This is a genomic window from Campylobacter sp. IFREMER_LSEM_CL2101 (assembly GCF_025771825.1).
In the GTDB taxonomy this organism is placed as follows: domain Bacteria; phylum Campylobacterota; class Campylobacteria; order Campylobacterales; family Campylobacteraceae; genus Campylobacter_D; species Campylobacter_D lari_C.
The window spans coordinates 57,672-113,546 of sequence record NZ_JAKMQZ010000005.1 but is presented as its reverse complement, the minus strand read 5'-3'; the positions used below and the strand labels follow the sequence as shown (position 1 = coordinate 113,546).

Here is a 55,875-nt window from a genome sequence, read left to right as displayed (position 1 = left end):
ACTAATGCACAAAGTGATCTTTTAAAGGTTAAAGAATTGCTTACTTTCATGGAAACTTTTGCTATGGCAAATGAGGGTTTATTGCAAGAGCAAAAGCAAGAAGTGAAAGAATTTTTAGAATTAATGAAAGAAAAAGTAGTGAGATTAGCTAGCATTCTTTTAGAAAATGAAAAAATAGAAAAACAAGATGTAGAAAAAATCATAATGGAGTAAAAATGGTAAAAATAGGAATTTTAGTACTTTCAGATAGAGCAAGTAACGGAGTTTATGAAGATAAATCCGGAGTAGAGATAGAAAAAATTTTAGATTCTTATATAAAAAATGAAAAAAGTTTTTATTATGAGCTAATTCCTGATGAGTATGATTTAATTATAGAAAAATTAGCTTATTTAGCTGATGAAGTAAAATGTGATTTGATTTTTACTACAGGAGGTACGGGGCCTGCTTTGCGTGATGTGACACCAGAAGCAACGCAAGCGGTGTGTGATAAAATGCTTCCAGGTTTTGGGGAGTTAATGCGTGCAAAAAGCTTAGAATATGTGCCAACGGCTATACTTTCAAGACAAAGCGCGGGTATAAAAGGAAAATCATTAATCATTAACTTACCGGGCAATCCAAAAGCTATAAGAGAGTGCATTGAGCCTATATTTCCTGCTATTCCTTATTGTGTGGATTTAATAGGTGGAGCTTATATTGAAAATAATGAAGAGGTAATTTCTGTATTTAGACCAAAGAAAAAGTAAGTCTAACTAGACTTACTTTGAGGTTTTATAACCTTGCGATAAAAGTGCGTTCATACCACCTTTTAAATTAGTAACTTCTATGCCATTTTGATCTAATAAAGCAGAAGCTTTAGCACTTCTTGAGCCACTTCTACAAACTATAGCGATAGGTTTGTTACTTGAAATCTTTTTAATTTCCTCAACGAAATTTTCATTTACACTGCCATCTTCATTGTAAAAGCTAATTTTAATGGCATTTTTTATAGTACCAGTTTGTGCCCATTCGCTAGGTTTTCTAACATCAATTACTTGATAATTTTCCAAATTATCCGCATTAATATCGATATTTTTCACTTCTGCTAAAACAAAACTAGCACAAAGTGCTAAAGATAAAAATATTTTTTTCATAATCAACTTTCCTTTTTTGTAGCTTCATAGCCTTGCGATAAAAGTGCTACCATGCCACCATCTAGATTAGTACATTCTATACCTAGAGCATCTTCTATCATCATAGCAGTGTGTTTGCTTCTTGAGCCTGTAGCGCATACAAAGGCTATGTTTTTATTTTGATAATCTACTTTTTCTTTAAACTCTTGGATGAAATTTTCATTCATAAAGCCATTATCATCGCAAAGTGCGATGAGTATAGCTTCTTTTATAACCCCGCTTTTCCATTCGCTTGGGGTTCTTACATCTATAATGCAAAATTCGTGTAAAATATCTTTAGAAATAGTTATATTTTTCATTTTTCTAAAGCCTTAGAAACGATTTTGCTTAAGGCATTGTTAAATTCGCTAGGGTTATCTATACCCATACCTTCACTAAGTTTAGCCATATTTAAAAGAATATGTGCCATTTCATTAGCTAAGGTATCATTTTCTTTTAAGGCTTTTAAAATTTCATGATTAGGATTGATTTCAAGTATAGGTTTAACTTGCTGTTCTTGTCCCATTTGTTTAAGAATTTGTTGCATAGCAAAATCAGGTTTATTTTGATCATAAACAATACAGCTTGGACTATTTGAAAGTCTTTGGCTAAGTTTTACCTCTTCAATTTCATCTTTTAAAACTTCTTTTATTTTGATGAGTAAGCTTGCAAATTCAGCCTTTTGTTCTTCGCTAGTTTCTTCACTAGCTAGATGATTGATAGCGCTAAATTTTAAACCTTCAAATTCATTCATCATAGGCATAACTATGGTATCAATTTCCTCATCAAGTAATAAAACATTGATATTTTTTTGTTTATAGCTTTCAAGTAATGGAGAATTTCTTAAAAGTTTTTCATTTTTTCCGCTGATATAAAAAATTTCATTTTGTCCTTCAGCTAAGTTTTGTTTATACTCTTCAAGATCAATTAATTCTTCTTTATTTGAGTTTTTAAAGTATAAAAGCTTAGCTATAGCGTCTTTATTTTCGCCAAAACCATATAAACCTTCTTTTAAAACTTTTCCAAAATTCTCATGAAATTTAAGATAATTTTCTTTATCTTTTTCTTTGAATTTTTTAAGTTCTGCTAGGATTTTTTTAACACTTGCTTCTTGAACGCTTTTTAAGATTTTATTTTCTTGCAAGATCTCACGACTAACATTAAGCGGTAAATCTTCTACATCAATAATCCCGCGTACAAATCTTAAATAAGTTGGTAATAATTCTTTATCATCATCGCTGATAAAAACTCTTTTTACATAAAGTTTTAAACCACTTTTATAATCTACTCTATATAAATCAAATGGAGCTTGTGCTGGTATAAAGAATAAAGAATTATACTCTATAGAACCTTCAGCTTTTGTGTGAATATAAAGCATAGGTTTGTTTGAGTCATGAAAGTTTTGCTCATAAAATCTTTCATAATCTTCAGCTTTTAAACTTGCTTTATTTTGTCTCCATAAAGCACTTGCTGTGTTAATTTGAGTGTTTTTTAATTCTTTTTTAGGTTCTTTTTCGCCTTCTTCTAGTGGTAAATACTCTTCTTTTTCCATAAAAATAGGAAATTGTATGTGATTTGAGTATTTTTCTACTATACTTTCAATGCGGTATGAGTTTAAAAATTCTTCATCTTTTAAATGTAAGGTTATGCAAGTGCCTTGCTCATCTTTATTTGCATCTTCTATTTCATAACCACTAGCATCAGAAGTCCAAAGATAAGCTTTATCATCTAATGCCTTTTTGCTTAAAACTTCTATTTTAGAAGCCACCATAAAAGCAGAGTAAAAGCCTACACCAAATTGTCCTATAAGTTGAGAGTCTTTTTTGGCATCACCACTTAAATTTTCTAAAAAGCTTTTTGTACCACTTTTAGCAATGGTTCCAAGATGATTGATCAAATCTTCTTTATTCATACCTATACCATTATCGCTTATGGTTAGGGTTTTTGCTTCTTGATTGAAGTTGATTTGAATTTTTGGCTCAAATTTTAAATTTTTATAAGCATCATCACTCACGCTTAAATAACTAAGTTTGTCAAGTGCGTCGCTTGCATTAGAAATAAGCTCTCTTAAAAAAATTTCTTTGTTTGAATACAAAGAATGAATCATAAGTTGTAAAAGTTGATTAACTTCAGTTTGAAATTGCATTTATATCTCCTTTATTTAAAAATTAAAAAACCAATCCATACTGCCAAAAGACAAAGGATAATATTTAAAATAATATTTAGAAAAAAGTGAAAATAATCACCACTTTGCAAAAATAGCAAATTTTCATAAGAAAAAGTTGAAAAAGTCGTAAAAGCACTTAAAAAACCCGTGCTAATTAAACTTTTAGTAAAAATATGCACGCCTTTAGAGTTTGCATAAGAAAAAAACAAGCCCATTAAAAAAGATCCTATGATATTAACAAGTAAAGTACCATAGGGAAAATCATGTGGAATGATTTTATTAAAAAAGCTACTAGTAAGCATTCTAGATATAGCCCCTAAAAAGCCACCAAAACCTACAGCCAAAACCGTACTAATCAAGCTTTTGACCTTTCGTTATCTAAGATTGTTTGCATTTTTTCTCTAGTTTGATCAAGCCAATCATCTTTACTTGTATCAACAAGATCAAGAAATACTACTTTTAAAACACCACTCTTTGCACTAAAGTTTTGTGTGTCTAAAATTTTAGCTGAATCAACAATTACCACAGGTTGGACTTTTAGCTTAAGTTTTTCACTTAAAATTTTAGCTCCAACTTTGAATTTTAAAAGTTTTTGCGTTTTAGATCTTGTACCTTCTGGAAAAATAGCCAAAATTCTATCTTCTTTTAGTCTTTCTTTAGCCTCTTTTAAAAGTTTTACTAGACCCTTTGGACTTCTATCTATACAAATAATTTTAGGTTTTTTAATCAAAGTTTTAAAAACGGGGAGTTCGCCAAGTTCTTTTTTTGCTATCCAAGATATATTTTTTGGGCATAAATCTTCCAAAACAACTATATCTAACAAGCTTTGATGATTGATTAAAAGTAAATTAGCTTGAGGGTGTATAGAACCTTGGGTTTGAATTTTATAATTTATTATATATTTTTGTAGTTTTGACCATGCTTTTCTGATTTTCCAAATTTTTTCTTGTGATTGCAATAATAAAAAAGCAATACATAAAAATATAATAGATAAAATAAATTCAATCCAAAATATTAAAGCTTTAAATCTTTGATAAATCTTCACTTTTTACCCAGCCTATTTTTCCATTATTAAATAAAATTTTTTTATATTCATCTCTTGAATCTAGCACTTCTACTTCTTGGTTATATTTTCCAGAATAAAAATGAGTTGAGTTTAGAGTTGGTAAAATTTGTACTTTACTTTCAGCTTTTAATATAGCTTTATATATGTTATTTTGGGCTAAAAAACTTGCTATTAAAGCTAAAATTGCTAAGCCTAAAGCTACATAGCTTTTCTTAAATACAAACCATAAAGCAAAAATACCACACAAGCTCCACAAAAACACTTGTTTGTAAAAATTAAAATCATTAGTTTTTGGATTTAAATCACTTTGTGTGCTTATACTATCTTCTTTAAGTTCTATTTTTAAGGAAAAATCTTTTAGTTCTTTAGAATTTAAATTAAAATAAGAAAAATCAAAACGCGTTTTGCTTTTATCTAAAATAGCATAATAAAATCCACTTTGTTTTTCAAAATCGCCTTTAATAGCCTCTACACCTTGTTTTTGAATATCTTTTATATTAAAACTTGCTAGGTTTGTGTTTTCTCCTGCAAGTTCTATAAATAAAATCATATTGTCATTATCAAAATGGCTTGCTTTTACTTGTTTTACTTCTAAATTACTTGCAACTATGTGTGAGTATTTGTTAGAAGGAGCGTCGATTTTTTTAAGTCTAATAGGTTTTATAATTAGTGATGAGCTTTGAAAAATATGATCATTTCTACTTAAAGAAACGATGATTTTATTTAAATTAGCATTTAAACTTTTTGCTTCAAACCATAATTTTGTGTGATATGAATTAGCTTTTTGCTCCCAAATAGGATTAGGATTAATCCAAAGCATATCGTCATTTTTTTCAAAGCTCACATTTAAATCAAAACTTACATTAGTTGTGGTGATAACCTCAAGATCTATAGCAAAAGCTTCATCTGTATAAGCTTCATCAGTGTATTCTTTTGCATTTAATACCAAAGAGCCCTGAGGAATAAAATTTTCATCATTGACTTTACTTTCATAATTACTCTCATCACTTGGAGCGATGGTTTGATAAATTTGTTTAGCTTGATCGTCTAATTGATTGTAATTTTTTTCTAAGGTGTTATAATCTTCAAAAACACTGTTTTCTTGAGCATATAAATTAAGTGCTAGTAAAAAAACACAAAAAACTTTGAAGGTTTTTAGCAATTTAAAAATCCTTCAAACATTTTAAGTCCTACTTTTGAGCCAAGTATATCATCACACATTCTTTCAGGGTGTGGCATAAGTCCAAAAACTTTTTTATTCTCATCACAAATTCCAGCTATATCGTTTAAGGAGCCATTTGGATTATTGATATATCTTAATAAAATCATATCTTTATCTTCTAGCATTTTAATACCATCTTCGCTATTAAAATAATTTCCTTCTCCATGAGCAATAGGTAATTCTATAATGTCATTTTTTTGGAAATTTTCCAAAAAAGCATTATTGTTTGATACTACTTGCAATGCTTGCATTTTAGAAATAAAACTTAAGCTATTATTATGTTTCATAGCTCCCTTTAAAAGACCAAGTTCTAATAAAATTTGAAAACCATTGCAAATACCTAGGACATATCCACCTTTTTGTACATGTTCTTTAAGTGTTTTCATAGCAGGAGCAAGTTTTGCAATGGCTGCACATCTTAAATAATCTCCATAAGAAAATCCACCTGGCAAAACAATTAAATCTGCGCTAAAATCTTGTCTTTCATGCCAAATGATTTCAGTTTTTACACCTAGTTTTTCAAAAGCATAAGCTGTATCAAACTCGCAATTAGTTCCAGGAAAACGAATAATAGCTACTTTCATAATATTATCTCATAATCTTCTATCACAGTATTTGCAAGTAATTCTTTGCACATTAAATCAACTTGTTTTAAAGCTTCTTCTTTATCATCACAAGCTATATCAAAACTAATTTGTTTTGAGGTTTTAACATTTGCTATGTTATTAAAATCTAAAGAATGCAAAGCCTTTTCTATGGCTTTGCCTTGAGGATCTAAAACCCCATTTTTAAGTGTGATATTTACAGTTACTTTCATTATTTTTCCTAACTTAAAATTCTTTTTAATACTTCTTCATAGGCCATTTTTACATTGCCTAAGTCTTGTCTGAAGCGATCTTTGTCTAATTTTTCATTAGTTTTACTATCCCAAAATCTACAACTATCAGGGCTAATTTCATCAGCTAATATCATATTTCCTTCACTATCAATACCAAATTCTAATTTAAAATCAATCAGTCTTAATCCTTTAGATTCAAAGAATTTAACTAAGATGGAGTTAATATGTCTTGCGGTGTTTTTGATTAATTCTAAATCTTTTTCACTTTTTACTAAATTTAAAATTAAACAATGTTCATCATTGATAATAGGATCACCTAAATCATCATTTTTATAACAAAACTCAACTACAGCAAAAGGTAAAATTGTACCTTCTTTAATGCCTAATCTTTTTGTCAAAGATCCTGTAGCTACATTTCTAGTAATAACTTCAATAGGTATAATATTGCATTTTTTAACAATTTGTTCTTTATCGCTGATAGTTTCTACTAAATGTGTTTTAATCCCTTCTTTTTCTAAAAGATGAAAAATTTCAGTACTAATTTTACAATTTAATGCACCTTTTCCTGCTTCATTACCTTTTTTTTCTGCATTAAAAGCAGTTAAATCATCTTTAAATTCTGTGATGAGTAAATTCTCATCATCAGTTTTAAACATTTTTTTACCTTTTCCCTCGTATAAAAGATCTAGTTTTGTTGCCATTTTACTCTCCTTTTGTGATGTTTAAAATTTTGATTGCGTCAATTGCTGTTTTTAGCTGTATATCATTATCAATTTGTTCTTTGGTGATGATATTTTTATCTTCTTTATTATCTTTTTTCTTTTCTTGATGTCCGATTTTATCAAGTTCAGCTTGTAGGTGTTTTTTTAGATCGCTTTCTTTGATTTCAAAGCCATGATTTTCTTCTTTACTTACTTTTCCTGGGAATACTTCTATATCAGGACTAACCCCGACAGCTTGTATGGTTCTACCACTTGGTAAATAATATTTTGCTATAGTAAGTCTTAAGCCTTCTTTACCTTTTTCATCCATAGGTAATATAAGTTGCACACTACCTTTTCCAAAGGTTTTTTCACCTACTATAATAGCACGTTTAAAATCTTGTAAAGCCCCGCTTACAATCTCACTTGCACTAGCGCTACCACCATTTACAAGCACTACTAAAGGTGCGTTGGTGATTTTTTTACTAGGATTTGCTTTAAATTCTACATTCTCACTTTCTATTTTTCCTTTTTGTGAGACAATGACTCCTTTATCTACGAAAAGATTTACCAAACCTACAGCTTGATTTAAAATACCACCTGGGTTAGTTCTAAGATCTAGTATAATTCCTTTTACATTAGAATGTTTTTTGATCGCTTTACTAGCTTCATCTACGACATTTTTATCAAAATTAGTCACTCTTAAATAAAGCAAGTTTTCATTTTCGATTAATTTTGTATAAACACTATCTACTTTTATAATATCTCTTTTTAAATTAACATCAAATGGTTTTGCATCGCCTTTTCTATAGATAGTTAGGGTAACCTTTGTCTTAGGTTCTCCGCGCATTTTAGAAACAGCTTCATTTAAAGTCATACCTAAGGTTGATTCGTTATTGATTCTTAAAATAATATCATCAGTTTTAATGCCTGCTTTGTCTGCTGGGCTTCCTTCTATAGGGGCTACAACACTAATTGCTCCATCTTTTTGCGTAATAGTAAAGCCAAGTCCTCCAAATTCTCCATTAGTTTGTTCTTTAAGTTCTTTATAGCCTTTTTCATCTAAGAAAGAAGAATGAGCATCTAAATTTGTTAGTAAACCTGCTATGGATTTATCAACTAAATCTGTATAATTAACATCATCAACATAGTATTGTTCTATGATAGACATGGTTCTTGTGAGTTTAGATAAAGCTTCTATTTTCTTTTCTGCTTCACTAGGAGCGGGGTTTTTAGCTTGTAAATTCGTAAAAATAAAAGAAGCAGTTACTAAACTACAAATGCTAGCTGCGATAATAAGATTTCTTTTTGTCTTCAAAGGAAAAACTCCAAAATAAATATGAATTCATAAAATAATTATCTAATTTTAGTTATTTTTGCTTAAAAAATCGTAAATAAAGTAAATATTTTTATGATATTAGTGTGTATATATAAAAAATTATTTATAAATATAACTAAATAAACTTGACAATAATAGACTAAAGTTATATAATACACTTCATATAAAAGTAAAAAGGAGTAAAAATGGCAAATATACAAGATTTTTTAACAGATTCTATGCTTTCAAATATAGAAAGTGCGATTTCTTTGGCCATTCATTCTAAGAATAGTGAAATAAAACCTTTGCATTTATTATGGGCTTTAAGTGTTGATAGTTCAAGTTTACTAAATCAAGTTTTTAATAAATTAAATGTTTCTAAAGAGGCATTTGAGTTAGAAGTAAAAAGTAAAATTTCATCTTTTCCTACTAGCTCAAATGTAAATAAAGATAATATTAAATTTTCAAATGAATTTATTAATTCTTTAGAAAAAGCAAAAGGCTTGGCTTTAGAAAACAAAGATAGCTATTTGGCTGTGGATATGTGGCTTGTTTCAGAAAGTACGAGCGGGGTTATTAAAGAACTTTTATCTAAATTTGTAGATTTAAATGAGTTTAAAAAAGAATTAGAATTCATTAGAGCAGGAGCTAAAATAGAAACTAAAACAAGTGATGAAACGCTTGATTCTTTGTCTAAATTTGGTATTGATTTGACTAAGAAAGCTAAAAACAATGAGCTTGATCCTGTTATAGGCAGAGAAGAAGAAATTCAAAGATTAATGCAAATTTTAATCAGAAAAACTAAAAACAATCCTATTTTATTAGGTGAACCAGGAGTAGGAAAAACTGCTGTAGTAGAAGCCTTAGCACAAAGGATAGTTAAAAAAGATGTTCCTACTTCATTGCAAAATAAAAAAGTCATAGCCTTGGATATGAGTGCTTTAATAGCAGGAGCAAAATACAGAGGTGAATTTGAAGATAGATTAAAAGCTGTTGTAAATGAAGTAATAAAACATAAAAATATAATTTTATTTATAGATGAAATTCACACCATTGTAGGTGCGGGTGCAAATGAAGGAAGTATGGATGCAGCAAATATTTTAAAACCTGCTTTAGCAAGAGGTGAGCTTCATACTATAGGTGCTACAACCTTAAAAGAATATAGAAAATATTTTGAAAAAGACGCAGCTTTACAAAGAAGATTTCAACCTGTAAATGTAGCTGAACCTAGCGTAAATGAAGCTTTGGCTATGCTTAGAGGTATAAAAGAAAAATTAGAAATTCATCATAATGTAACTATTAATGATAGTGCCTTAGTAGCAGCTGCAAAACTATCTAAGCGTTATATAGCTAATAGATTTTTACCTGATAAGGCGATTGATTTAATTGATGAGGCCGCAGCAGAATTAAAAATGCAAATAGAAAGTGAGCCAAATTCACTAAGAAAGGTTAGAAAGCAAATTGAAAGTTTGGAGGTAGAAAATGAAGCTTTAAAAATGGAAGAAAATGAAATTAATGAAAAAAGATTAGAAGAGATTAAAAAAGAATTAGCAAATTTAAAAGAAGAGCAAATCAAACTTAATGCTAAATTTGAAAATGAAAAAGCAGTATTTAATGGCATAAGTGCAAAGAAAAAAGAAATCGATACTTTAAAAAATGAAGCTATTTTAGCTAAAAACAAAGGAGATTTTCAAAAGGCTGCTGAAATAGAATATGGCAAAATTTTAGAGTGTGAAAAAGAGGTATTAAATTTAGAAGAAAAATGGAAACAAATGACCCAAGAAGGAGTTTTGCTTAAAAATCAAGTAGATGAGGATTTAGTAGCTGGTATTTTAAGTAAATGGACAGGTATTAGCGTGCAAAAAATGCTTACTTCTGAAAAGCAAAAATATTTACACATTCAAGAGTATTTGCAAGAAAGTGTCATAGGACAAGATGAGGCTTTGAGTGCTTTGGCTAAAGCTATTAAGCGTAATAAAGCAGGGCTAAATCAAGCAACTAAACCTATAGGAAGCTTTTTGTTTTTAGGGCCAACTGGGGTAGGTAAAACAGAAAGTGCTAAGGCTTTGGCTAAATTTTTATTTGATGATGAAAAAGCTATGGTGCGTTTTGATATGAGTGAATTTATGGAAAAACATAGTGTATCAAGACTTTTAGGTGCACCTCCAGGATATATAGGGCATGAAGAAGGCGGGGAGCTAACCGAAGCTGTTAGAAGAAAGCCTTATAGTGTGATTTTATTTGATGAAGTAGAAAAAGCTCATAAAGATGTATTTAATATACTTTTGGGAATTTTAGATGATGGTAGAGCTACAGATAGCAAAGGTGTAACGGTTGATTTTACTAATACTATCATTATCTTAACTTCTAATATAGGTGCAAATTTTATCATGGAGCTAAAGGGCGAAGAAAGAGAAAAAGCTATTAAAGAAGCTCTTAGAAGCTTTTTTAGACCTGAGTTTTTAAATCGTTTGGATGATATTATTACTTTTAATCCTTTGGGAGAAAGTGAAGCTGAAAAAATAGTTAAATTGCTTTTTAATACCTTGCAAAAAAGTCTTGAAAATAGAGGTATTAAAGCAAGCTTGAGCGATAATGCTGCTAGGTTAATAGCAAAGGTTGGTTTTGATGTTGATTTTGGTGCAAGACCATTAAAAAGAGCTTTGTATGACATGGTAGAAGATAAATTAAGTGATATGATATTATCTGATGAATTAAATGAAAATGATGAGATTATTATAGATTCTAAAGATGATGAGATTGTCATTATTAAACAATAAGCAAGTGCAATACTTGCTTATTTTAGAGTAAAAATCTCCTAATTAGCATTAAATTGTAAATGCTTCGTATATTTGTTTAAAAAATTATTATTTTTTATCTATTCTTAACAATAAATGTTTTAAAATCTTTAATGATATTTCTATTATTTAAGGAACAACAAATGAGTGATTTAGATATTTTTAATCGCCGTTTAGACGCATTAGAAAAACTTCCTCTTTTGAAAAATGAGATTTCTATCTCTAAAGCCTTAGAGCAATCAGGTTTTTCAAGAAGAGATTTTATGAAATGGGCTAGTGCAATGACTGCATTTTTAGCACTACCTGCTAGCTTTACTCCAGTAGTTGCAAGAGCTGCTGAGCTTAGTGATAGACTTCCAGTGATTTGGCTTCATATGGCTGAATGTACAGGATGTTCTGAGAGTTTATTAAGAAGTGATGCTCCTACTATTGATAGTTTAATTTTTGATCATATTTCTTTAGAATATCATGAAACTATAATGGGTGCAGCAGGTTGGCAAGCTGAGCATAATCTTGAAGCTGCTATGGAAAAATATAAAGGTAGATATATTTTAATGGTAGAAGGTGGTATACCAACAGGTGCTACAGAAAACTTTTTAACCATAGGACCACACGGTAAAACAGGAAAACAAATAGCACAACAAGCTTGTGATAATGCTTTGGCTATTTTTGCTATAGGTACCTGTTCAGCTTTTGGTGGTATTCAAGCTGCTAGACCTAATCCAAGTAATGCTGTAAGCTTAAGCAAAGTTACAAATAAAACAGTTATTAATGTTCCAGGCTGTCCTCCAAGTGAGAAAAACATTATAGGTAATGTGATTCATTACATATTGTATCAAACATTACCAGCACTTGATGCTTACAATAGACCAAAATGGGCTTATGCTTTAAGAATTCATGATCTTTGCGAAAGAAGAGGACGCTTTGATGCGGGTGAGTTTGTGCAACAATTTGGTGATGAGGGAGCGAAAAAAGGATATTGTCTTTATAAAGTAGGTTGTAAAGGGCCTTATACTTTTAATAACTGCTCAAAAGAAAGATTTAATCAACATACTTCATGGCCGGTACAAGCTGGACATGGTTGTATAGGTTGTTCTGAACCGGATTTTTGGGATACTATGGGGCCTTTTGAAGAAGTGATGGCAGGAAGGTTATTTGATACTGTTTATGGCTTGGGTGCGGATAGTATTTCAGATAAAATAGGTATAGGTGTGCTTTGTGTAACAGGTGTTGCTGTTGCTGCGCATGCTGTGATTGCTTCATTAGAAAAGAATAAGGATTAAGAATGTCAAAAAGAATTATTATAGATCCACTTACTAGAATAGAAGGACACTTAAGAGTTGAAGTGGTAGTTGATGAAAATAATGTCATTAAAGAAGCATATTCAGGATCAACTTTATGGAGAGGGATTGAAACTATTGTAAAAGGTCGTGATCCAAGAGATGCGGGCTTTTTAACTCAAAGAATTTGTGGTGTTTGTACTTTTTCGCATTATAGAGCAGGGATTATTGCAGTGGAAAATGCTTTGGGTATTACTCCACCATTAAACGCAGTTTTAACTAGAACTTTAATGAATGCAGCTTTATATATGCATGATCATCCTGTACATTTTTATCAACTTCATGGGCTTGATTTTGTTGATGTTGTAAGTGCTTTAAGTGCTGATGTAAAAAAAGCAAGCGATGAAGCATTTAAATATACCGATATGCCTTATGCAACAGGTGCAGATAAACTTTTAGAAGTACAACAAAGACTAAAAACCTTTGTAGATAAAGGAAATCTTGGACCATTTGCAAATGCTTATTATGGACACGCAACTTATCGCTTTACTCCTGAGCAAAACCTTATTGCACTTTCGCATTATTTAGAATGTTTAAGAATTCAAAGAACAATAGCTCAAGCTATGGCAATTTTTGGTGCTAAAAATCCTCATCCACAAAGTTTAACAGTAGGTGGTGTAACTTGTGTTATGGATCTTTTAAACCCATCAAGAATGGCTGAATATATGACTAAATTCCAAGAAGTAGCTGATTTTATTAATCGTGCTTATTATCCGGATTTAATCATGGCAGCAAAAGCTTATTCTAAAGAAGCAAGCGTATTAAATGATGTAGGGGTAAATAACTTCTACACTGAGAGAGAATTCCAAGTTTCAAGTGATGAGTGGTTGTTTGAAGGTGGTATTATTAGAAATGGTGATTTGAGTAAGGTTGAAGAAGTAGATGAAGCTAAAATCACCGAAGAGGCTACAAGAGCTTGGTATGCAGACAATGAAGCTTTACATCCTTATGATGGTAAAACCAATCCAAACTATACAGGCTTAGTTGATGGTGAAAGTATTGATGATAAAGGTAATATGGTTCATAGTAAGGTATTTGATACCAAAGGTAAATACAGCTGGATTAAAGCTCCAAGATATGAAAATTTACCTATGCAAGTTGGACCATTAGCAAATATTTTAGTTAATTATGCTAAGGGTAATAAAATCGTAGTAGAAGCGGTTGATTCATTCTTAAAAGCTACGAATTTACCAGTTAAAGCGCTTATGAGTACTTTAGGAAGAACTGGTGCTAGAGCAATTGAAGCTAAAATCATTGCTGATCATGGTTTAAAAGCATTTAATTCTTTGGTTGAAAATTTAAAAACAGATGAAAGCACTTGTACTACTTATGTAATTGATAAAAACAAAGAATACAAAGGTAGATTTATGGGAAGTGCGCCTCGTGGTGCGTTGAGCCATTGGTGTAGAATTAAAAATGGTGTAATTGAAAATTGGCAAGCGGTAGTACCTTCTACTTGGAATGCAAGTCCAAAAGATGCAAATGGAGTAGGTGGTAGCTATGAGCAATGTCTTATCGGTATGAAACTAGCTGATGTTAAACAGCCTTTAGAGGTAATAAGAGCTATTCACTCTTATGATCCTTGTATAGCATGTGCTGTGCATGTAATGGATACTAAAGGCAATAATCTTAGCGAGTATAAAGTAAATGTAAATTTATAAGGAAAGGACTTTAGTATGGATTCTAAACATTCCTTAAAATCAAACAGAAAGGCTGAATACGAATTTAGTATAGGCCTTCGTTTTACACATTGGTTAAGAGCGGTTGCAATCGTGATTTTAGTGGGAACTGGATATTATATTTCTTATGTTTTCCAAGCCCCTTCTATTTCATCTGAACCGACTTTGTTTATGCAGGCAAAATACCGCATGGTACACCAAATTTTTGGTTTTATCATGATAGCTTGTGTGCTTTTTAAAACATATTTGTTCTTTTTTGATCCAAAAAGTGCAAATGAAAGAAGAAGTATCAAAGATATTTTTAATGTAAAATTATGGATAGATCAGATTAAATTTTACATTTTCTTAGGAAAGCACCCGCATTTACAAGGTGTATATAATCCTTTGCAATTTGCAACTTATTTTTTCTTTTATCTTGTTATGTTTGGGCTTATTTTAACGGGATTAATCCTTTATATGCATGTATATCATGAAGGCTTGGGCGGATTTTTATACAATATCTTAAGACCTATTGAGGTAATGCTAGGTGGATTAGCTGATGTTAGAACCTACCATAGAATTTTAATGTGGGTTGTGTTGATTTTTGTTCCAGTGCATATTTATATGGCTGTGTTTAACTCAGTTAAAGGTAAAGATGGTGCTTTAGATGCTATCTTTAGTGGTTATAAATTTGTAAGAGAAAATCATTGAAACTTCTAATTTTAGGCATTGGTAATATTATGTTTGCAGATGAGGGCTTAGGTGTTCATCTTTGCAAACTTTTAGAAAAAAATTATAAGTTTTATCACGAAAAAGACTCAGTGAGCTTTGTAGATGGTGGAACTTTGGCTTTGCAACTTAGCTATATTATAGCTGAATATGATGAAATGGTTGTGATTGATTGTATTGCAGCAGATGATGCTAAGATCGGAGATATTTTTTTCTTTCCTTATGATGTAATGCCAAAAAAAGTTAATTGGAGTGGTAGCGCACATGAGGTTGAAATGCTTCAAACTTTACAATATATGGAGCTTATGGGAGATTTACCTAAAACTCAAATTTTAGCCTGTGTGCCAAAACGCATAGAACCATTGAGTTTTGAACTTTCAAAAGAAGTCTTAAATGCTTTAGAAAAAATGGAGAAAATTTTACTTGATTTTTTAGAGAAAAAAGGCTTTGCTTATGAGAGAATTGCTAATTATAATATACAAGAGCTTGCTCTAAATTCTTATAAAAGCTAAGCAAAAAGCTTAGCTTAATTTTTAATCATCAAATTTTTGTCCTAAGAAATTTCCATTTACATCAGTATAAATTTCCATCATATTATTTAGTTTAAATTTATAACCTTGAATTTCTTTTTCAACTTTAATTATACTTGCATTTGGGTGCATTTTCTTAATCGTTGCTAAAACATTTGGACTTAAAAAAGAAGTATCAATTGGTCTGTATTTTGCATCAATTTCTTTCCAATCTCCATTGATGAAAAACTCAAGTTCAGTTCCATTATCTAAATAAACATCAAAACTATCAATATCTTGTTTAACTAAAGCAATGTTTGAGCCTGTAAAATGTTTTTGTATAAAATTTTTAGAATTTGCCGGTAAAGCATTTACACCTACAACCATATCTCTTGCAAAAACACAACTTGCTAGAGTTAATGCCACTAAAGCTATTTTTAATTTCATTTTTTATCCTTTAAATTGAATTATTTGTGAAATCATATAAATATTGAGTGAATTTTGTGTGAACTTTGTTTTTTTAAAATAAATAGCAAGTATTTAATTGTATAATGATAAAAAAGTTTTAAAAGGATAAATAATGTATAGGTTTGCACCATCGCCTACTGGAGATATGCATATTGGAAATTTAAGAGCAGCTTTGTTTAATTATATTAAAGCAAGACAAGAAAATACAGATTTTATTTTGCGTATTGAAGATACGGATAATGCTAGAAATATTGCTGGAAAAGAAGAAGAAATAAAAGCTATTTTGAAAGAATTTGGTATAACTTGGCAGCATTATTATGTACAAAGTGAGAATTTAAAATTTCATCGTCAAATGGCTTTAAAGCTAGTAAGTGAAAAAAAAGCTTTTGCTTGTTTTTGTACTGAGGATGAATTAGCGCATAAAAAAGAATTAGCTAAAAGTAAAAATCAAGCATATAGATATGATGGCACTTGTGAAAAATTAGCAGATATTGATGTGTTAAATTGTGAGAAACCTTTTGTAATCCGTCTTAAAAAACCTCAATCTCAAATGCAATTTACTGATTATATTAAAGGCGAGATTAGTTTTAATCCTGAAGATATTGATAGTTTTGTGATTATGAGAGCGGATAAAACCCCAACTTATAATTTTGCTTGTGCGGTTGATGATATGCTAGAAGGTGTTACTTGTATTATAAGGGGAGAAGATCATGTTTCAAATACTCCTAAGCAAGAACATATTAGAACTAGTTTGGGTTATGATAAAAGTATGACTTATGCACATTTACCTATCATTTTAAATGAAGAAGGTGTTAAAATGAGCAAAAGAGAGGCTCATTCTAGTGTAAAATGGATGCTTGATAATGGATATTTAGCAAGTGCTATTGCAAATTATTTAATCCTTTTAGGCAATAAAACTCCAAAAGAGATTTTTACTTTAGAAGAAGCTATAGAATGGTTTGATTTGAAAAAAGTTTCAAAATCTCCTGCTAGATTTGACACTAAGCGCTTGATGCAAATTAACCGTGAGCATATAAAAATGCTTGATAATGATAAATTAAATTCTTTGTTAAATTTAGGCAAAGATGTAGCAGAGCTTGCAAAATTTTATACTCAAGAAGCTAGCACGCTAAATGAGATAAAAGAAAAAATACAAGCTATTTTTGCAGTTAAAAATTATAGTGAATTTGAAAATGAGTGTAAGTTGATTAAAGAGATTTTAAAAGATTTGGATTTACCTCAAGAATATGATGAGTTCAAAAAGATTTTAATGGAAAAAACAAATTTAAAAGGTAAAAATTTCTTTATGCCTTTGCGTTTAGTATTAACAGGGGCTACTCACGGACCTGAAATGAGTGAAATTTATACTTTAATCAAGCCTTTTATTAAAGAAATTATAAAGGAGTAAAATGGGAGTTGGAACAAGTTTGATTGTATCTTTGGTGCAAATTTTTTCTTTAGTGATTGAAATTTATGTATGGATTATAATCATTGCTGCATTGATTTCTTGGGTAAGGCCTGATCCGTATAATCCTATAGTGCAAATTTTATATCGTTTAACTAATCCTGCTTATGCTTTTGTAAGAAGATTTATCCCTACTACTATAGGAAGTATTGATTTAGCGCCTTTGATTATTATTTTAGGGTTAAAATTTATTCAAATATTTTTATCAAATTTAATTTTAGGAAGTTTATAAGTGTTGAAAAAAAGTGTAGTATTGCTTTTAGCTGGAGTAATTTTTGCAAATAGTGCGATGTATTCTTACAAAGAATTAGAGCAAAAACCAAATTCTTTGGCTAAGGATTATTATTTATATCGTTTATTAGAAAAAAATGAATTTAAAAAAGAAGAAGTTGAGGGTTTAAAAGAACATATTTATCGTTATGCAGGGCGTATTAAAAATGCTATTGAAACGATCATTCCACCTTTGGGGTATAATAAAGAATATGAAGCTTGTTATAAATTTAATACGCAAAATATCTTAGATGCTAATGCTACTTGTCAGCTTATAAGATTAAACAGTTTAACTTTTATACAAGATCTTAATACTTCAACGCGTAATGAGATGAAAAAAATTATTCCACAAGATAATCCAAATTTAGTAAAGCTTTTGGAAGCTTTTAATGCTAAAGATCCTCTAAGTTATGCGGTTTTAAATTATGATAGTGCAAATTTTTATAAAATTTATGGCTTTTTAAAAGATAAAAAGGATTTTTTCTTAGAAAAAGATTTTGCTGATGAATTAGCAAAAGAAAAAGAATTTACAAATTTTGTAAAAGAAATTATCATTAAGAAAAAAAGTCCATTGATAAGAAAATCTTTGGTTAATGTAGATGCAAATTTAACCTTTCAAGATAATGCATTTTACTTAGGTGTGAATGCTATTTTAGAAAATGATGATAAAAAGGCACTAGAGTTTTTCCAAGTAGCAAAAGATACTTTTAAAAGCAAGCCTTTAGCAGATAATGCAAATTTTTGGATTTATTTAATCACTCAAGATAAAAAGTATCTTGATGAGCTTGCTCAAAGTGATTCTTTAAATATTTATAGTCTTTATGCAAGAGAGTTAAAAGGCTTACCTTTGCCTAAAATAGAAAAATTAAAACCAAAAAAACAAAAAAATGATTTTGATATGAAAGATCCTTTTGCTTGGCAAAAGCTCGCAAAAGAAATTGCAAAAGGTATTCCTAATGAGCTAGAAAAGCTCGCAAAAGATTTTTATACTAAAGAAAATATCGCTATTTATGCTTATATTAAAGAAAGAGCTGAGGGTTTTAAAAAACATTATTTCATTATGCCTTATTTTGAGTATTTAAAAGATTATTCTACACAAAGAAAGGCTATGATTTTAGCTTTAGCTAGACAAGAAAGCCGTTTTATCCCAACAGCTATTTCTACTTCTTATGCTTTGGGTATTATGCAATTTATTCCATTTTTAGCTAATCATATAGGTAATAAAGAATTGCAAATTCCAAATTTTGACCAAGATATGCTTTTTGATCCAAAAACAGCCTATATTTTTGCAAATCATCATTTAGATTACTTAGAATCTAAACTTAATTCTCCAGTATTTGTGGCTTATGCTTATAATGGAGGTATAGGATTTACCACTAGAATGCTCAAAAGAGAAGATATGTTTAGAGCAGGAAAGTACGAGCCATTTTTATCTATGGAGCTAGTTCCTTATGCAGAAAGTAGGGTGTATGCTAAAAAGGTTTTAGCTAATTATATTGTGTATTTGCATCTTCTGAACGATAATACACCGATTTCGAAATTTTTTGAAACTTTAACTCAAAACACTGATTCTCAAAACACAAATCAAGTTGTAAAATAGGTTTTTGTACCAACTCATCAAGGGTGATTTTGTAATAACTTGCATAATCACTTTTGATGATATACTTAAACAACTCATCATTTTTATCTAAGGCTTTTAAGTTAGTTTTTTCTCCATCTATGAGTATTGAAATTTGCTCTTGTTTGATATTGATATTTGGTAAAAAACTAAGCACAAAAACTTCTTTTTGACTTTTTTCATCTAATACAGGATTTAGATAGCTTAACAAAGCAACTACTCTATTATCTTTATAATTAAAATTGATTTTTTGTGCATACATAAGAGTTTGACTTTTTAAATCGATTTCGCTTTGTTTTTGGGTTTTATTTGAGCATGCAGTAAAAATAAGTGTTAAAAAAATAATCATATAAATTTTTTTCATATTTTATTCCTAATTTTTTTATAATTATAAGCTTTTAACTTTTAAAAAGATATAATTTTGTTTATTTTCTTTGATTTAAGGAAGTTATGAAAAGATTAGCAATGGCTTTTAGTGGGCCTTCCAATTCAGGTAAAACAACTTTAATAACTCAAGTTGCTAAATATTTTATGGAACAAAATTATAAAGTATGTATTATAAAACACGACCCAAAAGATAAAGCAAGCTTTGATATAGCAAAAAAAGATAGTTTTAAATTTTTTCAAAGCGGTGCTGATGTAATGGTTTTAAGTCCTACAAGGACAACTTTATTTACGCATTCTCCAAGTACTTTAGATGAAGCTATTTCCAAACTAGGGGAATTTGATTTTTTATTTATAGAGGGCTTAAAAACCTTAGATATGCCAAGAATTAGTGTTTTTTGCAAAGAAGTAGATGAGAGCTATTTTGCTTATTCTAAGGCTATTGCAAGTTATGAGAAAATTGAAAATGAAAATTTAACTTGGCTTTATTTGGATGATTTAGAAAGTATTTGTGATTTTATATTAAAAAATTCAAAAAAAGTATAGGGGTAAAATATGCAAGAATTAATTAACGATATACAAAAAGCAGTGATTGAAATTTCAAATGAACTTAGATATTTAAAAGATTTTGATTATACCACCTCTCAAAACGCTACAGGAGATAATCAATTAAAACTTGATGTAAAAAGCGATGAGATTATCACTAGAATTTTAAAGCAAAGCAAAGGTATAAAAAGTTTAATTAGTGAGGAAAAGCAAGAGCAATTATTAATCAATGAAAATGAAAAATACGTTGTTGCTTATGATCCTTTAGATGGTTCATCTTTGGTAGATGTGAATTTTGCTATAGGTTCTATTTTTGCTATTTATGAGCAAGAGGCTAGTGCAAAAAATCTAAAAGCAGCAGTTTATGCTATTTATGGTGTGCGCTTAGAGCTTATAGTATGCATAGATACTCCTAAGCTTTATAGATTAAATGAAAATGATGAATTTGTTTTCATTAAGGATTTAAAATTAAACGAAAAAGGCAAATTAAATGCAAGCGGTGGGACACAAAAAAATTGGTCAAATACTCATAGAGCTTTTATAAAAGCTTTATTTGATGAAGGATATCGTTTAAGATATTCAGGTGCTATGGTAAGTGATTTGCACCAAATTTTACTCAAAGGTGGAGGGTTGTTTTCATATCCTGCAACAAGCGATGCACCAAATGGAAAATTAAGAGCATATTTTGAGGTGTTTCCTTTTGCTTTTATTTTTGAAAAAGCAGGAGGGCTTTCTACTAATGGAGAAAATGATTCTTTGCTTGATTTAGAATTTGAAAAAATCCATGCAAGTACGCCATGCTTTTTGGGTTCAAAATATGAAATTGAAAAACTAAAACAAGCTTATAAAGGGCTTTAATGGCTGAAGTTAAAGATGAATTTGAACTAGCTTTGGAAGTTAAAAAAAACGAACTTCAAGCTTGTCAAAACGATAAAAACTTAAAATCTTGTTTACCTTGCTCTATGATTTTTGAGTGCTCTTTAAGAAAAGAGTATATTGATGCAGTTTATAAGAGTATGTCTAAAGGTAAAGAAGGTGGATTTGATTTTTAATTAAAGGTTGAAAATGCGTTATATTACTACTCCAATATATTATGTAAATGATGTGGCACACATAGGTCATGCTTACACTACGATTATAGCAGATACTTTGGCTAGATTCTATCGCTTGCAAGGAGAAAAAACATTCTTTTTAACAGGTACAGATGAACATGGTCAAAAGATAGAGCAAGCTGCTAGTGCTAGAAATTTTACCCCTAAAGAATATGCAGATGAAATTAGCTCTAAGTTTAAAAAACTTTGGGATGAGTTTGAAATTTCTTATGATTATTTCATTAGAACTACAGATGAAAATCACAAATTAAGCGTACAAAAAGCATTTAAAAAAATGTTTGATAAAGGTGATATTTATAAAGGAACTTATGAAGGCTTTTATTGTGTTTCTTGTGAGAGTTATTTTACCCAAACTCAGCTTGTAAATGAGTGTCATTGTCCAGATTGTGGTAAAAAAACACAGCTTTTAAAAGAAGAAAGTTATTTTTTCAAGCTTTCTAAATATCAAGATCAAATTCTTAAATGGTATAAAGAAAAAGAGCCGATTTTACCTAAAAATAAGGCTAATGAGTTGATTCATTTTGTAGAAGGTGGCTTAAAAGATCTTTCTATTACAAGAACGAGTTTTGAATGGGGTATAAAGCTTCCAAAAGAATTAAATGATGAAAAACATGTGGTGTATGTTTGGCTTGATGCTTTGATGAATTATGTGAGTGCTTTGGGTTATGGACTTGATGATAAAAATATGGATCTATGGCCTGCTCATATTCATTTTGTAGGTAAGGATATCTTGCGTTTTCATGCAGTGTATTGGCCTGCGTTTTTGATGAGTTTAGAACTCCCTTTGCCTAAATTTGTAGCAGCGCATGGCTGGTGGACTAAAGATGGTGAAAAAATGAGCAAATCTAAAGGCAATGTAGTAGCACCTAAAGAAGTAGCAGATACTTTTGGTTTAGAAGCTTTTAGATACTTTTTACTCAGGGAAGTTCCTTTTGGCAATGATGGGGATTTTTCACAAAAAGCATTAATCACTAGAATCAATGCAGAATTAAGCAATGAGCTTGGAAATTTATTAAACAGAATTATCGGCATGAGTGTTAAATATTCTCAAAATATTATTGATTGTAAAGATGTGAATTTGTATTTTAATCAAGAATTAAATGAATGTAAAGAGTATTTAGATAATGCGATTAATGCTTTAGAAAATATCCAGCCAAATCGCTATTTAGAAGAGCTTTTTAAGGCTTTATCTTTAGCAAATTTAAGTATTAGTAAGTATGAGCCTTGGAATTTAATTAAAAACGATCAAATACAAAAAGCTAATGCCTTAGTGGCTTTATGTGCTAATATTTTAACAAAAGTTACTATTTTACTTTCAGCTGCTATGCCAAAAACAGCTTTAAAAATTGCCAAAGCTTTAAATTTTGAAATTTCAAACGAAAACTATCAAAAACTAATTTTAAATAATCAATTATGCGATTTAAAATCAAGTGCATGTGAAGCTTTATTTCCAAAAGTTGAATTAACTCAAGAAAGCAAAAAAGAAGAAAAAGCAGAAGAGAAGTCAAACTTACCTCAAATTAAAATTGATGATTTTAAAAAAATTGAAATTAAAGTAGCATTAGTAAAAGATTGTCAAAATATAGAAGGCAGTGAAAAGCTTTTAAAATTTCAACTTGAACTTGAAAATGGCGAACTAAGACAAGTGCTTTCAGGTATTGCTAAATTTTATAAAGCTAGTGAGTTAATAGGTAAGCAAGTTTGTGTCATTACCAATCTAAAAAAAGCTAAAATTTTTGGCCATGAAAGCCAAGGCATGATTTTAAGTGCAGAAAAAAATGGTAAATTAGTTTTAATTAGTCCACAAAGCTTTATCGAAAATGGAGCTTTAATAGGCTAAATGAATATTTCTAATTTTATTGAGCTTGTTAATGCCCAAGTTTTAAACTATGGAGCAACTTCTAGTGTTTATGATTTTAGTATAGATTTAAACAAAGTCAAACAAGCAAGTGTATTTTTTGCTAAGAATAATGAACAAGCTAGTTTTGCTATAAAACTTGGAGCTTATGTCATAGTAAGTGAGGAGAAATTAAATCTTGAAGATAAAGATGTGTTTTATCTTCAAGTTGATGATCTTGAAGAAGCTATTTTTAGGCTTTTTAGATTTTTATGCGAAGAAAAATCTTATGAGTTTATATATTGCAATCATGTAGAATTAAAATTTGCAAAAGCCTTTAATTTTAAAGCCTTAAACTCAAATATTTTATTAGATTTTGATCTTTTAAAAAATTCTAAAGAAAAAACTTTCTTTTGTTCTGATGATGAAAAATTTATTTTAAAATTAAAATCAAATTTTCATACCTTAAAAGCTTGTAAATATGAAATTTTAGGTTCAAAATCTTTATTTCAAACAAGTTTGCTTTGTAAAAATTTGTATTTTAAAGATTTAAAATTTGCATTTTTTTATGCAGATATTTTTGCTAGTTTTATTGAATTTATAGAAAGTCAAAAATTACCCTTTAGTTTTAATGACAAAAAATTAGAACTTTTTAAAGCCTATTTTTTAAACTCAAAAAATGAAATTTGTGCTTTTGGGGGTAGTTCTAGGGTGATTTTACTCGTGGAAAATGAAAAAGACTTTGATTTCATAGCACAAAAACTTCAATATATCAAGGGTTTTAAAACCGCATTAAAAAATTCTTTATTTTGTGATTTTTCCTATGCAAATTTAAATGAATTAAAGAATTTTTTTGACTTTAAATATTGTCTGATTAAAGAAAATAAAGAAGAGTTTTTGGAATACTTTCTTACTCAAGAAAAAAATATTAGTTTATTTGATTAAAATATTATTTTCATAAGTAATAAAATTAGCATTTTACTTTAGAGTAAAATGCTTTTTAAAATTATTTTTCGTTAATTTCTGCTTCAATGTTGATTTGTACTTCATCACTAAGTGTCAAACTAGAAGTATCTGGAGCAAATTTAAAATCGCTTCTTTTGATTTGTCCTTGTAAAGTAAAGCCTGCTTTTTCTTTACCGCTATCTGTTTTAATAACCCCACCAATTTCAGTATCTAAAACAATATCTTTACTTACACCAGCAATGTTTAATGAGCCATACATCTTACCTTTTTCATTAGAAATTTTTTCATATTTGCTCATAGTAAAAGTGATGTTTGGGTGAGTTTTTGCTTTGAAAAAATCATCTTGCTGTAAGTGAGCATCTCTTGCTTTATTTTCAGTATTTATAGAAGCAACTTTTACATTTGCTTGAAGTTTGTTAAATTCAAATTTAGCACTATCAAAATCAATTACCGCATCATAGTCTTTAAAATTTCCATTTACATTACTAATTTGTAAATGTTTGATTTTAAATCCTACGTTTGTATGTGATTTGTCTAAGCTAAATTCTTTACTTAAAGCATTGCCTGCTAAAATAGAAGCAGCTAAAAAAGAACCAAGTAGTAATTTTTTCATGTTTTCTCCTTAATATTTAAAAATGGTTATTATACAAATGAAAATAAAATGAAAGTAAATTTTTTAAATATATTCTATAAAATCTTTCACATTAGCTTCCTTAAAGCCTTTTAATCTCAATAAACAACTATCACATTTGCCACAAGCTTTATTTTCTCTTTCATAGCAAGACCAAGTATGCTCTAAGGCTACCTTTTCTTTTAAGGCTAATTCAACTATTTGTCCTTTGCTTAGATGAACTAATGGGGTTTTAATTGTAACATTACAAGTTTTTGTTGTGCCTTCATTGATAAACTCACTTGCTTTTTGTATGAAATTTGCACTACAATCAGGATAACCACTGCTATCTTCTTGCACTACTCCTATAAAAATACTTTCGCATTTTTCTTTTTCAGCTATAGCTCCTGCGATGGATAAAAAAATACCATTTCTAAAAGGAACATAAGTATTTGGAACTTCTTTTTCGTGTAGTTTTTCTTTGGGAATTTCTAAATTTAAATCCGTTAAAGAATTACCACCAATATTTGCTATAAATGAAACATCTAAAATATATTTTGTTTTTATATTAAGTTTTTCACAAATTTTATTAAAACATTCTCTTTCTTTAAACATGGTGCGCTGGTTATAGTCAAAATGTAAAGCAATGATTTCATATCCTTCTTTTTTAGCTAAATATGCACATAAAGTACTATCCATACCACCACTTATAATACAAAGAGCTTTTTTCATACTTTTCCTTAATTTTGATATAATTTGAAATTATAAAATCAAAAGGATAATAATGATTTTTTGCGAAGAAGAAATGGATATTTCTTTTCTTGAAAAAATTGCCCAAAAAATGAGTGATCAAAATATAGAACTTGTTTTGGTAGATGAAAAAACCATGCATGAAATTAATCTTAATCAAAGGGGAGTAGATAAAACTACAGATGTTTTGTCTTTTCCTTTAGTGCAAAATTGTGAAAATTTACTTGGAAGTATAGTGATAAATTTAGATGAAGTAAGTAAAAAGGCTATGGAATATAAACATAGTAATGAAGAAGAGATGGCATTGCTTTTTATACATGCCATGCTTCATTTACAAGGTTATGATCATGAGGTAGATCAAGGACAAATGAGACAAAAAGAACAAGAATGGATTGAATATTTTAAATTACCAAAAAGTTTGATTATAAGAGTGCAAGGGGATTAAATGTTTAAAAAGATTGCTTTTAGCTTAAGTTTGTGTGCGAGTTTGTATGCTTATAATGAAAATACATTTACTTTAAATATTTTAAATGGAAAGGAATTTGATATTTACCTATATAGCTCTAGTAAAAGTAACACTAGTTATGGATTTGTCCAAGCAAAACAAAAACAATACAGTTTTTGGGGTAGTGCTAAAAATGATGAGTATTATATAGATATAGCGGATTTTGGAACTTGCGTTTTAAAAGATATATACAAAAATAAATTTGAAGCCCTATGTAAAATAGATGGTATAAAAAAAGAATTTAGCTTTTTAGCTAATAAATCCAACGCAAGTATTTATCAATTATCACTTAAAGAACAAAAACAAGTAGAAGACAATAAGAACATTGAGTTTGATTTTAGTGAAGATATATTAAAACTATCAAGTCAAAATAAAAATTTAGAAAAAATTATTGATGATTTTAATGAGAATTTGGATAAAAATTCATTAAAACAAAAAGCAAAAGAAAGTTTTGATAAATGGAATAAAGAAGATATTTCTAATAATGAGTTTTTTTCTCAAGCCTATATATTTTATCAAGATGAGCATATTATCTCTTTGGGAAAAAATATTTATGAGTATAAAGGTGGTGCTCATGGTATGACTAATTTTTTAAGAAAAACTTATAGTATTGATGATATGAAACTTCTTAGATTGAAAAATGAGTTAAAAATAGAAAATGAAGATTTTCAGAATATGATTAAGCAAAAGATTTTAAGTTTATATAATGAAAATGAGTTATTTGATATTAAAGAGCTTAAAATGAGTGAAATTTTTGAAGTGAGAAAAAACGGATTAGTTTTGATATGGGAGCCTTATGATATAGCTCCATATTCAACAGGGGTAATTGAAATTTTTATAAGTTATGATGAGTTAAAACCTTTTTTGAAAAATAATTCAAAATTAGCTTATTTGAGTAAAATCAAATAAGCTTTTAATCATCAAATTTTTGCCTTAAAATCGTTCCATTATCATCTATGTAAAGTTTCATTTGATTATTAAGTTTGATTTTATAATAAGAAATTTTTCTTTCTATTTCTATGATTGCTGTGTTAGGATAGATATTTTTAATGGTATTTTGTATTGCTAGGGGTAAAATCGCATAATTTAGCGATCTAAAATTTTCAGCCTCTTTAAATTCTCCATTAAGTGAAAACTCAATCTCGCTCCCATCGCTTAAATAAATCTCATAAGAATAACCATCTTGCTCTACTAGACCTATTTCTGCATTAAAATAATCTTTAATAAATTGTTTGATGTTTACCGGCAAAGAATCAGGTGCTATGACTATGCCCGCATTAAGAGTATTTAGAGCGATAAAAAAAGCTAAAGCTAGTTTTTTCATTTTTAACCTTATTTTATTTTTTGACGATATTGTATCTTATTAGTGTGAATTTTATGTGTAAGCTAGAATTTAAATAGCTTTTTGTTATAATTATTAAAAATACAAAGTAGGGCAATGATAGCTTCTTTTTTAATCGCTTTAAATATTGTGATATTTGTCTTTGTGAATTATCTTTATTTTGGATCTTTAAATTTAGATGTTATTTTAGGTTTAAATTTATTCTTCTTTCAAGGATTTTACTGGCAAATTCTAAGCTCAATGTTTATGCATGGAAATTGGCCTCATTTGATTTTAAATATGATAGTACTTTTTCAATTTGGCTCTATGCTGGAAAAATACTTAAAAAGTTTTAAATTTGCTTTGCTTTACTTAATCGGTGGAATTTTTTGTTCTTTACTTAGTGCTTTTTATGTGTATTTAAGTTTTGATGGTAGTTTTGTAAATGTAGTGGGTGCAAGTGGTGCTATATGTGTTTTAATGGGATATTATGCATATTTGGATAAAACTGCTACTAAAGGGCTTATCGTGGCTATATTATTAATGAGTTTTGTGCCTATTTTTATGGGTGTAAATATAGCTTGGTATGCACATATTTTTGGCTTTATATGTGGATATGCTTTGGGTAAATTTAAGGTTATAAGATGAAATATATTTATTTTATCCGTCATGCTAAAGCTCAAAAAGAAAACTACGATCAAGATTTGCAACGAGAGCTTAGCTCTAGTGGAAAAGATGATTTAAAAACTATGATTTATAGGATTAAAGATTTAGAATTTAAAGCTCAAAGCATTATCTCAAGTCCTGCTAGGCGTTGTATAAAAACAGCGCAAAAACTTTGTAAAAGCTTTTCTTTAAAAGAAAAAGATATCAAGATAGAAAAAAGCTTTTATGATGGTAATTTAGAGGATGTATTAAATTTTATAAAAGAATTAAAAGAGAGTAGGGTAGTGCTAATTATGCATAATCCTTTATTGCAAGAACTTTGTGAGTATTTAGCCCATATAGACTTAGAAAACTTTCCAACTTCTGCTATTTTATGTATGCAATTTGATATAAAAGAATTTAAAGATATAAAAGAACACAGCGGGGAAGTTGTGTTTTTTGATTATCCTAAAAGTCAAGAAAATAACTAATCTACATTTTTAAACTTCAAATTTATTTAAGCAAAAATATAAACTAAAATTTAGTTGAAATAAAAAATATACGTCTTTAGTCTTTTATAGCTACATAAAATAACTTATAATATTTTTCAAAAAATTATACTTATTTTTTTATGGATAAATTATTTTCACTCAAAAAATAAAATGCTTTAAAATACTATATTATAGGTATTTTAAAATACATTTTACTTATGAAAGAACAGATAAATATAAAAGTTTGAAAATTATAGTTTTCAATACAAAATATATATAATTTCAAGATTTTACTATTTATCATATAATTTTACATACATATTAAGTTTAAGTTAAAATATTTTTATAGACTAAAAAAGCTAAAATGATGAGTAAAAAGGAAAATAAATATAAAAGTTTAGCTTGTATGGAATTTTTGGTTTTATTTGGATTTTTGGATTAATCTTGAAAGTTGCCTTGCTAAAAGTTTAGCACTATTTTCATCTTTGCTAAGTTTTTTCATATTTTCTCTAAATTCATAAAGTCTTTTTTCTTGTGCAAAGTCATTTGAAGTATTATTTTGTTTTGAGGTATTACTTTGAGTTACTTGCTTTTGCACGTTTTTTTTCTTAAAAAACATATTATCACCCTATTTTGTTTTTATAATTATAGCTTGATATTTTTTAAGTAAGATTTTTTTATAATTTTTTAAGCTGTTTTAGAAGTTTTGGAGACTAAAAATGAAATATCCTCTAGATTGTGAAGAAAATTTTGAAAAGTCATTTTTATTTTGGCTTTGTAGATATGTGAAATTTAAGCTTAATTCTTTATCAAATAAGGAATTAAAAGATCCTCAAGCCTTGGCTGTAGTAAATTTAGCCTTAAGTAAGGGTGTTAAAAATATACAAGAGCTTGATGCTTATGTAAAAAAAGCAAGAAACGCAGGACTTAGCGGTGTAAATACTTATTTTAATCCTTTGAAAAAACTTTATGAGTATTTGTTATTTTACAAGCTTTATTCACTAAAACAAATTGATGAAGAGCTTTTAGTGGAAATTTTAGCAAGTATTAGCGCTTCTTTATCTGATGCGAGTAAAAAAAATTATCGCATAGCTGTGATTAATTTTTTTGCATTTTTAGATAAACAAAATGAAGAAGATCAAAAGGCGCACATTTTTGATATTAATCTTAAAAATTGGGCAGGTATAAGTGGTTCTAAGGGAGTTAAGCTACCTGAGTATATGAGCGAAGATGAAGTGAGTAAATTTTTAGATGCTATTGATAATACAGATTTTAAAAGTAATACCATACGCAATCGCTTGATTATTAAAATCATCATTTTTACAGGAATTAGGGTTAGTGAAGCTATTAATATAAAATTAAAAGATATTAGCGAAGAAAATGATCTTTATATTATACGCATTAGAGCCAAAGGTAATAAATACCGCGTTGTGATGATTAAAAAAGAGCTTATAGAACATCTTTTAAAAGATGTAAGGGTAAATTATCTTTCTTGCGATGGACTTTTATTTGTCAATCGCAATGGTAAAGCCCTAACCCAAGCTTATGTTTCGCGTATAGTAGAACAAATTTTATTTAAAGCAGGAATTCGCAAGCAAAAAAACGGAGCTCATATGTTAAGACACACTTTTGCCACCCTACTTTATAAAAAACAAAAAGATTTAGTTTTAGTCCAAGAAGCACTAGGCCATGCAAGCTTAAATACTTCAAGAATTTACACACACTTTGATAATGAAAAGCTAAAATTAGCCGCAGAAGTAGCTAAAAAACTTCACGATAGAACGTAAAATTTTATAAAAAAATCCGATATATCCTTAAAGAAAGGATATATCATGCAAATAAATAATTATGCTAGTAAAATTAATCCTTATATTTTAAACACTCAAAAAGAAGAAAAAGAAAGCAAAGAAAATAAGAATTTTATAGAATTTAAATTTACTCAAGGTATAAAAGAGCTTGAAAAAAGCGTTAAAGAAAGTCAAAATGGAGAAAAATCAGAAGATGAGTTAAGTAAACTTTATAAAGAACTTTCTAAGATACAAGCTAAAATTGCAGAATTAAATGCAAAATTACAATCAAGCCAAGATCCACAAAAAGCTCAAATGATCAATTCTCAAATTCAAAGTTTAAATTCGCAAATGCAAAGCATTTATGCAAGAATAACCCAAATGTTATCTCAAGCCATGCAAGCTATGCAATGATTTTAATGTTTTTTAGCATTTAAAAACACACTAAGAATAATCAAAGCAAAAGCAAAAAGATCAATCACGCTATAAATAGTTCCTAAAAATAAAAAACTCATAAAAGCAGCAGCCACGGGTTCTATACAAGCTATCATACTAGCTTTAAAAGCTCCTATTAATTCAACTCCTTTTAAATATAAACAAAAAGCCCCTATTGTACCTATAAATACAATCCCACTCATAGCCAAAAAGGAATTTAAAGAAAAATCATGTTTTGGGATATTTCCTTGTAATAATACAAAAAGCAAAAAAGAAGCAAATAAACTAGCCAAACCCATGATTAAAAATAAGCCATATTTTGCTATGATAAGCCTAGCACTCAAAGAATAAAACGCTACTCCAAGAGCTCCAAAAAAAGCCCAAATAACACCTCTTATATCAAGTTTTAATGCATTAATATCTCCATTTGTTATAAGTAAAAATAAGGCAAAAAGTATTAAAAACAAAGCGATTAGCTCTATTTTTTTAGGTAAAATTTTATTTTTAAAACACATAAAAAGCATTATGATTAATGGTGCGTTGTATTGTATCATCGTAGCAGTTCCTGCATCGGTATAATAAATAGCTTTAAAATAACCATATTGAGTTATCAATAAACCAAAGATAGAAAAAATTAAAAGAGAGCTAAGTTCTTGTTTTTGCTTTAGCAATTTTAATTTGAAATTTTTTGCACCCAAAATTATTAAAATAACACCAGTAAAAAGCAAACGATAAAAACTTACCCATTCAGCAGAATAATGATTTTTAAACAAATACTCAGCCAAAACTCCACTTACAGCCCAAAATATCCCACCAAGTATGACTAGAAAAACTCCCAAAAAACACCTTTAATCTTATTAATTTATGTAATATTTGTAGTAAAATATTATTATATCATTAAATGTATATATTTTAAGGAAAATTAATGACTTATTTAGAGATTGATGGTGTTAAAAAATTAAATGGAGAAGTGATAATAAGCGGTGCAAAAAATGCAGCACTTCCTTTGATAGCTTCAAGTATTTTAGCTAAAAATGAAGTGCAAATTTCAAATTTACCAAATGTAGCAGATATTTGTACCCTACTTTCTTTGCTTGAAAATTTAGGAGCAAATTATACTTTTAAAGACAATTTTGCAAAAATAAATACAAAACATTTAAATAAAACCATAGCAAAATACGACATCGTGCGTAAAATGCGTGCTTCCATACTTACCTTAGGGCCTTTACTAGCTAGATTTGGAAATTGCGAAGTTTCTTTACCGGGAGGTTGTGCTATAGGCCAACGCCCTATTGATTTGCACCTTTTAGCTTTAGAAAAAATGGGAGCTAATATTGAGATCAAGCAAGGCTATGTGGTAGCTAGCGGAAAGCTTAAAGGTGCTGATGTGATGTTTGATAAAATCACTGTTACAGGCAGTGAAAATATCATCATGGCAGCAGCCCTAGCTCATGGTAAAACTAGACTTTTAAATGTCGCTAAAGAGCCTGAAGTGGTGCAACTTTGCGAGGTTTTAGCTAGGGCTGGGCTTGATATACAAGGCATAGGGTCTTCTGAACTTGAAATTTATGGCACAAGTGGAGAGCTTTTAGAATTTAAACCCTTTGAAATCATTCCTGATCGTATTGAAGCAGGAACTTATCTGTGTGCAGGAGCTATCACTAACTCAAAAATTACTTTAAAAAAAGTCAATGCAAGCCATCTTAGCGCAGTTTTGGCAAAGCTAGAGCAAATGGGTTTTAGCTTTGATATTAATGAAGATAGTATTAGTATAAATCCTGCTAAAGAAATCAAACCGGTTGAAATTTTAACTAGCGAATATCCAGGCTTTCCAACGGATATGCAAGCACAATTTATGGCTTTAGCTTTAAAAGCAAATGGTACAAGTATTATTGATGAGAGATTATTTGAAAATCGTTTTATGCATGTAAGTGAGCTTTTAAGAATGGGAGCTGATATAAGATTAAACGGGCATATTGCTACTATAAATGGCACTAAAGAGCTTTTGGGAGCTGATGTTATGGCTACTGATTTGCGTGCATCTTCTGCTTTGATTTTAGCAGCTTTAGCAGCTAAAGGCACAAGTAAAATTCATAGAATTTATCATCTTGATAGAGGGTATGAAAATTTAGAAGAAAAATTTAAAAAACTAGGCGCAAGTATAAGAAGGCTTGAAGAATGAGAGATATTTTTGTAACTTTAGATTTTTTAAAAGAACAAATCAAAGCAAAAAATGAATTTCAAAGAGTAAATTTGACGCAAGCTTTGGGGCGTATTTTGTATGAAGATGTTTTTGTGAAAAAAAACCTACCCGCTTTTGATAATTCAGCCCTAGATGGTTATGCACTAAATTATACACATAAGAATGAATTGCTAGAAATAAAAGGAAGCATTTTAGCAGGCGATAAAAATGATTATATTATAGAAAAAAATGAATGCTATAAAATTATGACAGGGGCTAAAATTCCTCAAAATGCAAATACCATTTTAATGTTTGAAGAAGCTTTGCTTGAAGATGAAAAGCTCAATGCTAAAAACGCTAAAGAAAACAATGCCATCCGTTTTAAAGGCGAGGAAGCAAAGCTTGGAGAGCTTTTGTTCAAAAAGGGACAAAAAATCACTTCAGGCATGGTAGCTATGCTTGCTGCTCAAGGAATTTATGAGCTAAAAGTCGTTAAAAAATTGCGTGTTGGGATTTTTTCAAGTGGAGATGAGCTTGTAGAGCCTTGGGAAAATGCTGATGAATACAGCATATATAATGCAAATGCTTTTGGAATTTATGCTATTTTGCAAGATTATGCTGATGTTGAGTATTTAGGGCTTATAAAAGATGATTTAAATGCATATAAAAAGCTTTTAGAAAATAAAGAATTTGATATGCTTATAAGCAGTGGTGGAGCTAGCGTGGGTGAGGCTGATTTTATCAAACAAGCTTTGCTTGAGTGTGATTTTAGCCCTATTTTTGAAAAAATCAATGCTAAACTTTGTAAGCATGTAAAACTTTTTAGCAAAAGTGATATGCTTTTTCTAGCCCTACCAGGAAATCCTTTGGCTTCTTTAGTTTCAACGCATATTTTTGCAAAAAATATACTCAATTTACTTTATGGTAAAGAACTTTTGGAATTTGATAAAGCAAGATTGACTAAAGATTTAAATTTCAAAGGCCAAAGAAATGATTTTGCTTTTGGAAAATTAGTCGATGGGTATTTTAAACCAAGTGAAGCTAAATTTGGCTCAGGTATGCTAAAACCTTTATGTGAAAACACACATATCTTAATCACGCAAATTGATGACATAAAATTAGCAAAAGATCAAGAAGTTAAAGTTTTAAAAATTTAATAGGGTATTACACTACCCTATTTTTAATGATTAACTTCTTGCTTTATCTAAGGTTTTAAAAAGATTATTTAAGATATTTTCTTCATTTTTTTGGTATTTGCTTTGGCGTAATTTCTCCCAAGCATATATGCTATAATCTTTAGAAATTGAACCTATATTTAAATCTGTATTACTAAAAGCATTGTTGCTATCTTTTTTATACTCTTTTTCTTCTTTGTCTTTAAGTGCATTAAGTGTAGCTTGAAATTCATCTGAAGATGTGTTTTTTTCTTTGATTTTTGTCATATTATTTAGGGTTAGCGGACTATTTTTATCATTTACTTGCATGAGAACTCCTTTTTTAAAATTTAATAACTATAAGCAAAAAACATTCCTTAATTTTAAAAACTTGACAATAAAATAAAGTTTTGATAAAATCACACTCTACTTTCAAAATGCGGGAATAGCTCAGGGGTAGAGCACAACCTTGCCAAGGTTGGGGTCGCGAGTTCGAATCTCGTTTCCCGCTCCACTTCTTTTAACTAAAATCAAACTTTTTTAATGTATTATACGATTAATATATTTTTATAAAAGGTCGTTGTATTGTTTTTTAAGCAAATCATTCTAGTTTTATTTTTCTATACTTTTAGTTTTGCTTCGAATTTTGATGAAGTAAAATTAGCTTTGATTAAAGAATTTAAGACAAATTATCCGCAACTAGAAATCATTTCTTTAGATCTTAACACTCAATCAAGTTTGCCTGCTGATTTTAATCAATATATTTTTTTAAAGCTGGGTAATCATAATTTTGATAGAGCTGATGGTTTTGTAAAGGCTGAATTTAAAACTCCAGAGCAGTTTAAAAAAAATATATTTTTTAAGTATTTTTTAAAGGCAAAATTAGAAGTTTTACAAACCACGCGTCCTATTGCGCGTAATGAAAATTTAAGTCCTGCCAGTTTTAAAATTTTAAAAATTCCTTTTGATAAAGCTCCCCAAGGTGTATTAAAAAAAGATGAAATCACAAATTTAATAGCCAAAAGCAATATAAGAGAAAATATGATTTTAAAATATAATATGTTTAAAACCAAAACCCTTATACAAAGAAATGATTCTGTTTATGGGGTTATCAAAGATGGGGATTTAAGCATGATAATAGAATTAAAAGCCTTGCAAAGTGGGAATTTAAACCAAAGAATTCGCCTTAAAAACAAAGATGGAAAAGTCGTGCATGGTAAAGTCATTAGTAAAAATTATGTGGAGCTAAAATGAGAAAAATTTTAGTAGGTATTAGTGGGGCTAGTTCTTGTGAACTTGGTTTTTTATTATTAAAACATTTAAAAGAAAAAGGGCAAATTTATGCCATTATAAGTAAAAATGCAAAAATAAGCTTTGCAAAAGAAAATCCTCTTTTAGAAAATATAGACTTTTTGCAACACATAAAAGATAAATTTGAACTTGAACATGTAAATTTTTTAGATAATGAAGATATTAGTCAATGCGTAGCAAGCGGATCTTTTGGCATAGAAATGACTTTTATCACGCCTTGCTCGATTAATACTTTGGCAAAAATTGCTTGTGGTATAAATGATACTTTACTTACAAGAGCTGCAGGAGTGGCTTTAAAAGAACGCAAAAAACTCATACTTGGAGTAAGGGAAATGCCCTATTCTACTTTAAATTTAGAACAAATGGCTAAACTTTCTAGCTATGGAGTTATCATTGCTCCTCCTGTAATGGCAAGTTATGCTAAGATTGATAATTTGGAAAAACTATATGAATTTATCATAGGAAAATGGCTTGATCTAGCAAATATTGAGCATAATTTATATCAAAGGTGGCAATGATGGCTAGTTGTATATACCCAGGAACATTTGATCCTATCACTAATGGACATTTAGATGTGATCATTCGAGCTAGCAAGATGTTTGAAAAAGTAGTCGTTGCCATAGCTAAAAGTGAGAGTAAAAAGCCTATGTTTAGCTTAGAGCATAGAGAAAAAATGGTAAAAATTGCTACAAAAGACTTAAAAAATGTTAAAATTACAACTTTTGATAACTTACTAGTAGATCTTGCTAAAAATTTGCAAATAAATATCATTATAAGAGGCTTAAGAGCGGTGAGTGATTTTGAGTATGAATTACAACTTGGTTATGCAAATCACATGCTTTGGGAAGATTTTGAAACTATATATCTTATGCCAAATTTAAAAAATTCTTTTATTTCAAGCTCCATAGTAAGATCAATTTGTGTGTATAATGGCGATGTGAGCAAGCTTGTGCCAAAAGAAATTATACCTTTATTAAAGGAGAGAGATTGTATATAGCTTTTGAAGGGGTTGATTGTGTGGGTAAAAGCACGCAAATAGAGCTTTTGAAAAAATATTTTCATAATGCATTTTTTACTAAAGAACCAGGTGGAAGTGAGCTTGGAGTGCATTTGAGAAAAATTTTATTAGAAAGTAAAATGCAATTTTCTAAAAAGGCTGAGCTTTTGCTTTTTTTAGCAGATAGAGCAAATTTAATCGACATGCATTTAGCGCAAAATAAAAACAAACTTATCATTTCAGATCGTAGTTTTATTTCTAATATGGCTTATGCAAGATGTGATTTTGATCAAAATATTTTATTTGAGTTAAATTCTTTTGCCACAGGTGGACTTTTTCCACAAAAGGTTGTGTTTTTGCATGGTTCTAAAGAGCTTATTGAGCAAAGACTTTCTAAAAAAGATTTAGATAGTATTGAAAAAAGAGGGATTGAGTATTTTTTAAATATACAAAAAGCTTTAGAAGAAACTTTAGAGTTTTTAAAAACTAAGATAGATATAAAAATTTTAAAATTAGATGCTTCTTTGAGTATTGAAATTTTACATGAAAAGATTAAGGAATTTATAGATGATTAACGCTTTAAAAGGAATGAAAGATTTACAAGATGACCAAGCTGCTCTTTATGAAAAAGTAGTAAAAACTTGTGAAGAAGTAGCTAAAAACTATGGTTTTACTTTTATTAATTGTCCGCATTTAGAACTTACTAAGCTTTTTAAAAGAAGTGTTGGGGAAAGCTCTGATATAGTTGGTAAGGAAATGTATGAATTTGTTGATAAAGCAGGCAATGAAGTGTGTTTGAGGCCTGAAGGGACAGCTGGGGTGGTAAGATCATACATAGAAGCTAAAATGGATAAGGCTCAAAGTGTTAAAAGATGGTTTTATCATGGCTCTATGTTTCGCTATGAAAGGCCGCAAAAAGGAAGATTGCGTGAATTTCATCAATTTGGTGTAGAAAGCTTTGGCATAGCAAATGTATATGAGGATGCGAGTATTATTTTAATGCTAAATGAAATTTTTAAACGCTTAGAAATTCATACAAGTTTGAAGATTAATTCTTTAGGCTGTAAAGAATGTATAGGTGTATATAAAGAAAAGCTCATAGCTTTTTTAAATTCTAAAGAAGGTTTTTGCGAAGATTGCTTAAGAAGAAAAGACTTAAATCCTATTAGAGTGCTTGATTGTAAAAATGATCATTGTCAAAGTTTAATCGAAAATGCGCCAAAGCTAAGTGAAAATTTATGCTCATGTTGTAAGAAAGATTATGAAAAATTGCAAAAACTTTTAAAAGAAAATGATGTTGAGTTTGAATGTGATGAAAAATTAGTGCGTGGGCTTGATTATTATTCTAAAAGTGCATTTGAGTTTGTTAGCGATGAAATCGGTGCAAAAGCTGCCGTAGCAGGTGGTGGAAGATATGATAGATTGATTGAATACTTAGATGGTAAAAGTGGCTATGGCGTGGGTTTTGCTATGGGTATAGAAAGGATTATGGCTATTTTAGAGCAAAAACAAAGCGTAAAAGCTAGAGAAGGAATTTATCTTTGTGCTATGGATGAAGCTTATATAGATACTATTTTTAAATTAGCAAATACTTTAAGAAAAAAACATAAAGTATATTTAAGCTATGAAGCAAAAAAACTTGCAAAGCATTTAAACCAAGCAGATAATGCTAATGCTAAAATCTTTTTGTGTATAGGTGAAGATGAAATGCAAAAAGAAGAGATTTTTTATAAAAATTTAGATAGTAAAGAAAATAAAAATATAAAATTAGCAAATTTGGAGAATGAGTTATGATTGATTATGGTATTAATATTTGGGGTGCGAATAATTTTATCATCGAAAATGGCAAAGTATGTGTAAATCATGGTAAAAAACCTGCCATTATAGATATAGTAAATACTTTGCGTGATGATGGCTATAAGGGGCCATTATTGCTTCGTTTTCCTCATTTAATCCATAAGCAAATTGAGCAAATTTATGATAAATTTGCTAAAGCAAAAAAAGAATTTAACTATAAAGGTTCTTTTAATGCTGTATATCCTTTAAAAGTCAATCAATATCCAGGTTTTGTAAAAAATTTAGTTAATCTAGGTAAAGAATACAACTATGGCTTAGAAGCAGGAAGTAAGGCTGAGCTTTTACTAGCTATGGCTTATAATAATGAAGGTGCACCTATAACGGTTAATGGTTTTAAAGATAAAGAACTTATAAACATGGGCTTTATAGCGTGTGAAATGGGTCATAATATCACTTTAACTATGGAAGGACTTAATGAACTTGAAGCGATGATTGAAATTGCTAAAAATCGTTTTAAGCCAAAGCCAAATATAGGCTTAAGGGTGCGTTTGCATTCAGCTGGGGTAGGAATTTGGGCAAAAAGTGGTGGTATAAATTCAAAGTTTGGTTTAACATCTACTGAGCTTATTGAAGCGGTAAATCTTTTAAAAGCTAATAAGCTTTTAGATCAATTTACTATGATACATTTTCATTTAGGTTCGCAAATTACTGAAATTCATCCTTTGAAAAAAGCTCTAAATGAAGCGGGTAATATCTACACCGAGCTTAGAAAAATGGGGGCAAAAAATTTAAAAGCTATTAATCTTGGTGGGGGTTTGGCAGTAGAATACTCTCAGTTTAAAAACGAAACAAGCAGAAATTACACCTTAAGTGAGTATGCAAACGATGTTGTGTTTATTTTAAAAAGCATTGCAGAACAAAAAAAAGACTTAGAGCCTGATATTTTTATAGAAAGTGGGCGTTTTGTAGCAGCTAATCATGCTGTTTTAGTAGCGCCTGTTTTAGAGCTTTTTTCTCAAGAATACACAGAAAGCAAGCTTTTATTAAAAGATAAAAACCCAAAACTTATTGATGAACTTTATGATTTGTATAAAAACATTAAAGCTTCTAACGCGCTTGAGTATCTACATGATAGTATTGATCATATGGAGAGTATTTTAACCTTGTTTGATTTGGGTTATGTGGATTTACAAGATCGCTCTAATAGTGAAATTTTAGTGCATTTGATTATGAGAAAAGCTATTTCTTTAGTGGGTGATCAAGCTGATTTATCGAGTTTGCAAAATGAAGTGCAAGAAAAATATTTAGTGAATTTTTCAGTATTTCAGTCTTTACCTGATTTTTGGGGTTTAGAGCAAAATTTCCCTATCATGCCACTTGATAGACTTAATAAAAAACCTACAAGAAGTGCAAGTATATGGGATATAACTTGTGATAGTGATGGAGAAATTTCTTATTCTAAAGATAATCCTTTGTTTTTACATGATATTGATGTAGAAGCTGAAGATTATTTTTTAGGATTTTTCCTAGTGGGAGCTTATCAAGAAGTCCTTGGTATGAAGCACAATCTTTTTACACATCCAACCGAAGCTTGTATAAGTATTAATGAAAAGGGTTTTGAAGTAGAAAGCGTACTAGAGGCTCAATCTATTTTAGATACCTTAGAAGATCTTGACTATGATATTCATGCAATTATGGATAATATTAATGAAAAAATTTATGCTTCAAAACTTGTTAATGAAAATCAAAAAAAGCATATTTTGGGTGAAATTTATTTATTCTTAAACGATAATGGATATTTAAAAAGCATAGGTTCTAAATGAGTATTTTTAAACTAATCAAAGAAGATTTTTCTATGCCAAAACAAAAAGATCCTGCATATAGATCTTGGGTGGAGTTAGTTTTTAACTATCCTGGTGTTTGGGCTGTGGTAAATTATCGCTTTGCGCATTTTTTTTACCAAAAAGGTTTTAAAAAAATAGCAAGGATTATTAGTGGAATTTCTCAGTTTCTTACTGGAGTTGATTTACACCCTGGAGCACATTTAGGTAGAAGGATATTTATGGATCATGCAAGTGGGGTTGTGATTGGTGAGACTTCTATTATAGGTAATGATGTTTTGATTTATCAAGGTGTTACTTTGGGTGGAACGAATTTAGATAAAAATACCAAAAGACACCCTACTATAGAAGATGGCGTGATTATAGGTTCTGGTGCTAAAATTTTAGGCAATATTACCATAGGTAAAAATGCAAAAATAGGCTCAAATGCAGTTGTATTAAAAGATGTTGGACCAAATTTAACAGCTATTGGCATACCTGCTTATATTAAAGAACATGGCAAGATTGATTATGAAGAAAAAATCGCTAAACTAGAAGCAAGGCTTGCTATTTTAGAAGAAAAGCTAAATAAAGAGGATAAATGATAGCAATTACAGGTGGAGGCACGGGAGGGCATTTAGCTATAGCTAGATGTTTATTGCAAAGTGCAAGAAAACAAGGCATAGAATGCATTTACATAGGAAGTGAAAATGGCCAAGATAGACTTTGGTTTGAAAACGAAAATGGCTTTTATAAAAAATACTTTCTAAGCTCTCAAGGCGTTGTTAATAAAAAAGGCTTAGCTAAGGTTCAATCGTTTTTGCATATTGTAAAACTTGCAAGAAAAACAAAACAAATTTTAAAAGAACATAATGTTAAAGTAGTTTTTAGTGTGGGTGGATATAGCAGTGCTCCAGGCGCTTTTGGTGCTTTAATGGCAAATATCCCACTTTTAATCCATGAGCAAAATTCAAAAATGGGAAGTTTAAATTCACTTTTAAAGCCTTTTTCTAAAGTTTTTTTTACTGCTTTTGATGATCAAATTAATAAAGCAAATACTTTCTTTTGTCCTTATCCTATTAATGAAATTTTTTCACAAAAAGCAAGAGTGAGAAAAGAATTAAAAAATATTATTTTTCTTGGTGGCTCTCAAGGGGCTAAATTTATAAACGATCTTGCTTTAGAAAATGCTTTATACTTTAAAGAAAAAGGTATAAATATCATTCATCAATGTGGTAAGAATGATTATGAAAGATGTAAAAAAGCTTATGAGGATTTAAATGTTAATGCAGAGCTTTTTGACTTTGATAAAAACATTATAGATAAAATTTCTAAAGCAGATTTAGCCATATCAAGATCAGGCGCAAGCAGTCTTTTTGAGCTTAGTGCAAATTTACTTCCTTGTATTTTTATTCCTTATCCATATGCGGCTAAAAATCATCAGTATTTTAATGCTTTGTATTTAAAAGAGCGTAATTTATGTGAAATTTTAACCCAAGAAGAAAAACATCAATTTTTAAATTTGGTAGAAAATTTCTCACTAGAAGAAAAATCTTTAGCCTTGCAAGAATTAAAAAGTGAAAATGGTGCAGATTTTATGTTAGAAAAAGCAAAACAAATGGGGTTTATTTAAATAAAATACTCCCCAAACGTACCATATTTGAGCCACATTTTATAGCTAGCTCAAAATCCCCACTCATACCCATAGAGCAAATTTTTGCCCCGTGTTTTTGTAAATTTTCATAGATTTTAAAAGTTTGCTCAAAACTTTCTTGAACTTTTTCCTCATCCATAGAGCCTATACACATAATGCCTACTAGATTTAAATTTTTACACTCTTCTTGTATTTGCAAATACTCTTCTATTGCTTTATTTTGCTCTATACCACTTTTAGAACTTTCATTAGCAGTATTTATTTCTAATAAAGTATCTAATTTATAATCAAGTCTTTTATCTACAGCTTTGGCGCTTTTTAAACCATTGCAAGATTGCCAAAGTAATGGGTTTTGTTTGATTAAAAGATTGATTTTATTACTTTGAAGATTACCTATAAAATGCCACTTGATTTCTAAGTCTTGAAGTTTTTCTTTTTTTAAAGCTAAAGCTTGGACTTGATTTTCTCCAAACTCTACAACACCTTGCTTAAAAAGCTCTCGAATTTGCTCATCTTGAACATACTTGCTAGCTGCTACTAAACGCACATTTTGTTTTATGGTTTTTTCAAAAATACTTTCTAAATTCATCTTTTCCTACATCAATTCATATAATTTTTTACGCTCACTTGAGCTTCCTATGCCAAGTTGCATACGATATTTAGTGATAGTTCTACGCCCTAGTTGTACACTTGGGAATTCTTTTTGAGTGAGTTCAAGAATTTTTAAATCACTCAAAGGTTTTTTAGGATTTTCTTTTTTAATTAAATTACTAAGAAAATCTTTGATTGTAGCATTAGAAGTTTCACCATCATCAACTGCAGTGGTAAAGAAAGATTTTAAGGGTATTAAGCCTCTATCGCAACTTAAGTATTTATTTGCAATTGCTCTTGAGATGGTAGAAGCATTTCTTTCAAGATCTTGTGCTAAGTCTTTAAGCTGCATAGGTTTAATATCCCCGCCCATGAAAAAATCATATTGATATTCTATAATCATAAGCCCTAGTTTATAAAGGGTAGCTTTACGCATAGCTAATGCATCGATTAAATTTTTAGCATCTTTTAAATAAGCACTTAAAAACTCATGATCTAAGCCATCTGCTTCAAAAGCAATTTCAGGGTAATAATCATCATTGATTTTAATTTTAATTTCACCATTTTCTTGATAAATAAATATATCAGGAATGATTTCCATACTCTCTTCAAAATACTCTAAAAAAGGCGGAATAGAGATTTTTTTAATTATCGCTATAGCCTTTTTATACAAAGGATCTTTGATAAAATCTTTTGCATTTTCTAAATTTAAAATCAACATTTTGCAAAACTCATAAAGCTCATCATCTAAGTCAAAATGCTCTAATGCAAAAATAAAAGCTTCTTGATTATCTTTTGCCCCTACTCCAACGGGATCAAGATATTTAAATCTTTGCCTGATTTTTTCTACTTCTAAAGGATCAAATTCACCTAAAATTTCCTCATCATACTCAAAATAACCTTCATGATTTAAACATTCTATGATTTTTTCAGCAATGGTTTGGGATTTTTTAGTAGGAAAAAATGGTGGTATGATTTGCTCGCTTAAAAGTTCATACACATTTTTTACTTCCAAGCTTTTTGCGTCAATCATTTGCGTGGTGGTATTTTTACTAAAATATTCTTGATAATACTTGTTTTGATTGCTTGTAATACTTGAGTTTTCTTTGATCTCTATAAAAGGATTTTCTTTAGCAAATTCATCTAAGCTTTCTTTTAGATCTTCAATATTAGCTTGCAATATAGGAAGCCAAGATCTTAAGGTTTGTGATAGTTTTGCTTTTTGCGTTATAGAGGTTTTTTGTTTAAGCATTATTCAAGTCTAAACTCACTTCCAAGATAGTATTTTTTAACATCTTCATTATGTGCAATTTCATTAGCATTGCCACTAGCTAGCAACCTTCCGCTTCTAATTACATAAGCTCTATCGCAAATTGCTAAAGTTTCTCTTACATTATGATCAGTGATTAAAACACCTATATTCATAGCTTTTAAGTCATTAATCAAGCTTTGAATTTCACTCACTGCGATAGGATCAACCCCAGCAAATGGTTCATCTAAAAGTAAAAATTTAGGATCACACATAAGCGATCTTGCTATCTCACAACGCCTTCTTTCACCCCCACTTAAACTCATACCTTTTCTGTGTCTAATAGGTTCTATGCTAAGTAATTCTAGCATTTGTTCTATCTTTTGTTCTAATAAATTTTTATCTTTATATATTACTTGGGCGGCTAAAAGTAAATTTTCCTCCACGCTTAAGTCTTTAAAAACACTACTTTCTTGAGGTAAATACCCAATGCCAAGCTTTGCTCTTTTATTAAGCGGTTCTTTTGTGATATCTTGTGAGTCTAAAAACACCTGCCCACTTGTTGGCAAAATAAGCCCACATATCATATAAAAACTTGTAGTTTTTCCTGCTCCATTAGGCCCTAAAAGTCCAACAACTTCCCCACTTTGTACTTCTAGTGAAACATCGTGTATGATTTTTGTTTTTTTAATGATTTTTTCTAAATTTCTAGCTTCTAGCTTACTCATGTATTATATACTTTCTTTTATTTTCATAAGGAATGATTTGTAAAATTATATTAAAAATTTGATATTTATCTAAGTATTTTTTTAATTTTTCATCACCCCACTCTACCAAATGCAGTCCCTCTTCAAAAAAATTTTCAATCAAGCCATTTTTTAAAAGTCCATCAAAACCTTCTTGATAAATATCATAATGATACATTTTACCTTGTTGAAAATCATACTCTTGCATGATGGAAAATGTAGGAGAATTAAGTGTTTTTTCTACTCCAAGAAATTGAGCATAATTTTGAACCAAAGTGGTTTTACCGCTTGCTAAATCCCCTTGAAGTAAAATAACTCCATTTTTAGGCAAAATTTCACAAAGCTTATAAAGCTCATTTTGGCTTAAAATCATTTCTTTCATTGAATTTTTACCACATATTTTTCTTGCATAGCTTTTGGTATGCTTTTGGTTGTTGGTATGTCTAAAACTTTATAGATATTAGTATATTCTATAAATTTAATGCTTATTTCATCGCCAATTTTTACTTCTTTACTAGCCTTAACCACTTGATTGTTTATACTTACTACGCCACTTTTGCACATATCCTCTGAAATAGCACGACGCTTAGTAATATTAACTACATTTAAAAACTTATCTATTCTCATAAAAATATTTTATCAAAAAATACAAGAAAATGTTATAAAATGTTTAAATATTTTACATTATATTAAGCTAAATTCGTTAAATTTTACAATCATTTTTTACAAAGAGGAAAGACAATGAAAAAAGATATCAAAAAAGTGGTTTTGGCATATTCTGGTGGACTTGATACAAGTATAATTTTAAAATGGCTACAAGATGAGTATAAATGTGAAGTAGTAACTTTCACAGCAGATATTGGACAAGGTGAAGAGCTTGAGCCTGCTAGAAAAAAAGCACTTTCTTTGGGCGTAAAAGAAGAAAATATTTTTATTCAAGATTTAAAAGATGAATTTGTAAAAGATTATGTGTTTCCTATGTTTAGAGCAAATGCTATTTATGAGGGAGAATATTTACTAGGTACAAGTATAGCAAGACCTTTGATAGCAAAAGCTTTAGTAGAAATAGCAAATAAAACAAAAGCAGATGCTATTAGCCATGGGGCAACCGGTAAAGGGAATGATCAAGTGCGTTTTGAATTAGGTGCTTTGGCACTAAATCCAAATTTAGCCATCATTGCTCCTTGGAGAGAATGGGATTTAAATAGCCGTGAAAAACTCTTAGCTTATGCGCAAAAACATGGCATTGATATAGCTAAAAAGCCAGGTAAATCACCTTATTCTATGGATGCAAATTTATTGCATATTTCTTATGAGGGTTTAGTGCTTGAAGATCCTGCGGCTAAACCTGAAGCAGATATGTGGCGTTGGGTGAAAGATTTAAAAGAAACTCCAAATGAAAGCGAAGTGATAGAGCTTGAGTTTAGCAAAGGCGATTTATGTGCTATTAATGGAGAAAAAATGTCTCCTGCGCAGCTTTTAGCAAAACTTAATGAGCTTGGTGCAAAACATGGTATAGGTCGTCTTGATATTGTTGAAAATCGCTATGTGGGTATGAAAAGTAGAGGTTGTTATGAAACTCCGGGTGGAAGTATACTTTTAAAAGCACACCGAGCTATTGAAAGTATCACTCTTGATAGAGAAGCAGCGCATTTAAAAGATGAATTAATGCCAAAATATGCAAGTTTAATTTATAATGGTTATTGGTTCTCGCCTGAAAGATTAATGCTTCAAGCCTTAATTGATGAGTCACAAAAATATGTAAATGGTAAAGTTAGGCTTGAATTATATAAAGGTAATGTAATGGTAATAGGCAGAGAAAGTGCGAATGATAGTTTATTTAGTGAGGCTTATTGTACTTTTGAAGAAGATGTTGTGTATGATCAAAAAGATGCAGCAGGTTTTATAAGATTAAATGCTTTGAGATTTATCATCGCAGGTAAAAATGGAAGAAAATTTTAAAAAAGGAAAACAATGAAAGTATTATTAATTAAAGATGTAAAAAGCTTAGGAAAAGCAGGAGAAGTTAAAGAAGTAAAAGATGGATATGGACAAAATTTTTTAATTGCCAAAGGTTTTGCCAAAGCTGCTACACATGAAGTTTTAAAACAATATGAAGCAGAGCAAAAGAAAAAGGCAGAAAATTTAAGATTTGAGCTTGCAAATTTGGAAAAATTAAAAGAAGAATTATCTAAAATCACTATTTGTATAGCTAAACCTGTAGGAGCTAATGGAAGCTTGTTTGGTGGGGTTACTAAAGATGAAATCGCTCATGCGCTAAAGGATCAAAAAGGTATAGAGCTTGATAAAAAAAGCTTAGAATGTGATACTATAAAAGAACTTGGTGTACATGAAATTTCAGCAAAATTAGGCCATGCAATTCATGCTGTGTTTAAGCTAGAAGTTAAAGGAGAATAATGTTTCACGCAACTACAATTTTAGCTTATAAAGGTAAAAATAAGTCTGTAATTGGTGGAGATGGACAAGTAAGTTTTGGAAACACTGTTTTAAAAAATAATGCAGTTAAAATTAGAAAATTAAATAATGGAAAAGTATTAGCAGGCTTTGCAGGAAGCACTGCTGATGCTTTTAATCTTTTTGATATGTTTGAAAAACTACTTTCTAGTTCTAAGGGTGATTTATTAAAAGCTGCGATAGATTTTTCAAAAGAATGGCGTAAGGATAAATACCTAAGAAAACTTGAAGCAATGATGCTAGTATTAGATAGAGATCATATATTTTTACTTTCAGGAACTGGAGATGTAGTTGAACCTGAAGATGGCGCTATAGCTGCTATTGGTAGTGGGGGTAATTATGCACTTTCTGCTGCAAGAGCGTTGGCTAAACATTCAAATTTAGATGAAGAAGAATTAGTCAAAGAAAGCTTGCAAATAGCTGGTGAAATTTGCATTTATACTAATACAAATATTAAAACTTATGTAATTGAGGATGATAAATGAATTTAACTCCAAAAGAGATTGTGAAATTTTTAGATGATTATGTAATTGGGCAAAAAAATGCCAAAAAAATCATAGCAATTGCTTTAAGAAATCGTTATAGAAGAATGCAGCTTAGCCCTGAACTTCAAGATGATATCATGCCAAAAAATATTTTAATGATAGGATCAACTGGAGTTGGTAAAACAGAGATTGCAAGACGCCTTGCTAAGATGATGGGGCTTCCTTTTGTAAAAGTTGAAGCAAGCAAATATACTGAAGTTGGTTTTGTTGGGCGTGATGTAGAAAGTATGGTTAGAGATTTAGCTAATGCTGCTTTAAATTTAGTAAAAAATGAAGAAAAAGAAAAAAATAAAGAAAAGATTAATGAATTTATAGAAAATAAGATTTTAGAAAAACTTTTACCGCCTTTACCAAAGGGTGTTAGCGAAGAAAAACAAGAAGAGTATCAAAATTCTTTAGAAAAAATGCGTGTGAAATTAAAAGCTGGTGATTTAGATGATAGCACAATAGAAGTTGAAATTTCACAAAGTGTATTTGATACTAATCCAAATTTACCACCTGAAATGGGTGCTATGCAAGATATAGTAAAAGTTATTGGTGTGGGTAATAAAAAAGTTAAAAAAGAAATGAAAGTAAAAGATGCAAGAATAGCTTTAGTTCAAGAAGCAAGTGAGAAAATTCTTGATATGGAAAGTATTAAAGGCGAGGCTTTAAGAAGAGCAGAAAATGAAGGGATTATTTTTATCGATGAGATAGATAAAGTAGCGGTTTCAAGCTCAAATTCAAACCGCCAAGATCCAAGTAAAGAAGGGGTGCAAAGAGATTTGCTTCCTATAGTTGAAGGTAGTACTATACAAACTAAATTTGGACCTTTAAAAACTGATCATATTTTATTTATTGCAGCAGGTGCTTTTCATCTAAGTAAGCCAAGTGATTTAATCCCTGAACTTCAAGGGCGTTTTCCTTTAAGAGTTGAGCTTGATTCGCTAGATGAGGATGCTTTATATGCTATTTTAACAAGACCTAAAAATTCATTACTAACACAATATATTGAGCTTTTAAAAACTGAAAATGTAGAGCTTGTTTTTGAAGATGAAGCTATTAGAGAAATAGCAAAAATAGCAAGCAAGGCTAATGAAGAAATGCAAGATATTGGTGCAAGACGCTTACACACGGTGGTGGAAAAACTTTTGGAAGATATTAGTTTTGAAGCAGATGAATATGCTGGAAAAGTTTATAAAATAGATGATTTTAAAGTGCAAGTTAAGCTTGGAGATATCATAGAAAATAAAGATTTAGCTAGGTATATCTTGTGAAAAGTGGCTTTATAAGCATAGTGGGTAGAACTAATGCGGGAAAAAGTTCTATCCTTAATTCTTTATTAGAAGAAAAAGTTGCTATGGTTTCTCATAAGCAAAATGCTACAAGAAGAAAGATTAATGCGATTATAATGCATGAAAATCATCAGCTTATTTTTATAGATACGCCAGGTTTGCATGTAAGCTCTAAGGCTATGAATCAACTTATGATTGATTTGGCGATTAAAAGCATTGCGGATTGTGATGTGATTTTATTTGTAGCTAGTATTTATGATGATATTAAAGATTATGAAAATTTTTTAAGTTTAAACCCTAAAGTGCCACATATTGTATTAATCAATAAGGTTGATTTAGTAAAAAAAGAGGTTTTGCTTAAAAAATTGAGTGAGTATTCTCAGTTTAGCTCACATTTTAGTGCTATTATCCCCTATTCTGCTAAGCAAAAATTTTATAAAAAAATTCTTTTAGATGAGATGATTAAGTATTTGCCTGAACATCCATATTATTTTGATCCTGAGTTTATTACTACTACAAATGAAAAGGATATTTATAGAGATTTTATCTTAGAAGCCATATATGAAAATTTAAGTGATGAAATTCCTTATAGCACTGAAGTAAAAATAGAAAAAATCAAAGAACTAGAGCAAATTTATTATATCAATGCCATTATCATTACAGATAGTAATTCTCACAAAGGAATGATATTAGGTAAAGATGGAGCTACAATTAAGCGTATAGGTAAAGAAGCTAGGTTTAAAATAGAAAAATTAGCACAAAAAAAGGTAATGTTAAAATTATTCGTTCAACTAGAAAAAAATTGGCATAAAAACGAGCAAAACCTTAAGAAAATACTTTATGATGAGTAAAAAAATCATCAAAAAAGATTTTCTTGCTTATGAAAAACTTTTGTATATTAAATTTCCAAATCCTATTAGCGAAGATGAAATTTTAAAAAAGAGCTTTGAAGAGCTTGGTCTTAAAGATGATTTTTCTTATAAGCTAAAGTATTTTCAAGATAAATCTTTTACTCATGTATTTTTGTGTAAGTATAAAGATATTTTAGATATTGATTATGTGATCCCAGAACCCCTACTTTTTGAAGTGTATTTTAAGAATGATGTAAATAGTGAAAATCTTGCATTATTATTTAAAGAAAAATACATAGTTTTAGTGGAGTATTTGGGGTGTGATTTTCAAAATTGTAAAGTTATACCATTGAATGTTTATGATAAAATATATAATGAAAAATTAAAAAATACTTATAAGCACATTATAAGCATAGATGATACTCAAAATCTTAGCAGTTTTGATAAATTTAATAGTAAAATTTTTTATCAAAAATTGTTAAAAAATTGCGATCAAGTTAAGATTAATCTTACCAACAAAGAAAAAATAAATCATTTAAAATCTTTTAGTTTTAAGATTTTATTAGCTTTTGCTTGTGGAGTTTTGCTAGCTTTAGCTTATCCTTTGTATTTGTATACACAAAAATCATTTTATGAAAATGAGAAAACAAAATATGAAAATTTAATAAAAAAGCAAGATGGTATTTTAGAGCAAGCAAAAATAAATCAAAAACAGAATCAAGAGTATAAAAAACTACAAGAAGAAAATGAGTTAAAGATTAATTTGTTGCAAAAATTTTATACAAATGCACTTTGTTATAAAGATTTTTATGATTTTTTAAGAGTTTTAAATTCCCATCAAGCTTATATAGAGGCTTTGTATGTTAAAAATAATGATTTTATTGTAGAACTTAAAAATGACTATGAATTTTATGAAGATTTTAAAAAACATCATTTTGTATTAAAAAATAAAGAAGTTAATAATGGAAAAATCACTCTTGTTTTTGAAAAATCTTTATAAAAATTTAGAAAATATCTTTGCTAGGTTATCTGGGCGTGAATTTGCACTAGCTTTGATAGTTGCTTTTGTTTTTGGTTTTTTCATGGTTTATATGAGTGTTTTTGATAATTTTGAAAAACAAATGAAGTTGTCAAAAGATGAACTATATGTTTTACAAACAAAATACGAGCAAAAACAAGAAATGATTTCTGATTTAAAAGAAGATGAAAATATATCTTATAACGAGCAGTCATTCTTGAGTTTAGACAAGGACTATCAAAGCATTTTAAAAGATATTGAGAGAAATCTTTCTAAAGTAAGGTCTTTACAAATCCAAAGTTATAAAAGTCAAGATGAATATTTTACTTATTATGAATTAAAATTGAGTTTTGTTAGTGATTTTTATTTTTTAATGCAATTTTTACAAAAACTAGATCCTTATATAAAAGTTAAAAATTTAGAGCTTACAAAATATGAAAATGAACTAAAAATCACACTAAAACTTATTTTTACTCTAGTATAAAAATGATTTTTTTGATAAAATTCATCTAAACATGGCAAGCGATCGCTTCTTTCGAAGAGGAAAGTCCGAGCTGCAATAAGACAAAGATTCCATCTAATGGATGGCTAGGGCAACCTAAGGGAAAGTGCAACAGAAAGAAAACTACCATATTTTTATGGAAAAGGTGAAACGGTAGAGTAAGAGCCTACCAGTAGCTTTGGTAACAAAGCTAGCTATGTAAACCCAATCTGCAGCAAGAAGGGGTGGTTTTAGTCTTATAATATAACCCTTCGCTCGAACTTGTTTGCAAAAACAAGTCTAGATAAATGATCGCTCTTGACAGAACTCGGCTTATCGCCATGTTTTACTTCATATAAGCAGAAGCTTTTTTGAGTTTTTGCAAATTTTTTGCTACTTCATCTTGCTTTTTTTTCATAAAAGCTATTGCTTCATTAGTAAGAGCCAAGGCTTCATTAGGACAATCTTTAAAATCAGGTTTTTCGATGAGTTTAACTATTTTTTCCACATCTTCAGTATATACAGCTAGTTTAAACTCATCTATCCATTTTTTTTCACTCATTTTTGATGTACTTCCCTCCAAGCTTCTAATAAGCCTTTAACAACATTTATTACTTCATCTACTCTAGCTTCATTATTTTCTATGTTTGCTAAAGAAAGAAGTTGTAATTCTCTAGTGTATAAGCCACTTAAATAATGTGCTACATCTCCACCTTTTTCATAATCAAGACAATTTAATAATTCAATAAAAATAGCACTAGCTCTTTTTACATAATACACTCTTTCTTCTATATTTTCATTTTGAATAGCTATTTTTATCCTACTTGAAAAGCGTAAAATCCCGCTATATAGCATTTCTATAAGTTTTTCTTGGGATTCTACACCAGTTTGATTTTGTGAATATGCGCTATAAACTGCACTATTTAGCATTTAAACCCTTTCTTATTTTAAGAATTTTGATTATTTGCCGCATTAATCATATTTGAAATAACACTTGCTTGGTTATTTAATTTAGCAATAATACTATCATATGCAGCCCATCTAGACCACATCGTATCATATCTACCTTCTATAGATTTTTTAGTATTTTCTATGGTTTCGTTAAGATTTTTTGATTCTTTAGTTAAAGATTCTTTGTATCCTCCAAAAGAACCATCAGAACTCATTATTTCACCCATAGTGTTTTTTAATATCCCAAAAGTTCCTGTTTCTTCTTTATAAACGGAGTATATGGTTCTAGAACTTAAGCCAAATTTTTTCAAAAAGTCACTATCGCCTTGAATTTCTAAATTACTTCCCGAAGTCCCTTTGATTTTAAATTGAATTTTTTGATCAGCAGTGCCTTGGTTGATGATTTCAAAGCTAGCTTCTAAGCCCTCTAAACCAAAACTATTGATATGATCTACTAGGTTTTGAGCTTTTTCTACATCTGTATCTCCAGTTAAAGTAAAAGGATCTCCATTTGCAGTTTTACCTAAATCTATGGTTTCATCATTGTAAGTAATGGTAAATTTACCTTCTTCAAATTTAATATCTCCTTCACCAAAACCACTTACCCTATCGCCTACTAAATCAATATCTTCAAAACCATTATGTCCTACGAAAAATTTTTCAGCCATTTCTGGATCTTCGTTGAATTTAGAGTTAAATTTTCCTGAATCAAAAGACAATACCCCATCACTCAAAGTTAAGCCATAATCAGCCAAAGACAAACTTACTTTAGAAGAAACCTTAATACCATCTGAACTATCACTATCGCCAACTACAACCGTCCCATCTACTGTAATGGTTTGAAGTAAAATATTATTAATTTGAGATTTGATATTATAAATTTCACTAACACCTACAAAATTTCCTTTTGTCCCTGCGTCAGGGTCGTATTTTGTCGCTGCATTAAGATTTATCATCAAATCATTATAAGCAGTGGCTAAACTTTCTAAAGATTGTGAAATAGCTTCGGTATCTTGAGTAACATTAAAGCTTATTTCACCTTTTTGTTTAAGCTCTAAGGTGATATCAGGGCCTATATCTGTGATGGTATTAGTTGGTCTAGTCATTTTAACACCATCTACACTAAAGATAGCATCCATACCTTTTTGGATATGGTTTTCATTGTCTTTGGAAACATTATAGCCTTGTGGTGTGCTTGTATCTAATTCAATACCAAATTTATTTTTCAATAGTGAAGTAGCTTTGCTATCTCTAGTATAATTTGCTTGATCTATATTTCCTTCAGCATCAGTTGCATAGCCACCATCAAATATACTTAAATCACCACCATTAGTAGCTCTAAAAGATAATTTGCCACCATCTTCTATTTTAAGTTCAACTTTTCCGTTGGTTTGTTTTCTTAAATCCTCTGCTAAACTTTCATAAGTAGTATTTTCATCAATATTTATAGTAAATCTATCATATCTTTCACCATTTTTAATAACAAAAGTAAAAGAAGTACTTTCTTCTCCTGGATTAAGTAGTTTATCTTCAGGCTTTCCGCTAAATGTTCCACTTATTTTATCTTTATTTTCTTCTCCAGCACCTTGAGGTCTAAAACCATATAAACCACCTGCGCTAATGCTATCTTTATCAAGCTCCCAACCCATAGCTTTTAAAAGTTTTTCATCACCTGAAAAAGAAATATTATTTTTAGTTCCTGTTTCAGTACTTTGCACTACTAAGCGGTATGGATTATCTTTATCTCCTGTATTAACTAGCTTAGCTTCTATTTTACCGCCTGTAACAGAGTTGATTTTTTCGGCAAGTTGAGCTACAGTAGTACTTTCATCAATATCGATTTTATAATCTTTTCCATCTTGAGTAATAGTAAAAGAAGTTTTGCCATTTTCTCCATTTATCCCAAGACTCTTCATCACAGAAGCGGTTTTGTCTTTAAATCCATTGCTTTGATATACGTCTTTTTGAGCAAGTTGTTCTACAATAACTTTCATATTAGTAAGGTTAGATAAAGATCCTACTACTAAGCTTGCAGCAGCGCTATCTCCACTTACACTAGGGGATACTTTTTTCTTATTAAACTGAGATGCATCACCTAGGCTACTTACAGCTGTTTGAAAAGCAAGTAGTTTAGCTTCAAGTTCTGCTAGGTCTTTTTGTCTTGAAGTATTAGTTTCAAGCTGTGAGTTGTAAAGGCCTAAATGAGCGTTCATTTCCGCTTCTTTAAGTTTATTAAGTGTATCGCTTGTTAAAACACCTGAGCCTATTCCTAAACTTCCTAAACTACCTATTGCCATGATTAACTCTCCTTATCAAAAATGGTGCCGATAACACCTTTAAAATGCTCTATTAATTTCATCACTTCTTCACTAGGAATTTTGCGTATAAGTCTACCGGTATCTTTTTCGGTTACATTTACATACATTTCATTGATTTTGTCATTATATGCAAAACGCACATTTGTTTCTAGTGTTTCCATTTGTCTATTAAGCTTTTCTGTCGCGTTTTTTAGTTTTTCATTTAAATTCTCATCTTGATCGTTTAAATTAACTTGTTGTTGCTTATTCTCTTGAGGTGCTTTTTCAACGCTTTTTGTGTTAAAATGAGCTACATTTGCATCTCTTTGAATATTGTTACTAATGTCCATTTTAAACTCCTTTTTAAAAGACTTTAAAATACTCTATCGACATAATTTTAAAAAACTTAATATTTAGATTAAAAATCTATATTTTCTTACAAGCAAAAAGTGTTCTCAAAAAGTTTAAAATTAAAAAATTTCAAACTTTTTGAATAATTTTTCATCATTTGGAAGTAAATTTCTTGCAATAAGTTTATCTATAACTTCTTTAGAACAATTTGTCATTAAAGGCCATTCTTTATGATAATCTTCTAACAATCCTTTATTTGTCGCATCAATTGCAATACAATCTTTTTTGAGAAAAATATCTCTTTTTGCGTCGATATTATTTACCACACGCCAAATTAGCATATAAGGATTTTCTAAAATAGCATCTGTATCTAAGAAAACTAAAATTCTAAAATGCTTTTTATAGGTTTGTAATTTTTCAAAAACTTGAGTTATTTTTTCTTTTTTATCAATCAAAATCACACAAACTGGAGCAAAGGTTTGAGTGTAAAATTGCTTTAATTTTAAAATACTTTGATCTTTTTCTTTAAAAAGTGAAAGTAAAGCCTCATCGCTTAGAATTTCAAGTTCAACTTTTTTCTCATCACCACATGCATCAAGCCCTGCTTTACCACCATAACAATAAGTACTTGAAGCATGATCAAGCTGATCGCAAATTCCTTCACTAATAAGTAATTTTTCTTCATCAAAGCGGTTGAGTATATAAGGTATAAGTTTGTCATAATCTTGCAAACAAGGTGCATTTTCATCAACAAAAATAGCATGTTTTACAAAACTCATTTGTCCTACTCCCCAAAAAGTATGCATGACTTGTTTTGCATGAGCTGGGTATTTTGCTTCTATTTTAGCCAAGATTAGATTATGAAAAACTCCATTTTCAGGCATGTTATAATCTATCAAATCAGGAGCATTTGTCTGAAGTAAAGGCAAAAAAACTCTTTCTGTTCCAAGTCCCATGTATTTATCTTCTAAAGGCGGTTTTCCTACAACAGTAGCTTGATAAATTGCATTTTTTTTAGCAAAGATTTTTTCTACTTTTAAAATAGGACAAAGCTCAACCGGAGTGTAAAAACCCGTATGATCTCCAAAAGGTCCCTCAGGTGCAAATTCATTTGGATCTACAAAGCCCTCAATCACAAAATCACTATCATAAGGTACATAAAGATGATTACTTTTGCATTTTGCCAAAATGGCAGGTTTTTTCTTGATAAAACCATAAAGTAAAAGTTCAAAAATTCCTTTTGGCAAAGGCGCTTGAGCACACCAAATATATAAAGGATCTCCACCTATGGCTATGCTTACTGGCATTTTTTGATTTGCTTTTTTATACTCATGGAAAAAATGGCTCGCATCTTTGTGAATTTGCCAATGCATAAGCAAGGTTTTTTCATCAACTACTTGCAAACGATACATTCCAAGATTATTTTG

At 29.6% G+C, this 55,875-nt stretch carries 66 protein-coding genes, 1 tRNA gene and 1 other RNA gene (2 of these 68 running past the window's edge); 40 read left to right on the top strand and 28 right to left on the bottom strand.

The annotated features are described in order from the left end of the window. Together L8V88_RS04725 and mog are read left to right on the top strand one after the other, a co-directional pair. Positions 1-213, top strand: partial view of an AAA family ATPase gene (locus L8V88_RS04725; RefSeq protein ID WP_263727070.1) — the end only. Its footprint begins 1,386 nt before the window's first position; only the last 213 of its 1,599 coding nucleotides appear in the window; the start codon falls outside the window, past its left edge; its stop codon occupies positions 211-213. Positions 214-215: 2 nt separating this feature from the next. Then, entirely contained in the window at positions 216-743 is a 528-nt protein-coding gene (gene mog, locus L8V88_RS04720; protein ID WP_263664703.1) for a molybdopterin adenylyltransferase, read from the top strand. Positions 744-755: 12 nt separating this feature from the next. On the opposite strand, the gene L8V88_RS04715 is transcribed toward mog, so the two are convergent. The 10 genes from L8V88_RS04715 to L8V88_RS04670 are packed head-to-tail and all read right to left on the bottom strand — an operon-like array spanning position 756 to position 8,460. Further along, positions 756-1,130 carry a rhodanese-like domain-containing protein gene (locus L8V88_RS04715; protein ID WP_263727068.1) on the bottom strand — a complete coding sequence of 125 codons (375 nt, stop codon included), beginning with the start codon at positions 1,128-1,130 and terminating at the stop codon, positions 756-758. 2 nt (positions 1,131-1,132) lie between these two features. Beyond that, positions 1,133-1,468, bottom strand: a complete 336-nt coding sequence (locus L8V88_RS04710; RefSeq protein WP_263676802.1) for a rhodanese-like domain-containing protein — start codon at positions 1,466-1,468, stop codon at positions 1,133-1,135. Then, positions 1,465-3,294, bottom strand: coding sequence for a molecular chaperone HtpG (htpG, locus tag L8V88_RS04705; RefSeq protein WP_263727066.1), 1,830 nt, complete (start codon positions 3,292-3,294; stop codon positions 1,465-1,467). Before htpG ends, L8V88_RS04710 begins: the two co-directional genes overlap by 4 nt. Before the next feature lie 11 nt (positions 3,295-3,305). Continuing rightward, complete coding sequence (gene crcB, locus L8V88_RS04700) at positions 3,306-3,674, bottom strand: fluoride efflux transporter CrcB (protein ID WP_263676800.1); 369 nt, start codon at positions 3,672-3,674, stop codon at positions 3,306-3,308. Further along, positions 3,671-4,360, bottom strand: a complete 690-nt coding sequence (locus L8V88_RS04695; protein ID WP_263727064.1) for a lysophospholipid acyltransferase family protein — start codon at positions 4,358-4,360, stop codon at positions 3,671-3,673. Before L8V88_RS04695 ends, crcB begins: the two co-directional genes overlap by 4 nt. Continuing rightward, positions 4,338-5,543, bottom strand: coding sequence for an SH3 domain-containing protein (locus L8V88_RS04690; RefSeq protein ID WP_263727062.1), 1,206 nt, complete (start codon positions 5,541-5,543; stop codon positions 4,338-4,340). The genes L8V88_RS04695 and L8V88_RS04690 overlap by 23 nt, the downstream gene beginning before the upstream one ends. Next, positions 5,537-6,187, bottom strand: a complete 651-nt coding sequence (purQ, locus tag L8V88_RS04685) for a phosphoribosylformylglycinamidine synthase subunit PurQ (protein WP_263727061.1) — start codon at positions 6,185-6,187, stop codon at positions 5,537-5,539. The genes L8V88_RS04690 and purQ overlap by 7 nt, the downstream gene beginning before the upstream one ends. Beyond that, entirely contained in the window at positions 6,184-6,420 is a 237-nt protein-coding gene (purS, locus tag L8V88_RS04680; RefSeq protein WP_039618190.1) for a phosphoribosylformylglycinamidine synthase subunit PurS, read from the bottom strand. The genes purQ and purS overlap by 4 nt, the downstream gene beginning before the upstream one ends. A gap of 8 nt (positions 6,421-6,428) precedes the next feature. After that, positions 6,429-7,142, bottom strand: a complete 714-nt coding sequence (gene purC / locus L8V88_RS04675; RefSeq protein ID WP_039618192.1) for a phosphoribosylaminoimidazolesuccinocarboxamide synthase — start codon at positions 7,140-7,142, stop codon at positions 6,429-6,431. Between the two features lies 1 nt (position 7,143). Next, positions 7,144-8,460 (bottom strand): S41 family peptidase, encoded by a 1,317-nt coding sequence (locus L8V88_RS04670; protein ID WP_047208249.1) that lies wholly within the window; start codon positions 8,458-8,460, stop codon positions 7,144-7,146. 206 nt (positions 8,461-8,666) lie between these two features. Between L8V88_RS04670 and L8V88_RS04665 the strand changes: the two genes are divergently transcribed. The 5 genes from L8V88_RS04665 to L8V88_RS04645 all read left to right on the top strand — a co-directional run bounded on the left by L8V88_RS04665 (position 8,667) and on the right by L8V88_RS04645 (position 15,497). After that, positions 8,667-11,240: an ATP-dependent Clp protease ATP-binding subunit gene (locus tag L8V88_RS04665; protein ID WP_263727059.1), complete on the top strand. Its 2,574-nt coding sequence runs from the start codon at positions 8,667-8,669 to the stop codon at positions 11,238-11,240. 161 nt (positions 11,241-11,401) lie between these two features. After that, complete coding sequence (locus L8V88_RS04660; RefSeq protein WP_039628286.1) at positions 11,402-12,541, top strand: [NiFe] hydrogenase, small subunit; 1,140 nt, start codon at positions 11,402-11,404, stop codon at positions 12,539-12,541. A gap of 2 nt (positions 12,542-12,543) precedes the next feature. Next, on the top strand, positions 12,544-14,259 hold the full coding sequence (locus tag L8V88_RS04655; RefSeq protein ID WP_263727058.1) for a nickel-dependent hydrogenase large subunit: 1,716 nt from the start codon (positions 12,544-12,546) through the stop codon (positions 14,257-14,259). A 15-nt stretch (positions 14,260-14,274) separates the two neighbouring features. Further along, the gene (gene cybH / locus L8V88_RS04650) at positions 14,275-14,967 is read left to right on the top strand and encodes a Ni/Fe-hydrogenase, b-type cytochrome subunit (protein ID WP_263676788.1); all 693 of its coding nucleotides are present in this window, start codon (positions 14,275-14,277) and stop codon (positions 14,965-14,967) included. Next, positions 14,964-15,497, top strand: coding sequence for a HyaD/HybD family hydrogenase maturation endopeptidase (locus tag L8V88_RS04645; RefSeq protein ID WP_263723788.1), 534 nt, complete (start codon positions 14,964-14,966; stop codon positions 15,495-15,497). The genes cybH and L8V88_RS04645 overlap by 4 nt, the downstream gene beginning before the upstream one ends. A 21-nt stretch (positions 15,498-15,518) precedes the next feature. Here the strand turns inward: L8V88_RS04645 and L8V88_RS04640 are convergent, their stop codons facing one another. Beyond that, positions 15,519-15,941, bottom strand: coding sequence for a PepSY-like domain-containing protein (locus tag L8V88_RS04640; protein WP_263727056.1), 423 nt, complete (start codon positions 15,939-15,941; stop codon positions 15,519-15,521). 133 nt (positions 15,942-16,074) lie between these two features. Between L8V88_RS04640 and gltX the strand changes: the two genes are divergently transcribed. Genes gltX through L8V88_RS04625 form a run of 3 tightly spaced genes read left to right on the top strand, consistent with a single transcriptional unit; the run spans position 16,075 to position 19,297 of the window. Then, on the top strand, positions 16,075-17,370 hold the full coding sequence (gltX, locus tag L8V88_RS04635; protein ID WP_263727054.1) for a glutamate--tRNA ligase: 1,296 nt from the start codon (positions 16,075-16,077) through the stop codon (positions 17,368-17,370). A gap of 1 nt (position 17,371) precedes the next feature. Continuing rightward, entirely contained in the window at positions 17,372-17,659 is a 288-nt protein-coding gene (locus L8V88_RS04630) for a YggT family protein (protein WP_012661430.1), read from the top strand. Continuing rightward, positions 17,660-19,297 (top strand): lytic transglycosylase domain-containing protein, encoded by a 1,638-nt coding sequence (locus tag L8V88_RS04625; protein ID WP_263727052.1) that lies wholly within the window; start codon positions 17,660-17,662, stop codon positions 19,295-19,297. Here the strand turns inward: L8V88_RS04625 and L8V88_RS04620 are convergent. Next, positions 19,185-19,679 carry a hypothetical protein gene (locus L8V88_RS04620; protein WP_263675496.1) on the bottom strand — a complete coding sequence of 165 codons (495 nt, stop codon included), beginning with the start codon at positions 19,677-19,679 and terminating at the stop codon, positions 19,185-19,187. The genes L8V88_RS04625 and L8V88_RS04620 overlap by 113 nt on opposite strands. Before the next feature lie 86 nt (positions 19,680-19,765). Here L8V88_RS04620 and mobB point away from each other — a divergent pair, with 86 nt between their 5' ends. Genes mobB through L8V88_RS04595 form a run of 5 tightly spaced genes read left to right on the top strand, consistent with a single transcriptional unit; the run spans position 19,766 to position 24,139 of the window. Continuing rightward, entirely contained in the window at positions 19,766-20,245 is a 480-nt protein-coding gene (mobB, locus tag L8V88_RS04615) for a molybdopterin-guanine dinucleotide biosynthesis protein B (protein WP_114640283.1), read from the top strand. A gap of 9 nt (positions 20,246-20,254) precedes the next feature. Next, complete coding sequence (locus L8V88_RS04610) at positions 20,255-21,103, top strand: class 1 fructose-bisphosphatase (RefSeq protein WP_263727049.1); 849 nt, start codon at positions 20,255-20,257, stop codon at positions 21,101-21,103. Then, positions 21,103-21,297: a hypothetical protein gene (locus tag L8V88_RS04605; protein WP_149062294.1), complete on the top strand. Its 195-nt coding sequence runs from the start codon at positions 21,103-21,105 to the stop codon at positions 21,295-21,297. Before L8V88_RS04610 ends, L8V88_RS04605 begins: the two co-directional genes overlap by 1 nt. 13 nt (positions 21,298-21,310) lie before the next feature. After that, the gene (metG, locus tag L8V88_RS04600) at positions 21,311-23,197 is read left to right on the top strand and encodes a methionine--tRNA ligase (protein ID WP_263727045.1); all 1,887 of its coding nucleotides are present in this window, start codon (positions 21,311-21,313) and stop codon (positions 23,195-23,197) included. Next, positions 23,198-24,139: a hypothetical protein gene (locus tag L8V88_RS04595; RefSeq protein WP_263727043.1), complete on the top strand. Its 942-nt coding sequence runs from the start codon at positions 23,198-23,200 to the stop codon at positions 24,137-24,139. It begins immediately after the preceding gene. Positions 24,140-24,200: 61 nt separating this feature from the next. Here L8V88_RS04595 and L8V88_RS04590 read toward each other — a convergent pair whose 3' ends face one another. Both L8V88_RS04590 and queC read right to left on the bottom strand, forming a co-directional pair. Continuing rightward, positions 24,201-24,773 carry a YceI family protein gene (locus tag L8V88_RS04590; RefSeq protein ID WP_263727041.1) on the bottom strand — a complete coding sequence of 191 codons (573 nt, stop codon included), beginning with the start codon at positions 24,771-24,773 and terminating at the stop codon, positions 24,201-24,203. 63 nt (positions 24,774-24,836) lie between these two features. Continuing rightward, on the bottom strand, positions 24,837-25,502 hold the full coding sequence (queC, locus tag L8V88_RS04585) for a 7-cyano-7-deazaguanine synthase QueC (protein ID WP_263727040.1): 666 nt from the start codon (positions 25,500-25,502) through the stop codon (positions 24,837-24,839). A 52-nt stretch (positions 25,503-25,554) separates the two neighbouring features. On the opposite strand from queC, the gene ybeY reads away from it, so the two are divergent. Together ybeY and L8V88_RS04575 are read left to right on the top strand one after the other, a co-directional pair. Next, complete coding sequence (gene ybeY / locus L8V88_RS04580; protein WP_263675504.1) at positions 25,555-25,965, top strand: rRNA maturation RNase YbeY; 411 nt, start codon at positions 25,555-25,557, stop codon at positions 25,963-25,965. Next, positions 25,966-26,934 carry a DUF3298 and DUF4163 domain-containing protein gene (locus L8V88_RS04575; RefSeq protein WP_263727038.1) on the top strand — a complete coding sequence of 323 codons (969 nt, stop codon included), beginning with the start codon at positions 25,966-25,968 and terminating at the stop codon, positions 26,932-26,934. A gap of 4 nt (positions 26,935-26,938) precedes the next feature. Here the strand turns inward: L8V88_RS04575 and L8V88_RS04570 are convergent, their stop codons facing one another. Further along, on the bottom strand, positions 26,939-27,349 hold the full coding sequence (locus L8V88_RS04570; protein ID WP_074692021.1) for a PepSY-like domain-containing protein: 411 nt from the start codon (positions 27,347-27,349) through the stop codon (positions 26,939-26,941). 114 nt (positions 27,350-27,463) lie between these two features. Between L8V88_RS04570 and L8V88_RS04565 the strand changes: the two genes are divergently transcribed. Both L8V88_RS04565 and L8V88_RS04560 read left to right on the top strand, forming a co-directional pair. Continuing rightward, positions 27,464-27,994, top strand: coding sequence for a rhomboid family intramembrane serine protease (locus tag L8V88_RS04565; RefSeq protein WP_263727036.1), 531 nt, complete (start codon positions 27,464-27,466; stop codon positions 27,992-27,994). After that, positions 27,991-28,482, top strand: coding sequence for a SixA phosphatase family protein (locus tag L8V88_RS04560; RefSeq protein WP_263723773.1), 492 nt, complete (start codon positions 27,991-27,993; stop codon positions 28,480-28,482). Before L8V88_RS04565 ends, L8V88_RS04560 begins: the two co-directional genes overlap by 4 nt. Positions 28,483-28,903: 421 nt before the next feature. Here L8V88_RS04560 and L8V88_RS04555 read toward each other — a convergent pair whose 3' ends face one another. Next, a complete protein-coding gene (locus tag L8V88_RS04555; RefSeq protein WP_263727035.1) occupies positions 28,904-29,101 on the bottom strand; it encodes a molybdenum cofactor biosynthesis protein in 198 nt (65 codons plus the stop codon). 100 nt (positions 29,102-29,201) lie between these two features. Between L8V88_RS04555 and L8V88_RS04550 the strand changes: the two genes are divergently transcribed. Next, on the top strand, positions 29,202-30,269 hold the full coding sequence (locus L8V88_RS04550; RefSeq protein WP_263727033.1) for a tyrosine-type recombinase/integrase: 1,068 nt from the start codon (positions 29,202-29,204) through the stop codon (positions 30,267-30,269). A 45-nt stretch (positions 30,270-30,314) separates the two neighbouring features. Further along, complete coding sequence (locus L8V88_RS04545) at positions 30,315-30,683, top strand: hypothetical protein (RefSeq protein WP_263727031.1); 369 nt, start codon at positions 30,315-30,317, stop codon at positions 30,681-30,683. A 2-nt stretch (positions 30,684-30,685) separates the two neighbouring features. On the opposite strand, the gene L8V88_RS04540 is transcribed toward L8V88_RS04545, so the two are convergent. Then, entirely contained in the window at positions 30,686-31,543 is an 858-nt protein-coding gene (locus L8V88_RS04540) for a DMT family transporter (protein WP_263727029.1), read from the bottom strand. Between the two features lie 86 nt (positions 31,544-31,629). Between L8V88_RS04540 and murA the strand changes: the two genes are divergently transcribed. Both murA and L8V88_RS04530 read left to right on the top strand, forming a co-directional pair. Continuing rightward, positions 31,630-32,886: a UDP-N-acetylglucosamine 1-carboxyvinyltransferase gene (murA, locus tag L8V88_RS04535; RefSeq protein WP_263727028.1), complete on the top strand. Its 1,257-nt coding sequence runs from the start codon at positions 31,630-31,632 to the stop codon at positions 32,884-32,886. Beyond that, positions 32,883-34,043, top strand: a complete 1,161-nt coding sequence (locus L8V88_RS04530; RefSeq protein ID WP_263727026.1) for a molybdopterin molybdotransferase MoeA — start codon at positions 32,883-32,885, stop codon at positions 34,041-34,043. Before murA ends, L8V88_RS04530 begins: the two co-directional genes overlap by 4 nt. Before the next feature lie 30 nt (positions 34,044-34,073). Here the strand turns inward: L8V88_RS04530 and L8V88_RS04525 are convergent, their stop codons facing one another. After that, positions 34,074-34,370 (bottom strand): hypothetical protein, encoded by a 297-nt coding sequence (locus L8V88_RS04525; RefSeq protein ID WP_263727023.1) that lies wholly within the window; start codon positions 34,368-34,370, stop codon positions 34,074-34,076. 109 nt (positions 34,371-34,479) lie between these two features. Between L8V88_RS04525 and L8V88_RS04520 the strand changes: the two genes are divergently transcribed. The 9 genes from L8V88_RS04520 to murG all read left to right on the top strand — a co-directional run bounded on the left by L8V88_RS04520 (position 34,480) and on the right by murG (position 41,598). After that, positions 34,480-34,554, top strand: a tRNA-Gly gene (locus L8V88_RS04520). Positions 34,555-34,625: 71 nt separating this feature from the next. After that, complete coding sequence (flgA, locus tag L8V88_RS04515; protein WP_263727021.1) at positions 34,626-35,294, top strand: flagellar basal body P-ring formation chaperone FlgA; 669 nt, start codon at positions 34,626-34,628, stop codon at positions 35,292-35,294. Further along, on the top strand, positions 35,291-35,869 hold the full coding sequence (locus L8V88_RS04510) for a UbiX family flavin prenyltransferase (RefSeq protein ID WP_263727020.1): 579 nt from the start codon (positions 35,291-35,293) through the stop codon (positions 35,867-35,869). Before flgA ends, L8V88_RS04510 begins: the two co-directional genes overlap by 4 nt. After that, positions 35,869-36,348, top strand: coding sequence for a pantetheine-phosphate adenylyltransferase (gene coaD, locus L8V88_RS04505; protein WP_263727018.1), 480 nt, complete (start codon positions 35,869-35,871; stop codon positions 36,346-36,348). Before L8V88_RS04510 ends, coaD begins: the two co-directional genes overlap by 1 nt. Further along, a complete protein-coding gene (gene tmk, locus L8V88_RS04500) occupies positions 36,339-36,923 on the top strand; it encodes a dTMP kinase (RefSeq protein WP_263727016.1) in 585 nt (194 codons plus the stop codon). Before coaD ends, tmk begins: the two co-directional genes overlap by 10 nt. After that, positions 36,916-38,142, top strand: coding sequence for a histidine--tRNA ligase (gene hisS, locus L8V88_RS04495; RefSeq protein WP_263727014.1), 1,227 nt, complete (start codon positions 36,916-36,918; stop codon positions 38,140-38,142). Before tmk ends, hisS begins: the two co-directional genes overlap by 8 nt. Then, positions 38,139-39,968: a biosynthetic arginine decarboxylase gene (speA, locus tag L8V88_RS04490; RefSeq protein ID WP_261545203.1), complete on the top strand. Its 1,830-nt coding sequence runs from the start codon at positions 38,139-38,141 to the stop codon at positions 39,966-39,968. Before hisS ends, speA begins: the two co-directional genes overlap by 4 nt. Next, on the top strand, positions 39,965-40,570 hold the full coding sequence (gene cysE / locus L8V88_RS04485) for a serine O-acetyltransferase (RefSeq protein WP_263727012.1): 606 nt from the start codon (positions 39,965-39,967) through the stop codon (positions 40,568-40,570). Before speA ends, cysE begins: the two co-directional genes overlap by 4 nt. Next, positions 40,567-41,598: an undecaprenyldiphospho-muramoylpentapeptide beta-N-acetylglucosaminyltransferase gene (gene murG, locus L8V88_RS04480; protein ID WP_263727010.1), complete on the top strand. Its 1,032-nt coding sequence runs from the start codon at positions 40,567-40,569 to the stop codon at positions 41,596-41,598. Before cysE ends, murG begins: the two co-directional genes overlap by 4 nt. Here the strand turns inward: murG and L8V88_RS04475 are convergent. From L8V88_RS04475 to L8V88_RS04455, 5 genes are read right to left on the bottom strand one after another with little or no spacing between them, the layout of a single operon-like run. After that, positions 41,591-42,208 (bottom strand): YggS family pyridoxal phosphate-dependent enzyme, encoded by a 618-nt coding sequence (locus L8V88_RS04475; protein ID WP_039641434.1) that lies wholly within the window; start codon positions 42,206-42,208, stop codon positions 41,591-41,593. The genes murG and L8V88_RS04475 overlap by 8 nt on opposite strands. A 6-nt stretch (positions 42,209-42,214) precedes the next feature. Then, positions 42,215-43,462, bottom strand: a complete 1,248-nt coding sequence (locus L8V88_RS04470; RefSeq protein WP_263675274.1) for an RNA polymerase factor sigma-54 — start codon at positions 43,460-43,462, stop codon at positions 42,215-42,217. Then, on the bottom strand, positions 43,462-44,187 hold the full coding sequence (gene lptB, locus L8V88_RS04465; RefSeq protein ID WP_039618272.1) for an LPS export ABC transporter ATP-binding protein: 726 nt from the start codon (positions 44,185-44,187) through the stop codon (positions 43,462-43,464). The genes L8V88_RS04470 and lptB overlap by 1 nt, the downstream gene beginning before the upstream one ends. Beyond that, on the bottom strand, positions 44,180-44,587 hold the full coding sequence (gene tsaE, locus L8V88_RS04460) for a tRNA (adenosine(37)-N6)-threonylcarbamoyltransferase complex ATPase subunit type 1 TsaE (RefSeq protein WP_133318901.1): 408 nt from the start codon (positions 44,585-44,587) through the stop codon (positions 44,180-44,182). The genes lptB and tsaE overlap by 8 nt, the downstream gene beginning before the upstream one ends. After that, a complete protein-coding gene (locus L8V88_RS04455; protein WP_039618276.1) occupies positions 44,584-44,832 on the bottom strand; it encodes an RNA-binding S4 domain-containing protein in 249 nt (82 codons plus the stop codon). Before L8V88_RS04455 ends, tsaE begins: the two co-directional genes overlap by 4 nt. Positions 44,833-44,946: 114 nt before the next feature. Here L8V88_RS04455 and L8V88_RS04450 point away from each other — a divergent pair, with 114 nt between their 5' ends. The 8 genes from L8V88_RS04450 to rnpB all read left to right on the top strand — a co-directional run bounded on the left by L8V88_RS04450 (position 44,947) and on the right by rnpB (position 51,201). Further along, positions 44,947-46,167, top strand: a complete 1,221-nt coding sequence (locus tag L8V88_RS04450) for an argininosuccinate synthase (protein ID WP_263727007.1) — start codon at positions 44,947-44,949, stop codon at positions 46,165-46,167. Between the two features lie 12 nt (positions 46,168-46,179). Continuing rightward, positions 46,180-46,623 (top strand): 50S ribosomal protein L9, encoded by a 444-nt coding sequence (gene rplI / locus L8V88_RS04445; protein ID WP_039618280.1) that lies wholly within the window; start codon positions 46,180-46,182, stop codon positions 46,621-46,623. After that, complete coding sequence (gene hslV / locus L8V88_RS04440) at positions 46,623-47,165, top strand: ATP-dependent protease subunit HslV (RefSeq protein WP_133318899.1); 543 nt, start codon at positions 46,623-46,625, stop codon at positions 47,163-47,165. The genes rplI and hslV overlap by 1 nt, the downstream gene beginning before the upstream one ends. Further along, positions 47,162-48,481 carry an ATP-dependent protease ATPase subunit HslU gene (gene hslU / locus L8V88_RS04435; RefSeq protein ID WP_263727005.1) on the top strand — a complete coding sequence of 440 codons (1,320 nt, stop codon included), beginning with the start codon at positions 47,162-47,164 and terminating at the stop codon, positions 48,479-48,481. Before hslV ends, hslU begins: the two co-directional genes overlap by 4 nt. After that, positions 48,478-49,350, top strand: coding sequence for a GTPase Era (gene era / locus L8V88_RS04430; RefSeq protein ID WP_263727003.1), 873 nt, complete (start codon positions 48,478-48,480; stop codon positions 49,348-49,350). Before hslU ends, era begins: the two co-directional genes overlap by 4 nt. Next, positions 49,340-50,350 (top strand): hypothetical protein, encoded by a 1,011-nt coding sequence (locus L8V88_RS04425; RefSeq protein ID WP_263727002.1) that lies wholly within the window; start codon positions 49,340-49,342, stop codon positions 50,348-50,350. Before era ends, L8V88_RS04425 begins: the two co-directional genes overlap by 11 nt. Then, complete coding sequence (locus tag L8V88_RS04420; protein WP_263727000.1) at positions 50,313-50,852, top strand: hypothetical protein; 540 nt, start codon at positions 50,313-50,315, stop codon at positions 50,850-50,852. The genes L8V88_RS04425 and L8V88_RS04420 overlap by 38 nt, the downstream gene beginning before the upstream one ends. Positions 50,853-50,878: 26 nt before the next feature. Beyond that, positions 50,879-51,201, top strand: an RNA gene (gene rnpB, locus L8V88_RS04415) — RNase P RNA component class A. Here the strand turns inward: rnpB and L8V88_RS04410 are convergent. The 5 genes from L8V88_RS04410 to L8V88_RS04390 all read right to left on the bottom strand — a co-directional run. Continuing rightward, the gene (locus tag L8V88_RS04410) at positions 51,196-51,411 is read right to left on the bottom strand and encodes a hypothetical protein (protein ID WP_133318894.1); all 216 of its coding nucleotides are present in this window, start codon (positions 51,409-51,411) and stop codon (positions 51,196-51,198) included. The genes rnpB and L8V88_RS04410 overlap by 6 nt on opposite strands. Continuing rightward, positions 51,408-51,779, bottom strand: a complete 372-nt coding sequence (gene fliS / locus L8V88_RS04405; protein ID WP_263677789.1) for a flagellar export chaperone FliS — start codon at positions 51,777-51,779, stop codon at positions 51,408-51,410. The genes L8V88_RS04410 and fliS overlap by 4 nt, the downstream gene beginning before the upstream one ends. 17 nt (positions 51,780-51,796) lie before the next feature. Then, a complete protein-coding gene (gene fliD / locus L8V88_RS04400; RefSeq protein WP_263726999.1) occupies positions 51,797-54,097 on the bottom strand; it encodes a flagellar filament capping protein FliD in 2,301 nt (766 codons plus the stop codon). Between the two features lie 2 nt (positions 54,098-54,099). Continuing rightward, positions 54,100-54,447 (bottom strand): FlaG family protein, encoded by a 348-nt coding sequence (locus L8V88_RS04395; RefSeq protein WP_263677791.1) that lies wholly within the window; start codon positions 54,445-54,447, stop codon positions 54,100-54,102. Positions 54,448-54,567: 120 nt separating this feature from the next. Beyond that, on the bottom strand, positions 54,568-55,875 hold the 3' portion of the coding sequence (locus L8V88_RS04390) for a menaquinone biosynthesis decarboxylase (protein ID WP_263726997.1). Its footprint extends 486 nt past the window's final position; 1,308 of the gene's 1,794 nt are visible here — the last part of the coding sequence; its start codon lies off the right edge, out of view; the stop codon is at positions 54,568-54,570.

Coding starts and splice junctions, on each gene's coding strand:
- murA (WP_263727028.1), top strand. CDS start 31,630: ATGACTTATTTAGAGATTGATGGTGTTAAAAAATTAAATGGAGAAGTG.
- L8V88_RS04565 (WP_263727036.1), top strand. CDS start 27,464: ATGATAGCTTCTTTTTTAATCGCTTTAAATATTGTGATATTTGTCTTT.
- L8V88_RS04470 (WP_263675274.1), bottom strand. CDS start 43,462: ATGCTTAAACAAAAAACCTCTATAACGCAAAAAGCAAAACTATCACAA.
- cysE (WP_263727012.1), top strand. CDS start 39,965: ATGAGTATTTTTAAACTAATCAAAGAAGATTTTTCTATGCCAAAACAA.
- coaD (WP_263727018.1), top strand. CDS start 35,869: ATGGCTAGTTGTATATACCCAGGAACATTTGATCCTATCACTAATGGA.
- L8V88_RS04560 (WP_263723773.1), top strand. CDS start 27,991: ATGAAATATATTTATTTTATCCGTCATGCTAAAGCTCAAAAAGAAAAC.
- L8V88_RS04665 (WP_263727059.1), top strand. CDS start 8,667: ATGGCAAATATACAAGATTTTTTAACAGATTCTATGCTTTCAAATATA.
- queC (WP_263727040.1), bottom strand. CDS start 25,502: ATGAAAAAAGCTCTTTGTATTATAAGTGGTGGTATGGATAGTACTTTA.
- purS (WP_039618190.1), bottom strand. CDS start 6,420: ATGAAAGTAACTGTAAATATCACACTTAAAAATGGGGTTTTAGATCCT.
- L8V88_RS04425 (WP_263727002.1), top strand. CDS start 49,340: ATGATGAGTAAAAAAATCATCAAAAAAGATTTTCTTGCTTATGAAAAA.
- mobB (WP_114640283.1), top strand. CDS start 19,766: ATGAAAAGATTAGCAATGGCTTTTAGTGGGCCTTCCAATTCAGGTAAA.
- L8V88_RS04630 (WP_012661430.1), top strand. CDS start 17,372: ATGGGAGTTGGAACAAGTTTGATTGTATCTTTGGTGCAAATTTTTTCT.
- L8V88_RS04550 (WP_263727033.1), top strand. CDS start 29,202: ATGAAATATCCTCTAGATTGTGAAGAAAATTTTGAAAAGTCATTTTTA.
- speA (WP_261545203.1), top strand. CDS start 38,139: ATGATTGATTATGGTATTAATATTTGGGGTGCGAATAATTTTATCATC.
- L8V88_RS04610 (WP_263727049.1), top strand. CDS start 20,255: ATGCAAGAATTAATTAACGATATACAAAAAGCAGTGATTGAAATTTCA.
- lptB (WP_039618272.1), bottom strand. CDS start 44,187: ATGAGTAAGCTAGAAGCTAGAAATTTAGAAAAAATCATTAAAAAAACA.
- L8V88_RS04715 (WP_263727068.1), bottom strand. CDS start 1,130: ATGAAAAAAATATTTTTATCTTTAGCACTTTGTGCTAGTTTTGTTTTA.
- fliS (WP_263677789.1), bottom strand. CDS start 51,779: ATGCTAAATAGTGCAGTTTATAGCGCATATTCACAAAATCAAACTGGT.
- L8V88_RS04655 (WP_263727058.1), top strand. CDS start 12,544: ATGTCAAAAAGAATTATTATAGATCCACTTACTAGAATAGAAGGACAC.
- L8V88_RS04555 (WP_263727035.1), bottom strand. CDS start 29,101: ATGTTTTTTAAGAAAAAAAACGTGCAAAAGCAAGTAACTCAAAGTAAT.
- mog (WP_263664703.1), top strand. CDS start 216: ATGGTAAAAATAGGAATTTTAGTACTTTCAGATAGAGCAAGTAACGGA.
- gltX (WP_263727054.1), top strand. CDS start 16,075: ATGTATAGGTTTGCACCATCGCCTACTGGAGATATGCATATTGGAAAT.
- purC (WP_039618192.1), bottom strand. CDS start 7,142: ATGGCAACAAAACTAGATCTTTTATACGAGGGAAAAGGTAAAAAAATG.
- L8V88_RS04710 (WP_263676802.1), bottom strand. CDS start 1,468: ATGAAAAATATAACTATTTCTAAAGATATTTTACACGAATTTTGCATT.
- L8V88_RS04605 (WP_149062294.1), top strand. CDS start 21,103: ATGGCTGAAGTTAAAGATGAATTTGAACTAGCTTTGGAAGTTAAAAAA.
- L8V88_RS04420 (WP_263727000.1), top strand. CDS start 50,313: ATGGAAAAATCACTCTTGTTTTTGAAAAATCTTTATAAAAATTTAGAA.
- L8V88_RS04590 (WP_263727041.1), bottom strand. CDS start 24,773: ATGAAAAAATTACTACTTGGTTCTTTTTTAGCTGCTTCTATTTTAGCA.
- hslV (WP_133318899.1), top strand. CDS start 46,623: ATGTTTCACGCAACTACAATTTTAGCTTATAAAGGTAAAAATAAGTCT.
- hslU (WP_263727005.1), top strand. CDS start 47,162: ATGAATTTAACTCCAAAAGAGATTGTGAAATTTTTAGATGATTATGTA.
- L8V88_RS04660 (WP_039628286.1), top strand. CDS start 11,402: ATGAGTGATTTAGATATTTTTAATCGCCGTTTAGACGCATTAGAAAAA.
- murG (WP_263727010.1), top strand. CDS start 40,567: ATGATAGCAATTACAGGTGGAGGCACGGGAGGGCATTTAGCTATAGCT.
- ybeY (WP_263675504.1), top strand. CDS start 25,555: ATGATTTTTTGCGAAGAAGAAATGGATATTTCTTTTCTTGAAAAAATT.
- L8V88_RS04545 (WP_263727031.1), top strand. CDS start 30,315: ATGCAAATAAATAATTATGCTAGTAAAATTAATCCTTATATTTTAAAC.
- fliD (WP_263726999.1), bottom strand. CDS start 54,097: ATGGCAATAGGTAGTTTAGGAAGTTTAGGAATAGGCTCAGGTGTTTTA.
- L8V88_RS04510 (WP_263727020.1), top strand. CDS start 35,291: ATGAGAAAAATTTTAGTAGGTATTAGTGGGGCTAGTTCTTGTGAACTT.
- metG (WP_263727045.1), top strand. CDS start 21,311: ATGCGTTATATTACTACTCCAATATATTATGTAAATGATGTGGCACAC.
- purQ (WP_263727061.1), bottom strand. CDS start 6,187: ATGAAAGTAGCTATTATTCGTTTTCCTGGAACTAATTGCGAGTTTGAT.
- cybH (WP_263676788.1), top strand. CDS start 14,275: ATGGATTCTAAACATTCCTTAAAATCAAACAGAAAGGCTGAATACGAA.
- L8V88_RS04640 (WP_263727056.1), bottom strand. CDS start 15,941: ATGAAATTAAAAATAGCTTTAGTGGCATTAACTCTAGCAAGTTGTGTT.
- L8V88_RS04570 (WP_074692021.1), bottom strand. CDS start 27,349: ATGAAAAAACTAGCTTTAGCTTTTTTTATCGCTCTAAATACTCTTAAT.
- L8V88_RS04450 (WP_263727007.1), top strand. CDS start 44,947: ATGAAAAAAGATATCAAAAAAGTGGTTTTGGCATATTCTGGTGGACTT.
- hisS (WP_263727014.1), top strand. CDS start 36,916: ATGATTAACGCTTTAAAAGGAATGAAAGATTTACAAGATGACCAAGCT.
- rplI (WP_039618280.1), top strand. CDS start 46,180: ATGAAAGTATTATTAATTAAAGATGTAAAAAGCTTAGGAAAAGCAGGA.
- L8V88_RS04575 (WP_263727038.1), top strand. CDS start 25,966: ATGTTTAAAAAGATTGCTTTTAGCTTAAGTTTGTGTGCGAGTTTGTAT.
- htpG (WP_263727066.1), bottom strand. CDS start 3,294: ATGCAATTTCAAACTGAAGTTAATCAACTTTTACAACTTATGATTCAT.
- L8V88_RS04395 (WP_263677791.1), bottom strand. CDS start 54,447: ATGGACATTAGTAACAATATTCAAAGAGATGCAAATGTAGCTCATTTT.
- L8V88_RS04530 (WP_263727026.1), top strand. CDS start 32,883: ATGAGAGATATTTTTGTAACTTTAGATTTTTTAAAAGAACAAATCAAA.
- L8V88_RS04620 (WP_263675496.1), bottom strand. CDS start 19,679: ATGAAAAAAATTTATATGATTATTTTTTTAACACTTATTTTTACTGCA.
- L8V88_RS04595 (WP_263727043.1), top strand. CDS start 23,198: ATGAATATTTCTAATTTTATTGAGCTTGTTAATGCCCAAGTTTTAAAC.
- L8V88_RS04410 (WP_133318894.1), bottom strand. CDS start 51,411: ATGAGTGAAAAAAAATGGATAGATGAGTTTAAACTAGCTGTATATACT.
- L8V88_RS04475 (WP_039641434.1), bottom strand. CDS start 42,208: ATGAATTTAGAAAGTATTTTTGAAAAAACCATAAAACAAAATGTGCGT.
- tsaE (WP_133318901.1), bottom strand. CDS start 44,587: ATGAAAGAAATGATTTTAAGCCAAAATGAGCTTTATAAGCTTTGTGAA.
- L8V88_RS04525 (WP_263727023.1), bottom strand. CDS start 34,370: ATGCAAGTAAATGATAAAAATAGTCCGCTAACCCTAAATAATATGACA.
- L8V88_RS04455 (WP_039618276.1), bottom strand. CDS start 44,832: ATGAGAATAGATAAGTTTTTAAATGTAGTTAATATTACTAAGCGTCGT.